Origin of the sequence: Acidisoma sp. S159 (assembly GCF_009766125.1) — a bacterium.
Taxonomy (GTDB): Bacteria; Pseudomonadota; Alphaproteobacteria; order Acetobacterales; family Acetobacteraceae; genus Acidisoma.
The window spans coordinates 433,714-489,937 of the sequence record NZ_LMUG01000059.1 but is presented as its reverse complement, the minus strand read 5'-3'; the positions used below and the strand labels follow the sequence as shown (position 1 = coordinate 489,937).

At 63.7% G+C, this 56,224-nt stretch carries 54 protein-coding genes (2 of these 54 running past the window's edge); 32 read left to right on the top strand and 22 right to left on the bottom strand.

Features of this window, described 5'->3' with window-relative positions; translation table 11 throughout:
• The 5 genes from GSQ92_RS19055 to GSQ92_RS19035 all read right to left on the bottom strand — a co-directional run.
• On the bottom strand, positions 1 to 155 hold the 5' portion of the coding sequence (locus tag GSQ92_RS19055) for a type II toxin-antitoxin system PrlF family antitoxin (protein WP_158804715.1). The gene continues 61 nt to the left of window position 1, outside the view; 155 of the gene's 216 nt are visible here — the first part of the coding sequence; the start codon lies at positions 153 to 155; its stop codon lies beyond the left edge, outside the window.
• Between the two features lie 63 nt (positions 156 to 218).
• Complete coding sequence (pgi, locus tag GSQ92_RS19050; protein ID WP_158804716.1) at positions 219 to 1,895, bottom strand: glucose-6-phosphate isomerase; 1,677 nt, start codon at positions 1,893 to 1,895, stop codon at positions 219 to 221.
• Positions 1,896 to 1,918: 23 nt separating this feature from the next.
• Complete coding sequence (locus tag GSQ92_RS19045) at positions 1,919 to 2,866, bottom strand: histone deacetylase family protein (protein ID WP_158804717.1); 948 nt, start codon at positions 2,864 to 2,866, stop codon at positions 1,919 to 1,921.
• Positions 2,867 to 2,878: 12 nt separating this feature from the next.
• The gene (locus tag GSQ92_RS19040) at positions 2,879 to 3,133 is read right to left on the bottom strand and encodes a sulfurtransferase TusA family protein (RefSeq protein WP_158804718.1); all 255 of its coding nucleotides are present in this window, start codon (positions 3,131 to 3,133) and stop codon (positions 2,879 to 2,881) included.
• Positions 3,134 to 3,242: 109 nt separating this feature from the next.
• The gene (locus GSQ92_RS19035) at positions 3,243 to 4,550 is read right to left on the bottom strand and encodes an NRAMP family divalent metal transporter (RefSeq protein WP_158804719.1); all 1,308 of its coding nucleotides are present in this window, start codon (positions 4,548 to 4,550) and stop codon (positions 3,243 to 3,245) included.
• 236 nt (positions 4,551 to 4,786) lie between these two features.
• Between GSQ92_RS19035 and GSQ92_RS19030 the strand changes: the two genes are divergently transcribed.
• The 4 genes from GSQ92_RS19030 (at position 4,787) to GSQ92_RS19015 (ending at position 6,899) form a co-directional block, all read left to right on the top strand.
• The gene (locus tag GSQ92_RS19030; RefSeq protein ID WP_174246700.1) at positions 4,787 to 5,158 is read left to right on the top strand and encodes an FKBP-type peptidyl-prolyl cis-trans isomerase; all 372 of its coding nucleotides are present in this window, start codon (positions 4,787 to 4,789) and stop codon (positions 5,156 to 5,158) included.
• 69 nt (positions 5,159 to 5,227) lie between these two features.
• Positions 5,228 to 5,941, top strand: coding sequence for an alanyl-tRNA editing protein (locus tag GSQ92_RS19025; protein ID WP_158804720.1), 714 nt, complete (start codon positions 5,228 to 5,230; stop codon positions 5,939 to 5,941).
• A gap of 77 nt (positions 5,942 to 6,018) precedes the next feature.
• A complete protein-coding gene (locus tag GSQ92_RS19020) occupies positions 6,019 to 6,495 on the top strand; it encodes a GNAT family N-acetyltransferase (protein WP_158804721.1) in 477 nt (158 codons plus the stop codon).
• A gap of 56 nt (positions 6,496 to 6,551) precedes the next feature.
• Positions 6,552 to 6,899, top strand: a complete 348-nt coding sequence (locus tag GSQ92_RS19015) for a winged helix-turn-helix domain-containing protein (RefSeq protein ID WP_158804722.1) — start codon at positions 6,552 to 6,554, stop codon at positions 6,897 to 6,899.
• Here GSQ92_RS19015 and GSQ92_RS19010 read toward each other — a convergent pair.
• Positions 6,886 to 8,610, bottom strand: coding sequence for a cytochrome c biogenesis protein DipZ (locus tag GSQ92_RS19010; RefSeq protein ID WP_158804723.1), 1,725 nt, complete (start codon positions 8,608 to 8,610; stop codon positions 6,886 to 6,888). The two genes, GSQ92_RS19015 and GSQ92_RS19010, sit on opposite strands and share 14 nt — an antisense overlap.
• A gap of 216 nt (positions 8,611 to 8,826) precedes the next feature.
• Here GSQ92_RS19010 and GSQ92_RS19005 point away from each other — a divergent pair, with 216 nt between their 5' ends.
• Both GSQ92_RS19005 and GSQ92_RS19000 read left to right on the top strand, forming a co-directional pair.
• Positions 8,827 to 9,705 (top strand): extracellular solute-binding protein, encoded by an 879-nt coding sequence (locus tag GSQ92_RS19005; RefSeq protein ID WP_216850386.1) that lies wholly within the window; start codon positions 8,827 to 8,829, stop codon positions 9,703 to 9,705.
• The gene (locus GSQ92_RS19000; RefSeq protein ID WP_158804724.1) at positions 9,702 to 11,633 is read left to right on the top strand and encodes an ATP-binding cassette domain-containing protein; all 1,932 of its coding nucleotides are present in this window, start codon (positions 9,702 to 9,704) and stop codon (positions 11,631 to 11,633) included. Before GSQ92_RS19005 ends, GSQ92_RS19000 begins: the two co-directional genes overlap by 4 nt.
• Positions 11,634 to 11,769: 136 nt before the next feature.
• Here the strand turns inward: GSQ92_RS19000 and GSQ92_RS18995 are convergent, their stop codons facing one another.
• Positions 11,770 to 12,495 carry a GntR family transcriptional regulator gene (locus GSQ92_RS18995; protein ID WP_216850387.1) on the bottom strand — a complete coding sequence of 242 codons (726 nt, stop codon included), beginning with the start codon at positions 12,493 to 12,495 and terminating at the stop codon, positions 11,770 to 11,772.
• 91 nt (positions 12,496 to 12,586) lie between these two features.
• Here GSQ92_RS18995 and GSQ92_RS18990 point away from each other — a divergent pair, with 91 nt between their 5' ends.
• The 10 genes from GSQ92_RS18990 to GSQ92_RS18950 all read left to right on the top strand — a co-directional run bounded on the left by GSQ92_RS18990 (position 12,587) and on the right by GSQ92_RS18950 (position 23,727).
• Complete coding sequence (locus tag GSQ92_RS18990) at positions 12,587 to 13,630, top strand: Ldh family oxidoreductase (RefSeq protein ID WP_159013843.1); 1,044 nt, start codon at positions 12,587 to 12,589, stop codon at positions 13,628 to 13,630.
• A complete protein-coding gene (locus GSQ92_RS18985) occupies positions 13,620 to 14,843 on the top strand; it encodes an iron-containing alcohol dehydrogenase (RefSeq protein WP_216850388.1) in 1,224 nt (407 codons plus the stop codon). The genes GSQ92_RS18990 and GSQ92_RS18985 overlap by 11 nt, the downstream gene beginning before the upstream one ends.
• A gap of 28 nt (positions 14,844 to 14,871) precedes the next feature.
• The gene (locus GSQ92_RS18980; RefSeq protein WP_158804728.1) at positions 14,872 to 16,122 is read left to right on the top strand and encodes a substrate-binding domain-containing protein; all 1,251 of its coding nucleotides are present in this window, start codon (positions 14,872 to 14,874) and stop codon (positions 16,120 to 16,122) included.
• Positions 16,123 to 16,136: 14 nt separating this feature from the next.
• Positions 16,137 to 17,717: a sugar ABC transporter ATP-binding protein gene (locus GSQ92_RS18975; RefSeq protein WP_216856872.1), complete on the top strand. Its 1,581-nt coding sequence runs from the start codon at positions 16,137 to 16,139 to the stop codon at positions 17,715 to 17,717.
• Positions 17,704 to 18,732, top strand: coding sequence for an ABC transporter permease (locus GSQ92_RS18970; RefSeq protein WP_159013842.1), 1,029 nt, complete (start codon positions 17,704 to 17,706; stop codon positions 18,730 to 18,732). The genes GSQ92_RS18975 and GSQ92_RS18970 overlap by 14 nt, the downstream gene beginning before the upstream one ends.
• On the top strand, positions 18,732 to 19,709 hold the full coding sequence (locus tag GSQ92_RS18965) for an ABC transporter permease (protein ID WP_158804730.1): 978 nt from the start codon (positions 18,732 to 18,734) through the stop codon (positions 19,707 to 19,709). The genes GSQ92_RS18970 and GSQ92_RS18965 overlap by 1 nt, the downstream gene beginning before the upstream one ends.
• Before the next feature lie 182 nt (positions 19,710 to 19,891).
• Positions 19,892 to 20,797, top strand: a complete 906-nt coding sequence (locus GSQ92_RS30350; RefSeq protein ID WP_216850390.1) for an SMP-30/gluconolactonase/LRE family protein — start codon at positions 19,892 to 19,894, stop codon at positions 20,795 to 20,797.
• A gap of 12 nt (positions 20,798 to 20,809) precedes the next feature.
• Entirely contained in the window at positions 20,810 to 21,433 is a 624-nt protein-coding gene (locus GSQ92_RS30345; RefSeq protein ID WP_216850392.1) for a cysteine hydrolase, read from the top strand.
• A 45-nt stretch (positions 21,434 to 21,478) separates the two neighbouring features.
• Positions 21,479 to 22,927 carry an amidase gene (locus GSQ92_RS18955; protein ID WP_159013841.1) on the top strand — a complete coding sequence of 483 codons (1,449 nt, stop codon included), beginning with the start codon at positions 21,479 to 21,481 and terminating at the stop codon, positions 22,925 to 22,927.
• Positions 22,928 to 23,043: 116 nt separating this feature from the next.
• Positions 23,044 to 23,727, top strand: a complete 684-nt coding sequence (locus tag GSQ92_RS18950; RefSeq protein ID WP_158804732.1) for a lipid-binding SYLF domain-containing protein — start codon at positions 23,044 to 23,046, stop codon at positions 23,725 to 23,727.
• 16 nt (positions 23,728 to 23,743) lie between these two features.
• Here GSQ92_RS18950 and GSQ92_RS18945 read toward each other — a convergent pair whose 3' ends face one another.
• The 3 genes from GSQ92_RS18945 to GSQ92_RS18935 all read right to left on the bottom strand — a co-directional run bounded on the left by GSQ92_RS18945 (position 23,744) and on the right by GSQ92_RS18935 (position 26,744).
• Positions 23,744 to 25,102, bottom strand: a complete 1,359-nt coding sequence (locus GSQ92_RS18945) for an ArgE/DapE family deacylase (protein ID WP_174247822.1) — start codon at positions 25,100 to 25,102, stop codon at positions 23,744 to 23,746.
• Positions 25,099 to 26,070 (bottom strand): S1C family serine protease, encoded by a 972-nt coding sequence (locus tag GSQ92_RS18940; protein ID WP_158804734.1) that lies wholly within the window; start codon positions 26,068 to 26,070, stop codon positions 25,099 to 25,101. The genes GSQ92_RS18945 and GSQ92_RS18940 overlap by 4 nt, the downstream gene beginning before the upstream one ends.
• Positions 26,071 to 26,249: 179 nt before the next feature.
• Positions 26,250 to 26,744, bottom strand: a complete 495-nt coding sequence (locus GSQ92_RS18935; protein WP_254065808.1) for a septal ring lytic transglycosylase RlpA family protein — start codon at positions 26,742 to 26,744, stop codon at positions 26,250 to 26,252.
• Between the two features lie 290 nt (positions 26,745 to 27,034).
• On the opposite strand from GSQ92_RS18935, the gene GSQ92_RS18930 reads away from it, so the two are divergent.
• Entirely contained in the window at positions 27,035 to 27,418 is a 384-nt protein-coding gene (locus GSQ92_RS18930; protein ID WP_216850393.1) for a nuclear transport factor 2 family protein, read from the top strand.
• Positions 27,419 to 27,597: 179 nt separating this feature from the next.
• On the opposite strand, the gene GSQ92_RS18925 is transcribed toward GSQ92_RS18930, so the two are convergent.
• From GSQ92_RS18925 to GSQ92_RS18895, 7 genes are all read right to left on the bottom strand, one after another.
• On the bottom strand, positions 27,598 to 28,983 hold the full coding sequence (locus tag GSQ92_RS18925; RefSeq protein ID WP_158804737.1) for an FGGY-family carbohydrate kinase: 1,386 nt from the start codon (positions 28,981 to 28,983) through the stop codon (positions 27,598 to 27,600).
• A 4-nt stretch (positions 28,984 to 28,987) separates the two neighbouring features.
• Positions 28,988 to 29,302 (bottom strand): L-rhamnose mutarotase, encoded by a 315-nt coding sequence (gene rhaM, locus GSQ92_RS18920; protein WP_158804738.1) that lies wholly within the window; start codon positions 29,300 to 29,302, stop codon positions 28,988 to 28,990.
• A gap of 8 nt (positions 29,303 to 29,310) precedes the next feature.
• Entirely contained in the window at positions 29,311 to 30,312 is a 1,002-nt protein-coding gene (locus tag GSQ92_RS18915; protein ID WP_158804739.1) for an ABC transporter permease, read from the bottom strand.
• Positions 30,309 to 31,325 (bottom strand): ABC transporter permease, encoded by a 1,017-nt coding sequence (locus GSQ92_RS18910; RefSeq protein ID WP_158804740.1) that lies wholly within the window; start codon positions 31,323 to 31,325, stop codon positions 30,309 to 30,311. Before GSQ92_RS18910 ends, GSQ92_RS18915 begins: the two co-directional genes overlap by 4 nt.
• Positions 31,318 to 32,802, bottom strand: coding sequence for a sugar ABC transporter ATP-binding protein (locus GSQ92_RS18905; RefSeq protein WP_158804741.1), 1,485 nt, complete (start codon positions 32,800 to 32,802; stop codon positions 31,318 to 31,320). The genes GSQ92_RS18910 and GSQ92_RS18905 overlap by 8 nt, the downstream gene beginning before the upstream one ends.
• Positions 32,803 to 32,937: 135 nt before the next feature.
• Positions 32,938 to 33,945, bottom strand: a complete 1,008-nt coding sequence (rhaS, locus tag GSQ92_RS18900; protein ID WP_158804742.1) for a rhamnose ABC transporter substrate-binding protein — start codon at positions 33,943 to 33,945, stop codon at positions 32,938 to 32,940.
• Between the two features lie 68 nt (positions 33,946 to 34,013).
• Positions 34,014 to 34,823, bottom strand: a complete 810-nt coding sequence (locus GSQ92_RS18895; protein WP_158804743.1) for a DeoR/GlpR family DNA-binding transcription regulator — start codon at positions 34,821 to 34,823, stop codon at positions 34,014 to 34,016.
• A 169-nt stretch (positions 34,824 to 34,992) separates the two neighbouring features.
• Between GSQ92_RS18895 and GSQ92_RS18890 the strand changes: the two genes are divergently transcribed.
• From GSQ92_RS18890 to GSQ92_RS18860, 7 genes are all read left to right on the top strand, one after another.
• A complete protein-coding gene (locus GSQ92_RS18890; RefSeq protein ID WP_158804744.1) occupies positions 34,993 to 37,101 on the top strand; it encodes a bifunctional rhamnulose-1-phosphate aldolase/short-chain dehydrogenase in 2,109 nt (702 codons plus the stop codon).
• Between the two features lie 5 nt (positions 37,102 to 37,106).
• A complete protein-coding gene (gene rhaI / locus GSQ92_RS18885; protein ID WP_158804745.1) occupies positions 37,107 to 38,417 on the top strand; it encodes an L-rhamnose catabolism isomerase in 1,311 nt (436 codons plus the stop codon).
• 611 nt (positions 38,418 to 39,028) lie between these two features.
• On the top strand, positions 39,029 to 39,892 hold the full coding sequence (locus tag GSQ92_RS18880; protein ID WP_158804746.1) for a fumarylacetoacetate hydrolase family protein: 864 nt from the start codon (positions 39,029 to 39,031) through the stop codon (positions 39,890 to 39,892).
• 10 nt (positions 39,893 to 39,902) lie between these two features.
• The gene (locus tag GSQ92_RS18875) at positions 39,903 to 40,646 is read left to right on the top strand and encodes a (Fe-S)-binding protein (RefSeq protein ID WP_158804747.1); all 744 of its coding nucleotides are present in this window, start codon (positions 39,903 to 39,905) and stop codon (positions 40,644 to 40,646) included.
• An 8-nt stretch (positions 40,647 to 40,654) separates the two neighbouring features.
• A complete protein-coding gene (locus tag GSQ92_RS18870; protein ID WP_158804748.1) occupies positions 40,655 to 42,046 on the top strand; it encodes a lactate utilization protein B in 1,392 nt (463 codons plus the stop codon).
• Entirely contained in the window at positions 42,043 to 42,663 is a 621-nt protein-coding gene (locus GSQ92_RS18865; protein WP_159013838.1) for an LUD domain-containing protein, read from the top strand. Before GSQ92_RS18870 ends, GSQ92_RS18865 begins: the two co-directional genes overlap by 4 nt.
• 358 nt (positions 42,664 to 43,021) lie before the next feature.
• Positions 43,022 to 43,942: a hypothetical protein gene (locus tag GSQ92_RS18860; RefSeq protein WP_158804750.1), complete on the top strand. Its 921-nt coding sequence runs from the start codon at positions 43,022 to 43,024 to the stop codon at positions 43,940 to 43,942.
• A 118-nt stretch (positions 43,943 to 44,060) separates the two neighbouring features.
• Here GSQ92_RS18860 and GSQ92_RS18855 read toward each other — a convergent pair whose 3' ends face one another.
• From GSQ92_RS18855 to tkt, 4 genes are all read right to left on the bottom strand, one after another.
• The gene (locus GSQ92_RS18855; protein ID WP_158804751.1) at positions 44,061 to 44,699 is read right to left on the bottom strand and encodes a hypothetical protein; all 639 of its coding nucleotides are present in this window, start codon (positions 44,697 to 44,699) and stop codon (positions 44,061 to 44,063) included.
• 158 nt (positions 44,700 to 44,857) lie between these two features.
• On the bottom strand, positions 44,858 to 45,484 hold the full coding sequence (locus tag GSQ92_RS18850; RefSeq protein ID WP_158804752.1) for a hypothetical protein: 627 nt from the start codon (positions 45,482 to 45,484) through the stop codon (positions 44,858 to 44,860).
• A 337-nt stretch (positions 45,485 to 45,821) separates the two neighbouring features.
• Entirely contained in the window at positions 45,822 to 46,649 is an 828-nt protein-coding gene (locus GSQ92_RS18845; protein WP_159013837.1) for a metal ABC transporter solute-binding protein, Zn/Mn family, read from the bottom strand.
• A 132-nt stretch (positions 46,650 to 46,781) separates the two neighbouring features.
• The gene (gene tkt / locus GSQ92_RS18840) at positions 46,782 to 48,836 is read right to left on the bottom strand and encodes a transketolase (RefSeq protein WP_158804754.1); all 2,055 of its coding nucleotides are present in this window, start codon (positions 48,834 to 48,836) and stop codon (positions 46,782 to 46,784) included.
• A 234-nt stretch (positions 48,837 to 49,070) separates the two neighbouring features.
• On the opposite strand from tkt, the gene GSQ92_RS18835 reads away from it, so the two are divergent.
• Complete coding sequence (locus GSQ92_RS18835; protein WP_158804755.1) at positions 49,071 to 49,370, top strand: hypothetical protein; 300 nt, start codon at positions 49,071 to 49,073, stop codon at positions 49,368 to 49,370.
• Between the two features lie 81 nt (positions 49,371 to 49,451).
• On the opposite strand, the gene GSQ92_RS18830 is transcribed toward GSQ92_RS18835, so the two are convergent.
• A complete protein-coding gene (locus GSQ92_RS18830) occupies positions 49,452 to 50,018 on the bottom strand; it encodes a septal ring lytic transglycosylase RlpA family protein (RefSeq protein WP_158804756.1) in 567 nt (188 codons plus the stop codon).
• A gap of 557 nt (positions 50,019 to 50,575) precedes the next feature.
• Here GSQ92_RS18830 and GSQ92_RS18825 point away from each other — a divergent pair.
• The 7 genes from GSQ92_RS18825 to GSQ92_RS18795 form a co-directional block, all read left to right on the top strand.
• Positions 50,576 to 51,511 carry an AEC family transporter gene (locus GSQ92_RS18825; RefSeq protein ID WP_159013836.1) on the top strand — a complete coding sequence of 312 codons (936 nt, stop codon included), beginning with the start codon at positions 50,576 to 50,578 and terminating at the stop codon, positions 51,509 to 51,511.
• A 92-nt stretch (positions 51,512 to 51,603) separates the two neighbouring features.
• A complete protein-coding gene (locus GSQ92_RS18820) occupies positions 51,604 to 52,866 on the top strand; it encodes a glutamate-5-semialdehyde dehydrogenase (RefSeq protein WP_158804758.1) in 1,263 nt (420 codons plus the stop codon).
• Between the two features lie 41 nt (positions 52,867 to 52,907).
• Positions 52,908 to 53,483 (top strand): nicotinate-nucleotide adenylyltransferase, encoded by a 576-nt coding sequence (locus GSQ92_RS18815; protein ID WP_158804759.1) that lies wholly within the window; start codon positions 52,908 to 52,910, stop codon positions 53,481 to 53,483.
• A gap of 98 nt (positions 53,484 to 53,581) precedes the next feature.
• Positions 53,582 to 53,995 carry a ribosome silencing factor gene (gene rsfS / locus GSQ92_RS18810; RefSeq protein WP_158804760.1) on the top strand — a complete coding sequence of 138 codons (414 nt, stop codon included), beginning with the start codon at positions 53,582 to 53,584 and terminating at the stop codon, positions 53,993 to 53,995.
• 33 nt (positions 53,996 to 54,028) lie between these two features.
• On the top strand, positions 54,029 to 54,484 hold the full coding sequence (locus GSQ92_RS18805; RefSeq protein WP_158804761.1) for a 23S rRNA (pseudouridine(1915)-N(3))-methyltransferase RlmH: 456 nt from the start codon (positions 54,029 to 54,031) through the stop codon (positions 54,482 to 54,484).
• Positions 54,485 to 54,521: 37 nt separating this feature from the next.
• On the top strand, positions 54,522 to 56,072 hold the full coding sequence (gpmI, locus tag GSQ92_RS18800; protein ID WP_158804762.1) for a 2,3-bisphosphoglycerate-independent phosphoglycerate mutase: 1,551 nt from the start codon (positions 54,522 to 54,524) through the stop codon (positions 56,070 to 56,072).
• Positions 56,050 to 56,224: the 5' end (the start) of a murein hydrolase activator EnvC gene (locus GSQ92_RS18795; protein ID WP_158804763.1), read on the top strand. It continues 1,076 nt past the right edge of the window; the window shows 175 of its 1,251 coding nt (coding positions 1-175); it begins with the start codon at positions 56,050 to 56,052; its stop codon lies off the right edge, out of view. The genes gpmI and GSQ92_RS18795 overlap by 23 nt, the downstream gene beginning before the upstream one ends.

The following is a 56,224-nucleotide window of genomic DNA, read 5'->3' as shown; positions in this document are numbered from 1 at the left end:
GGATCTTCCTTCGCCTCGAGGGTGCGCCGCGTCAGGATAACGCGGCCATCCTCGATCACGTAGGCAAGCTCGTCACCCTCCCGCAGATGCAGCGCAACCCGCACGGCTTGCGGAATGGTGGTCTGAGCCTTGGAGGTGAGACGGCTGGTGATCATGAGAGCACGGTAAGGAATTTCCTTTCCGGCGTCAAGAACACCGGAAAGGATGCATCAGAAAGATTACCCCTCCCCCCGCAACGCCTTAAACCGCGCCATCAGCGCCGCCGTCGAGCCGTCATGCTTGCCCACCTTCGCCCCAGGCTCCAGCTGCGGAATAATCGACTGCGCGAGCTTCTTGCCCAGTTCCACACCCCACTGGTCGAAACTATTGATCCCCCAGATGGCGCCCTGCACTGCCACGCAATGCTCGTACAGCACGATCAGACGGCCCAGGCTGTAGGGGTCGAGCTTTTTGTAGAGGATCGTCGTGCTTGGGCGCTCGCCGGTGAAGACGCGGTGGGGGGCGACGCGCTCGATAGTTCTGACGTCAGAACCGGCGGCCTTCATCTCCTCGGTGACCTCGGCGAGGGTCTTGCCGGCCAGCAGCGCCTCGGCCTGGGCGAAGACGTTGGCGGCGAGGATGCGATGCGCCTCGGGCCGGTTGTGGTCGGGCTCGGCGGCGAGGATGAAGTCGACCGGGACGTGCGCCGGCCCCTGATGCACTAGCTGCATGAAGCTGTGCTGCGCATCGGTGCCGGGCTCGCCGAAGACCACCGGGCAGGTCTGATGCGCCACCTGGTCGCCCGCGAGACGGACGGACTTGCCGTTGCTCTCCATCTCCAACTGCTGGAGATACGCCGGGAAGCGGGCCAGCCGCGCGTCATAGGCCAGGATGCAGAGCGTCGCCGAGCCCAGCACGTCGGTATTCCAAATCCCAGTCAGCGCCATCAACGCCGGCAGATTGGACTCGAGCGGCGTGTCGCGGAAATGGAAGTCCATTGCCCGCGCGCCGTCGAGAAAGGATTGGAACGCGTCCCACCCCGCCGCCAGCGCCACCGACAGGCCAATCGCCGACCACACCGAATAGCGGCCGCCAACCCAATCGCGAAAGCCGAAAACGCGGTCCTCGGAAATTCCGAACTTCCCGGTTTCCTTCAGATTCGTCGAGAGCGCGACGAGATGTTTGCCGACTCCCTCCTCACCTACCGCCGCCACCAGCCAATCGCGCGCGGCATGGCCATTGGTCATGGTCTCGAGCGTCGTGAAAGTCTTGCTCGCGACGAGAACGAGCGTGCGCCTGGGATCGAGGATGCGGGCGAATTGCGCGAAGGCATGGCCATCGACGTTCGAGAGGAAATGCGCCTCGACCTTGGCGCCATGCACGAAGGTCAGCGCCTGACTGACCATGCGCGGACCGAGATCCGAACCGCCTATGCCGATATTGAGCACATCGGTGAAGGGCTTGCCGTCCGCCGCGACAATCGAGCCGTCATGCACGGCGCGGACGAATTTCTCCATCCGGTCGCGGTCACTCGCCGCGACCTTCGAGGCATCTTCCCAGCCGCCATCCGGCGTCACCGCACGCATCCCGGCATCAGGCTTGCTGCGCAGCGCCATGTGCATCGCGGAACGATGTTCGGTCATATTCACCGGCTCGCCGGCAAACAACCGGCCGATGAATTCCTCGACCTTTGCGGCGCGGGCGAGTTCCAGCAGGAGCGTGCGCGCCTCCGGGCTCATCGAGGTCTTCGAATAGTCGAGCGACAGATCCTCGAAGGTAGCGGAAAAGGATTCGGCACGCTTGGGATCGGCTTTGAAGAGCGGCGAAATCAGCTTCCCGCCGGGCTTGGCGGCGAGGGCCGCGAGCTTGTCCCAGACGGGCTTGGTGGCGCTGGCGGGCAGGGCTTCATCGGACATGGGAGTTCTCCTCGGAAACGCGTTCAGCCGGCCATGAGGCCTTGAACATGGGCGGCGGCCGAAGCCGCCAAGGCGTCGAGATCATAGCCGCCTTCGAGCAGCGAGACGATGCGCCCCCCGGTATGGCGACGGGCGGACTCGACAATGCGGGCGGTGATCCAGGCGAAGTCGGCCTCGTCCAGCTCCAGGCCGCCGAGTGGATCGTCCCGATGCGCGTCGAAGCCGGCCGAGATGATGAGGCAGTCGGGCGCGAAGGCGTCCAGCGCGGGCAGGATGCGGTCGGACCAGGCGGCGCGGAAGGCGGCGGAGCCGGAGCCGGCGGCGAGGGCCGCGTTGACGATCTGGCCATGAGCACCGGTTTCCCCAATGCTGCCGGTGCCGGGGTAGAAGGGGAATTGGTGGCTCGAACCGAAGAAGAAGTCGGCGTCGTCCCAGGCGACGGCTTGCGTGCCGTTGCCGTGATGGACGTCGAAATCCACCACCGCCACGCGCTGCTTGCCCCAGGCGGCCCGCGCATGATGCGCGGCGATCGCGGCGTTGGAGAAGAGGCAAAAGCCCATGGCGCGTTCGGGCTCCGCATGATGCCCAGGCGGCCGGGTGGCGACGAAGGCGGCGCGCGCACGGTCGGTCATCACTGCATCCACCGCCGCCACCGCGCCACCAGCCGCCCGCAGCGCCGCCTCGGCACTGCCCGCGCTCATCACCGTGTCCGGGTCGAGCCGCTCCAGCTTTCCCGGCCCAGGGTGGGTGCTGAGGATGTGGTCGATGTATCGCGCGGAATGGACGCGGCCGAGTTGGTCAGGCGTCGCTTGCGGCGCTTCCTCATGCATCAGGTCGCCGAATTCGGGCTCGCCGAGCGCCCGCCAGACTGCGCGCAGGCGACCCACACGTTCGGGGTGGCCGGGGCCGGTGTCGTGGTCGAGGCCGGCCGGATGGGTGATGAGCAGGACGTCGCCGGCGGAGGAGCTCATATGCACATATCTTTATGTGTCTTTGGTGGCATCGGGCAAAGCGGGGCGGCGTTTAAGCGTGAAGCTGTAGATACCGGCATCCTCGCTCCAGGCGACCAGAGTATGGCCGGTCTCCTGGCAGTAGCTTTTGAAGTCGGCGACGGCGGCCGCGTCGGTGGCGAGTACGCGCAGGCGCTCACCCGGCGCCATGCCGCGCAGCTCGCGGTTGGCGCGCAGCACGGGAAGCGGACAGGCGAGGTCCCGCAGGTCGAGCAGCGTTTCGCTCATGGCGCTTATCCTGGCTCCGGCATGATCGCGCCGCAAGCCGCGCCGAGGGATCTCGGGCAAGTGCCGCAGGACCGTCACTTTACCGGAGCCGCTGAGGGCAAGGTCGCGTCTAGTCACCCCAGGTCGCGAACATGCCGACCGCCGCGAGGGCCATGACCGCCGTTGCAAGCCAGCCCATGGTGGCGAGACCGCGGCCGAGCACGAAACGGCCCATGACGTCGCTCCGCACCGCCATGAGCAGCATCATGACCATGACCGGGACGGCGACGATGCCGTTCAGCACCGCGCTCCAGAACAGAGCCTTGACCGGATCGAGCGGGCTGAAGTTGAGCAGCGCGCCGATCACGGTGGCCGCCGCGATGGTGCCGTAGAAGGCGCGCGCCTTCAGCGGCTTGCGAGCGAGACCGACGGGCCATTGTAGCGCCTCCCCAAGCGCGAAGGCGGCCGAGCCCGCCAGAACCGGCAGCGCCAATAGTCCCGTGCCGATGATGCCGAGCGCGAAGAGGGTGAACGCGAAAGGCCCCGCGAGCGGCCGCAGCGCCTCCGCCGCTTGAGATGAGGTCTGGATATTCGTCATGCCATGCGCGTTCAGCGTCGCAGCGGCGGTCAGCATGATGAACAGAGCCACAATGTTCGAAATGCCCATGCCGACATAGGTATCGATGCGAATACGCCGCATCTCCCGCGGAGCCTGGCCCGGCGCATCCAACAGCGAGCGCGAGTCGTTGCGCTCCGAGAGATCCTCGACCTCCTCACCAGCCTGCCAGAAGAACAGATAAGGGCTGATCGTGGTGCCAAAGACAGCGACAACGGCGGTGAGGTAGGCGCCGCTCATGCTGATATGCGGCCAGACGAGGTTGAGGAGGACCTTGCCCCAGGGAACCCCGACCACGAAGACCGTCGCGACATAAGCAAATAGCGACAGAGTAAGCCACTTCAGAACCGAGACGTAGCGCGCATAGCGCAGAAACACCTCCAGGCCGACCGAGAGCAGCGCGAAGCCGGCGACATAGACCAGCAGAGGGCCTTTCACGAGGAGCTTCAGTGCCGCCGCCATGGCACCGAGATCAGCGCCGATATTGATGGTATTGGCGATGATCAGCAGGCCGACGATGCCGTGCAGTAACCAAGTGGGATAATACCGTCGCAAGTTGCCCGCGAGACCACGGCCGGTGACGCGACCGATCTCCGCGCTGATCTGTTGGATGGCGCACATCAGCGGATAGGTCAGCAGCAGGGTCCAGCCGAGCGAATAGCCGAATTGGGCGCCGACCTGTGAATAGGTCGCGATACCGCTGGGGTCATCGTCCGAGGCACCCGTGATAAGGCCGGGCCCCATGATCGCCATGAGAGGCGGCCGCTCGGGCTGCTTGGGCAATTCGTCTGGCGGCAGAATGGCGGGGTTAGCGTCGCTCATCGCGGCGGGCGCCGGTGGGTCATGGTGGTCTCCTCGCCCGGCGTTTGTCTGGAAGCGACGCTGGCTACGCCTCATTGCACAGTTTGATTGATGTTGTGATTTGATTTTGAACTCGCGCGGACAAGGGCCGCCCATGATTTGGGCAAGAACTTTCACGGCGGAGCGCAGGGGCGTTTGGCAAGGTCGTGGAGAATGATCTAGAAACTGATCTGCTCTCTCATCCTATGGAACCTGTTATGGCCGAAAACCTCAGCGCCCTCAGCACCTTGCCATCCGGCATCCGCTATCGCGACGAGGTGGTCGGCGACGGCCCCAGCCCGGTTAAGGGCCAAACCGTTTCCGTGCATTACACGGGATGGCTGGATGATGACGGCAAGCCTGGGCGCAAGTTCGATAGCTCACGCGATCGCGGTGCGCCGTTCCAATTCACGCTCGGCGTTCAGCAGGTGATTTCCGGCTGGGATATCGGCGTCGCTTCGATGCAGGTTGGCGGCCGCCGGACCCTCGTTCTGCCGCCCGAACATGGTTACGGAGCTCGTGGCGCGGGCGGTGTGATTCCGCCCAATGCCACGCTGATCTTCGATGTCGAACTGCTCGGCATTGGCTGACCGCGGCTCAGGGCGCGACGGATCGAGGCTCGTTCAGGTATAAAGGCGCTCCACGGAGCGACGATTTCAATGACTGAGCGCCTGTTTCTTGCTGAATCGAATCTCGCATCGGCCCCGGCAACGGTTCAGGCGGCCGGTGCTGAGGGCATCGCTCTCGACCGCAGTATCTTCTACGCGCGTTCCGGCGGGCAGCCGGGCGATGTCGGCACGCTGCGCTGGGAAGGCGGCGAGGTCGCGATCGTCGATACGCTGAAGGGTGACGGCGAGACCATCCTGCTTGTCCCCGCGACGGATGGCGCATTACCGGCCGTGGGCGCCGCGGTCGAGATGGTGCTCGATTGGCCGCGGCGACATGCCCTGATGCGGATGCACACGACGTTGCATTTGCTCTGCGCGGCGCTTCCAGGTGCAGCCGTTACAGGCGGCCAGATCGGCGCCGATCGCTCGCGATTAGATTTCGACTTGCCGGAAGCTCCCGATCGCGTGGCATTGGAGGCGCGGCTGAATGCCCTCATCGCTGAGGATCATGCGTTGAAGGCTCATTGGGTGGACGAATCTGTGCTCGACGAAAATCCCGCGCTGGTGCGGACGCTTTCGGTAAAGCCGCCGCGCGGCACCGGACGGCTGCGATTGGTGCAGATCGGTGCCGACGACGCCATCGTGGATCTGCAGCCCTGCGGCGGCACGCATGTATCGCGAACGAGCGAGATTGGCGCGGTAAAGATCGCGAAAGTAGAAAACAAGGGACGACAGAACCGGCGCATCGTCGTCGTTCTGGCGTGAGTTCCTCATTGCAATCCCCAGCGCAGCTTCCCGATCGAGCGGCTATCCGGATCCGCACGTTGTCGGGCGCGGAGGCCATGCAGCGGATCTCTTCACTCTCCGACATACTGATCGATTGTGTGGAGAGCGGTGCCTCGGTCAGCTTCATGGCGCCTCTGGCTCGCGCGAAAGCTGACGCGTTTTGGTCCCAGGCAGCGGCGGCGGTGGCGGAAGGCGAGCGCATTTTGCTCGTGGCCGAGAGCGAGGGGCGGCTCCTCGGGACAGTGCAAATTGTCTCGGCGCAGTCAGAAAACCAGCCGCATCGCGCGGATATCTCGAAGATGCTTGTCCTCCGCGCGGCTCGCAGGAATGGAGTTGGCCAAGCCCTCATGCAGGCGGCCGAGGAGGCCGCGCGCGCGGCGGGCAAGACACTTCTGGTTCTGGACACCGGGGCGGATGACGCCGAGCGGCTCTATGCGCGGCTGAATTGGATCGCCATCGGGGAAATCCCCGGCTACGCGCTGTATCCCGATGGCCGACCCTGCGCTACGCGGATTTTCTATAAGGTGCTGTGAGCGCGGCGCCACGCAGCGCGGCGCTCCGCCAGAATCCCTGCTGAAAGCACCCTGCCATGCCTTCGATCAGCATTAGGATTGACCTCGATCCGAAAGGCCGGATCGGACCGGGGAAAATCGAACTCCTCGAAAAGATCGCCAGCCTCGGGTCAATCTCGGCCGCCGGGCGCGCGATGAGCATGTCGTATCGGCGAGCCTGGGAACTGGTCGAGGAAACCAACACAATATTCGGCAGTCCGGTTGCCTCGGCTCAGGTTGGCGGCAGACAAGGCGGCGGCGCGACCCTCACGCCGCTCGGTGTCGAACTCGTCACCCGCTTTCGCGCGATCGAGCGGGCGCTTTCCGAGGTGGCGCGGGAGCACGTCGCCGCCTTGCAGGCCGAAGTCACTGTCAGCCAAAGGTGAAGGCGAAAGCCTGGGCGCCGGGATCGAGGAATTCGATCTCGAAGTTCCGGTCAGCCACCGGTCCTGATTGGCGGACCAGCTGGTAGAGGCGCTGGCCGTCAATCGTGCCATTGCCCTGAGCATCCACATCGGCGCCGTGATCAGCAAGCGGCGGCTTGCCGTCGATCAGCACCCTGAACCGCACGGGCTTGCCATCGCTGCTCGGCCCCAAAACGAGATGGAGGTCGCGGGCATGGAAGCGATAGGCGATGCGGCCCTCGCCGGCGTTGGAGGTGGCGTTCTCGCCTTTGACGGTCCAGTCACCGCCCAGCGCCCATTGGTTCAGGGTGAGTTGCGGCGCGGTGGCGTAGACGTGGCTCGCATCCGGCACGGCTCCGCCGGGTGAGGCGAAGTTTTCGGCGCGCTGGTAGCCGATATAGGTCTCGGGTGAAGCGATGTCGCTGACGTCGGCGGCGGCTTCAGCACCGCTGCCATCGACCGCCACGATGTCATGCGGCACGGCACCCTTCCCCGCCTCGGCGAGGAGCTGCTGGATGACTTTTTCCGACTGGTCGTATTCGCCTTCGCCGAAGTGGTGGTAGCGAATCTGGCCCTTCGCATCGATGAAGTAGTGGGCGGGCCAGTATTGATTATTGAAGGCGCGCCAGATCGCGTAGTTGTTGTCGATGGCGATCGGGTAGTCGAGCTTGAGGTCCTTCACGGCCTGGCGGACATTGTCGATGTTCCGCTCGAAGGCGAATTCCGGCGCGTGCACGCCAATGACCACCAGGCCCTGGCTGCGATATTTCTGCGCCCAGGCCTCGATATAGGGGAGGCTACGCAAGCAGTTGATACAGGAATAGGTCCAGAAATCGACCAGGACGACTTTGCCGCGCAGACCCTCGGCGGTGAGCGGCGGCGAGTTGAGCCACTGGACGGCGCCTGCCAGGGAGGGGATCTGGCCCTCAACGGGTAGCGTGCCCGCGGCGGCGACTGTCGCCGACTTCGGATGCACTTTGTCGAGCAGCGTTTGCTCGACGCCGGCAGTGCTGGCGAGCGACACACGGGTCAGGAGGCCGGTGTCGAGGCCTAGGCTGATCGCGACGACACCGGCAAGAACGGCGACGCCGAGGCCGCGCCTGATCCATTCGCCCGCGCCGAGCGAGCGCTTCATCGCGACGAAGACCCGCCCGCCGATCAGCAGGGCGACGGCGAGCGAGGTCGCGGCGCCGGCGGCATAGGCCAGGAGGAGAAAGGAAGTCTGGACATTGGCGCCTTGCAGCGCGGCGCCGGTGAGGAGCAGTCCCAGGATCGGGCCGGCGCAGGGCGCCCAGAGCAGGCCCGTCGCGATGCCGAGCAGGAAGGATGGACCGAAGGAGGAACCGGCGCGCGTGCCATCCGATGCCGATTGGGAGAGGCGAGAGCCCAGGGCGACAAGCGGCCGCGTCAGCCGGTCCGCCATCGAGGGGAACAGCAGCGTGACGCCGAAGAAGGCCAGCAGGAGGATCGCGGCGAGACGGCCCCAGTGGTTCGCCTGCACCGCCCAGCCGCCGCCGACTGCCGCGAGGGTCGCAACGGCGGCGAAGGTGATCGCCATGCCGAGCAACAGTGGCAGGCCACTTTTGACGAAGGGCTGGTCGGCTCGGGCGAAGACGAAGGGGAGCACTGGCAATATGCACGGACTCAGGATCGTCAGAACGCCGCCGAGATAGGCAACAACGAAGAGCAACATTGGTTTGACCTGGCGCTTTCAATGTTCAGGCAATGGTGCCGGGACTGAATGTCGTCGCCCGGCTTCACTCTAGATGCGTTACGTGGCGGCCCGCTATATAGTTACGGGAATAGCGTGGGATGACGGGGATTTAATGGCGTGCCGAGACGACGACCCGGCTGGTCAACCCGCCCCTCCCCGGCCGAGAATTCCGCAAACGATCCTAGGAGAGCCCCAGTGCTGCGACGATATCTGATTGCGGCGGCTGCCATTCTTGCCGCGACGCCTGGCTTTGCCATGGCTCAGGACAAGGTCGGCACCGTCAATGTGCTCTATGCCGGCTCCCTGGTGAACCTGATGGAGCGCGGGATCAGCCCGGCTTTCGAGAAGGTCGATGGTGGGCGGTTCCGGGGATATGCCGGCGGCTCGAACAAGCTCGCCAATGAGATCAAGGGCAAGCTGCGGCAAGGGGATGTGTTCATCAGCGCGAATCCCAAGGTCAATAACGACCTGGAGGGCACCGCGAATGGCGGTTGGGTGAGTTGGTATGTGTCCTTCGCGCAGTCGCCTCTCGTGCTGGGCTATAACCCATCGAGCAAATTTGCGGCCGAGCTGAAGACCAAGCCGTGGTACAAGGTGCTCGAGGAGCCGGGCATCCGGATTGGACGGACGGATCCAAAACTCGATCCCAAGGGTAAGCTGACCGTCGATCTGCTGAAGAAAGCCTCGGAGGTCTACAAGTTGCCGGATCTGTCGGCAAAGGTTCTTGGTGCGCCCGAAAATCCGAGCCAGGTTTTGCCGGAGGAGAATTTGGTCGGGCGGCTGCAATCCGGGCAGTTGGACGTCGGGTTTTTCTATTCGACGGAAACGACGGATCTGAAGATCGCGGCGATTCCCTTCCCCGCGAATATCTCGCTCAGCGCGCACTACACGATCACGGTGCTCAACCACTCGCCGAATTCGGCGGGGGCGGAGCATTTCGTCGCGTTTCTTCTGGGGCCGCAGGGACACGACATCATGGGTGAGCACGGGCTTGACCTCGTGAAGCCGAAGATCAGCGGTGACGCGCGGTTGGTGCCGGTTGCGGTGAGCGCGGTGATCAACGCCGCGCAGTGAGGCGTTCCTCCTGGCCGCTGCTGCCGTGGCTGGGCGGCCTGCTTGCTGTCTATCTCGTCGCGCCGCTGGTCGCGGGTCTCGCGCATCTCGGTGGCGCGGATTGGCGCGGCGCCGACTGGGCGACGCTTGGCGATGCCTGTGCGGTCTCGCTGCTCAGCGCGACCGTGGCGACGTTGCTGGTGGCGGCGGGCGGGATTCCGCTGGGCTACCTGCTGGCGCGAAGGCCGGGACGGTGGTTGGCAATGCTTGGTTTCTTGGTGCAACTTCCGCTCGCTTTGCCGCCTTTGGCGAGCGGCATTCTGCTGCTGTTTCTACTCGGTTATGCGAGCCCGCTTGGTGCGCTCACGGGTGGCGCCCTGACGGATTCCTTTGTCGGCATCGTGCTGGCGGAGGCCTTTGTCGCGGCGCCGTTCCTGATCATCGCAGCGCGATCGGCTTTCGCGGGACTGGATCCGGTGCTGGAGGATGTCGCGGCCACGCTCGGCCACCGACCTTGGAGCATTTTCCTTCGCGCTAGCCTGCCGCTTGCCTGGCGCGCGATTCTTGCCGGCATGCTGCTGGCCTGGCTGCGGGCTTTCGGCGAGTTCGGGGCGACGATGATGGTGGCGTATCACCCCTATTCGCTGCCGGTTTACACGTATGTCGCGTTTGGCGGCCAGGGTTTGCCAGCCATGCTACCGGTGCTGGCACCTACGTTAGTGGCTGCGGTTGGCGTTATGGCCTTCGCCGCGATTTTCGGTGCGGATCGCGTGAGGCGCGTGGGGTTCGCGGATGGTCACACGGGGGTTGTGCCATTGCCGGTAGCACCGCTGCTCGATGAGCCGCGGCCCAGCTCCGCGATGTCGCCGCAGCCGCTGAGCTTTGCTTTCCGCCGCAAGCTGAGTGGTTTCGATCTCGACGTCGCGTGGCGGACGAGCGCACGTAGGCTCGCGATCCTGGGTTCATCGGGTTCGGGAAAGTCGATGACATTGCGCGCCATTGCGGGTCTCGATGGCGATGTTGCGGGGTCGTTGATGTTGGGCGCGAGAGATCTCAGCGAAACGCCGACCGAGCGGCGCGGCATTGCTTTCGTGCCGCAGAATTACGGCTTGTTCCCTCATCTGACCGTGGCGCGGCAGATAGCCTTTGCGGTCGGCGCGGATCGCGATTTGGCGGAGCATTGGTCGAAGCGTCTTGGACTTGCCAGTCTGAAACAGCGGCTTCCGGATGCGCTTTCCTTGGGTCAGCAGCAGCGGGTTGCCGTGGCACGCGCGTTTAGCCGGCCGGCTGGCTTGTTGTTACTCGACGAGCCGTTTTCAGCGCTCGATACGCCTTTACGCGCGCAATTGCGGCGGGAATTGCTGGCGCTGCAGGCGGAGATCGATGCGACGACGATCCTCGTCACGCATGATCCGGAGGAGGCTTTTCTGCTCGCCGATGAGCTTCTTATTCTTGATGCGGGCCGGGTATTGCAGGTCGGCACTGTCAACGAAGTATTCGCGCGTCCCGTTAGTGAGGCGGTTGCGCGGTTGCTCGGGGCGGAGAACATCGCGTTCGGCCGTGCTGTCGGGGCGAATGCAATTGATGTCGGAGGGGGCGTTCAGATTAAGGTGGTCGGGCCGCCGATGCAGACGAGCGCGCGCGTTGGCTGGTCGGTTCGGTCGGAGAGCATCACGATCACGGCGGCAGGTGACTATCCCGGATTTGTCGTCGATGTTGGAGCGCCTGTCGCGGGGCGATTCGAGGTCGTGCTACGGATTGGCGATGCGCTGCTTCGGGCGAACCAGGAGATCGGCGCACCGGCCAATCTTGGTCCATGTCGACTGTTTTTGCGGCCGGCGGCGGTGCAGGTTTGGGTCATGTCTGCGGAGGGCGGCGCGGCGGCCGACACGGATTGCGAATTCCGAAGCACACGGGATGAGTCGCAGATCAGCCCGCGTCTGAGTTAACCGACCTGGCGGCGACTCGTCATGCTCGGCGAAGGCCGAGCATCCACGCCTTCGACTTCGCCGGCGCAAGCAAGGCGTGGGTGCTCGGCCTTCGCCGAGCATGACGTGCGAGAACTGTCGCCAACATTCGTTGAGATCACTCCAGAGACTCGAAAATCGGTGCCATGCGTCGCTGTGAAAACAAGACGTGTCGCTCCATGGCGACATGCGCGGCATCCGGGTCGCCAGCATTCAACGCCACGATAATATCGGCATGCTCCCGAATGGCCTCCTCCGTCACCCGCGAGTGGAAGAGAAGGCGGAACAGATGCATGTGCGTGTGCAGGCGGTTGAGCGCCTCGGCGATCAGGTCGCTGCCGCCGGCCATGGCGATCCGCGTGTGAAAAGCCGCGTCCCAGGTGGCGAATTTGCCATAGGCGAGGCGTACATCCTCCGACGAGGGCGCGGCCATGGCGGCGTGCAGTTCGCCCAAAGCGGCACGATCCCGTCCCCCGAGATTGCGCGCCGCCTTGGCCGCCGCCAGCGGCTCCAGCACCAGGCGCAACTCATAGATTTGCTCAAACCGGCGGCGGCTCGGAAGCGGGGCGGCGCTGTAGCCCACCAGATGGGTCTTGACCACCAGCCCCTCCGCCTCGAGGCGCACCAAAGCGGCGCGGATCGGAGTTTGGGAGACGCCGAGATCCTTGACCAAGCCATCTACAGTAATCCGCGCGCCCGGCGCGATCTTCAGCGAGATCAGCCGCGTGAGCAGCGCATCATAAACATCGTCGCCTAAGGAGGCACGGCGCAAGGGCGGCTCCGGCGTGATCGCCGTGCCGTCACCGATCGCCTCTTTCCCGGGGTCTGGGCTCTGCGCCGTCATCACCATAACCTAGCAGGAGATCACGCTTGACCGTGTTAGCAGCGCCTCCCTATGGTGGGCAAGATCGGATCTGATATCAGATTGGATTCCAATGGCGGCTAACGTCACCTATGCAGAAGCCTGCGAAACGGCCATGCGCGCCCTCACCCTTGCGGGTGTGCCTTCCGACAACGCGCGGACTCAAAGCGACCTGCTGGTGGAAGCAGAGCTTTTCGATCGCCCCTCCCACGGGCTGTTGCGATTACCGCGCATCGTCGCGCGCATCCGCAATGGCGTGGCTGATCCTGTGACAACAGGTGTGGCCGCCTGGCGCTCGGCGGCGTTTCTGCAGGTTGATGGGCTTGGCGGCCTGGGGCCGGTGGTCGCCGGGGCCGCGGTGAAAGAGGTCTGCGCGAGGGCAAGAGAAGCCGGGATCGCGGTCGCCGCCATCGCCAACAACAATCACCTCGGTATGCTGAGTTGGTATGTGGAGCGCGTGGCGCGTGGTGGGCAGACGGCTATCGCGCTATCGACGAGCGAGGCGCTGGTGCATCCCTGGGGCGGTCGCCGCGCCATGCTGGGCACCAATCCCATCGCGATCGGCGTGCCGGCCGAGCCGGATCCTTTCGTGCTCGACATGGCGACAAGCATTGTCTCGATGGGCAAGATTCACGACCACGCCCATCGCCGTGAGCCGATACCGGCGGATTGGGCGCTCGATGCTGCGGGCGAACCCACGACCGATCCGGACGCCGCGAAACTCGGCGCGATCGCACCATTCGGCGGCGCCAAGGGCTACGCGCTGGGGCTGGCGATCGAGGTTTTGGTCAGCAGCCTGACAAGTGCAGCGCTCGGCACCGATGTTGTGGGCACATTGGATGCGGAAAAGCCCTGCAATAAGGGCGACGTCTTCATCATCATCGATCCGGTGTCGGATGCGGTGACCGGCAGCATTTCCGCCTATCTCGATGCGATTCGCGCCTGCGCGCCGAGCGATCCAGACAGGCCCGTCATGGTGCCGGGCGACGGTTCACGCAGTCGCCGAGCCGAGCGAATGGCGAAGGGCATCCCGATCGCGGAGGATGTCTGGGTGGCGATCCGCGCGCTGGCCGGCGACGAAATTTCCACGACGCAGGAGCACAGCGGTGGCCGATGATTTCGGCGTGATGCGCGCGCCGCGCGCAATTCTGTTCGGCGTAGGCGAAAGGCGCAGTGTTGGGCGGGTGGCTCGGCCGTTGGGGAAACGTGCCCTCATCTGCACCGATCTTCGTTTCGGCGCGGATGCCGAGATGGCAACGCTTCGCGCCGCCCTGGACGAGGAAGGTGTGACAATCGAGATTTTCGACGGCACCGAGGCTGAGCTTCCGCTTGCGGGCGTTCTCGCTTGCCTTGAGGTCGCGCGGGATTTCGCGCCGGACATGGTGATCGGCGTCGGTGGCGGAAGCTGCCTCGACATGGCGAAGGTGGTCAGCTTGATGCTGAGCCATGGAGGGCCCGCCGAGAGTTTCTACGGCGAAAACCGAGTGCCCGGGCCGGTGCTTCCGGTCATCGCGATTCCGACTACCTCCGGCACCGGATCCGAGGTAACGCCGGTGGCCGTGTTGGGGGATTCCAGCCGCGCGCTGAAGGTTGGGATTTCGAGTCCATATCTTATTCCGCATACCGCGATTTGCGATCCCGAGTTGACTCTGTCGTGTCCGCCTGGACTGACGGCCATTGCCGGGGCGGATGCGATGACGCATGCCATCGAGTCATTCACGGCTATCCGACGGGAGTTTGAGCCGGGCCTTGCTATGGCGCGAGTGTTCGTCGGCAAGAATCGGTTGAGCGATCTGCACGCGCTGGCGGCGATTTCGGCGCTGTCGATCCATCTGCCTCGTGCGGTGGCGAATGGCGCTGATCTCGAGGCTCGGTCGGCGGTGATGTATGCGGCGATGCTGGCAGGGCTTGCCTTTGGAAATGCCGGAACGGCGGCAGCGCATGCGATTCAATATCCAGTGGGCGCTTTGACCCATACCGCGCATGGGCTCGGTGTCGCTACTCTGATGCCCTATGTGATGGTCTTCAACCGGTCGGAGTGTGTGGCGGATTATGCCGAGATCGCCCGGGCGATGGGCGTTGTCGGCGATGATCCGGACACGCTCGCGGATGCCGCCGTGGTTGCGGTTTCGGATCTGTTCGACGGGATCCGCATTCCTAAGACGCTCGCGGAGCTTGGCGTGAAAACTGATCAACTCGATTGGATCGCGAGCCAATCGCTGCTCGCCGCACGGCTTGTCACCAACAATCCGCGCCCGCTCGATCTAGAGGGTGTGCAATCCATCGTGCAAGCGTCCTTCGCCGGTGATCGGCCTTGGGCGAGTGCGTAGTTAAACTAGCTGAAACAGGGAGGGACACATGAAGAAGACCGAAGTTTTCCAGTCCGCGGAGACAGTGCCGAATAGCGATGGCCGCAGGGCATTCTTGCAGAAGGGCGGACTGGCTAGCCTGGCTGTGGGCGGCTCAATGCTGGGATTGCTCGACGTGCCCCGGGCCTTTGCGGATACCGCCGATGCCACTTCGGTGGTTCCAAGCCTGCCGCCCGAGGTGCAGAAATATTACGAGATGGTCACCACCACGCCGCTCGGGCCGAGCATTTACCGTGACTTCAAACCGAAGAAGTCGGCGCCCTGGCTGATTGGCTATGCGAGTTCCTTTGGCGGCAATACCTGGCGCATCGGGGCGAGAACGGAACTGCAGGAGGTTCTGCTCCCCAAATACAAGGCGGCCGGGCTGGTCAAGGATGTCATCACGACGGAGGCCAATCTGGATCTGTCGAAACAGATCCAACAGATCCGGCAGCTCGTCGACCAAGGCTGCGACGCTATCATCACGATCGGTGCAGCCCATACCGCGCTGAATGGCGCCATCAAATATGCCTATGACCATGGCGTGCTCTTTGTGGCTCTCCAGGGTGGCGTGTCATCGCCTTACGCGCTGCAGGTCAGCGGCAATTATGCGCTCTGCGGAAAGTTGCAGGCTCAGGCGCTGGGTAAGCGGATGGGTGGCAAGGGCAAGGTGCTGATCGTTCAGGGCATTCCGCAGGCACAGGCGAGCAACGATTTCCAAAAGGGTCACGAGGCAGGCTTGAAGGAATATCCGGACATCAAAATCGCCGGAACAGTTGCGGGCAACTGGGTGGACTCGGTGGCCAAGACCGCGGTGTTGCAGTTCCTCGCGACGCATCCGGCGGCGATCGGCGGGATCGCCGCGCAATCTCCGGGCGATCTCGGCGCGATGAGCGCATTGCAGCAGGCGGGACGGCCGATCGTGCCGATTACGGCCGGCGGAGAAATGGGTCCGCTCGCTTATTGGCGTGACAATCCTGAATGGATCGACCTGACCTATCAGGGCTGGCCGCCCGGCAACGAAATGCAGGAGGGATGGGAGGTGATGCTGCGAACGCTGCAAGGCCAGGGGCCGAAGATCGCAAGCATCATGATCGGGCCGGGACCGATCACGCATGGCGACCTCGCCACTTTCCTGCCCCCCGGCACGACCACTTCCTCCAATGAATGGGTCTCGCCGCCGTACCAATCCTGGTTCCCGACCAAGACGATGGATATGTATTTCGAGCGGCCGGCTGATCCGTTGCAGGGAAAGGGCTGATCCTGAGCGAGGATGTGACCACAATTGCCAAGCCGGGCGTCTCCGAGACGCCCGGTGCCGAGGTTGTGACGGTGCGTGCGGTCAGCAAGTCTTTCGGTGAGGCGCGCGCGCTGCGATCCTGCTCCTTCTCCGCCCGGGCCGGCGAGGTTCATGCGCTTGTCGGCGAGAATGGCAGCGGCAAGAGCACCATGGCGAAGCTTCTCGCGGGGGTACTGCATCCGGACACGGGCAGCGTGACGGTGAATGGCGAACAGCCGATTAGTCCACACGTGGCGAAGGCCATGGGAATTGCCGTGGTTTTCCAGGAGATCCTTGTCGCCGAGGGCAGCACTGTGCTGGATAACCTGTTTCTCGGCGATGACGGGTTTTTCCGCGCGCGGCTGCCGCAGCGGGAGAAGCGCAAGCGGGCGCAGGATTTGCTGAACCGGCTCGTCGGGTCGGAAGTCGATCTCGACGCGAATGTGGATGAGCTGTCGCTCAATACGCGACAATGGATCGTCATCGCGCGGGCATTGCTTGGCACGCCGCGCGTAGTCGTCTTTGACGAATCCACCGCGGCGCTAGATCATTCGAGTGTGGAGCGGTTTTTCGAGGTAGTGCGGGGTTTGAAGGACTCTGGCGTTTGCGTGCTGATCGTCACTCATCGCATCCATGAACTGACCGCCATTTGTGACCGTGCCACGGTGCTGAGCGACGGGGCCGATGTTGGCACGCTGGTGGGAGGGGAGATCACGGAGGCGAAGCTGTTGGAGATGATGCGCGGTAGGACGCAATCCGACGCGCCTTTGCGGCCCTCGCATCAGCTTGCGGCGCGCGGCACAAAGGTACACAAAGAAGAAGCGCTGGTGGCTGTCGGGGTTAGACTGACGCCCGACGCCGCTCCGATCGATTTTGCCATTCGCGCAGGCGAGATCGTTGGCTTGGCTGGGCTTGAGGGCCATGGACAGGTCGAGTTTATTCAGGTCCTCACCGGCTTCAAGCGGCCTGTCGCGGGACAGATCCATGCCATTGCCGGTGGCGAAAGACACCCGATTGACTCCGCCAAATCAGCCGATCGCGCGAGGGTTGCCTATATTCCGGGGGACCGGAAGGCGGAGGGCTTGTTCCCCAATCTGTCGGTGTTCGAGAATTTTGGAATTTCCCGTTACCGCCCGACAGCACGGGCGGGTTTCATCGACCGAGGCAAGGTCCAACGGATGTTTCTCGAGCAGGTCAAGGACCTCTCGATCCGCCTAGGCCGGTCCAATGCACCGATCAATTCGCTCAGCGGCGGCAACCAGCAGAAAGTCGTTATCGGCCGGTCATTGGCGGCGGCGCCCTTGGTGATCGCGCTGAACGATCCGACTCGCGGAGTCGATATCGGCGCGAAAAACGACCTCTACGTTCTGCTGCGCAGTCTCGCAGAGGAGGGCAAAGCCGTATTGTTTCTCTCCAACGAAATCGAGGAGTTCGTAGGACTCTGCGACAGGGTGGTGGTGTTCCGGCTGCAGAGCGTTTTCGGCACGCTCGAGGACGGGGCGGTCACGAGTGATGGAGTGCTGGCGGCGATGTTCGGGTATAGCGATACTGAAGGACTAGATGGTGGCCGACGCTAAATGGTCTGCCGGGCGACTTATCCGGCAAAGGTCGCTGAGAACGCCGGTTATACTTCTTGTCATTCTGCTGGTCATCGCGGCATTTCACGGGCCGCACCTCTTCACATCGGATGGACTTGCAGGCGGCCTTGTCGGCGCCGCCCCGCTGATGCTCGCAACCCTGGCGATGACCCCTATTGCCATCGCCGGACCAGCGGGTGTGGATCTCTCGATCGGCCCGGCGATGACGCTGATAAATATCGCGATCGTGATGGGCCTGCCGGAAATCGGATTGTCGAGCCCGCTGGCCGTTTTTGCCTGCGCGATCGGGCTCGGCGTTCTGCTGCAAGTGGTGATGGGAACGCTGATCGCGGTGCTTCGGGTGAGCACGGTGGTCGTGACGCTCGCAGTCTATCTTGTGCTCGACGGCATGAACAGCGTGATCCTGCCACAGTCCGGCGGAACGGCTCCCGACTGGTTGGCGAGCTGGGGCTCGGCATCCACGATATTCTCGCTCGTTCTCTACGTGCCGCTCGCCGCTTTTGTCTTGTGGGCGCTGGTGTCTCGGACGACGTTTTTCCGCAATATTCGGCTGATGGGTGCAAATGACCGCACCGCCTTCGTCAGCGGTATCCCGCTGATCCCGACGCGGATCGGCGCGCATGTCGTCGCCGGTGTTTTCGTCGGCATCGCCAGCGTTATGTACACGGGGCTCATCGGCTCCGCCGATCCCACCGCCGGCACGCCTTATACTTTGAGCGCAGTTACGGCGCTTATCATTGGTGGCGCGAGCCTCGGCGGCGGCCATGCGAAGGGTTTGGGTTCCGTGCTTGGCGCGATCGACATCTGGCTTATTTCCTATGTGCTTTCGACGTTTAATTTCGGGCTCGATGCAAGCTACTGGGTTCAGTTCACGACGGGAGCCGTGCTGGTCGCGTCTTTGATCGCGGGCGGACTCCTGACCGGCAGCTCCCGACCGCGGTTGGCTAGGTGGAGAAAGCGTCGGGGCGGCCAGGCCGAGCCAGGAGTTTCGTGATGAGAGCGATAGTGGGGCAGCACGGTAGTAGTGTGATGGCGAGTGTCGTTCTCCTGGCACTCGTGGTGTTCGGTGCGGTTTCGATCGATGGATTCTGGTCGCTCATCAATCTGCGCTCCAGCCTGGTCTTCGCCTCGTTTCTTGGCGTGGCGACGGTCGGCCAGACACTTTGCGCATTGATCGGCGGCCTCGACTTGTCCATCCCGTTTGTTGTCGGCGCCGCGAATGTCGGCTTGGTGAAGTTACTGAATGATGGCCTACCCTCCCCTGTCGGGATTGTGGTGGTCTTTGTTCTTGGGGCGTTGATCGGTGCCTTTAACGGCGTCCTGAGCCATCGTCTGCGCGGGCAATCGTTGGTGGTGACCTTGGGCGTCGGCAATGCGGTGTTGGGTCTGATACAGATTCTCGTGAGCAGCGGCGGAAATTCCGGCATCTCGGGTGGTACGATTCAGGGCGCGGTGCCTCAATGGCTGCAGAGTTTCGCGACGGCCAATCACACAGTCGGCATCGCGCCTGCGGTTATCCTTTGGGCAGCGCTTGCGGCGCTGAACATTGTTCTGCTGCGTCGCACCTGGCTTGGTAGAAGCCTGTATGCTCTAGGTGGCAATCGAGTGGCAGCTGATCGCGTGCAGATATCGGGTCCATGGACCTGGACACTTGTTTTCGCCGCAAGTGGCGTGACCGCGGCGATGACCGGAGTTTTGCTGCTTGGTTATACCGGGAGCGGCTACGCGGGAGTTGGCGATCCTTATCTGTTCACCACCATCGCGGCCGTGCTGATCGGCGGAACCTCGCTGGTGGGTGGCCGCGGCGGCTACGGTCTGACTGTTCTCGGCGTGCTTATCCTGACGGTTCTGCAAACGATCCTGTCGGGCTACAGTCTCTCGTCATCTGCGCAAGAGGCGATCCTCGGGCTGCTGATCATTCCGGCTGTCGCGCTCTACGCCCGAAGCCCACATCCGCGCATGCAGATTTAGCACGGCGTCTCGTGCGTTGCGGCTGACGTTAAGCCGAACCCACTCGCAATTTCACCAGTCTTAGTCTGGAACTCCTGCTTTGTGGCTTGGATAGTCTTGACAATCTTCGAGCGTTGTCCCATAAGAGTTCGCTGCATTTGTTGCGAGAAAACATCAAGAATAAGTTCGGGGAGAATGGGAAGGTGACCGCCATCACGAACAGCGAGCGCTTTTACGAACTTGTGCCAAAAGGCGCGAAGGTCGAGCGTCTCGGCACAGGATTCACTTTCACCGAGGGGCCGGTCTGGAACCGCGCCGGCAAATTCCTCTTATTCAGCGATATGCCGGGCGACACTCGGCGGCGCTGGGATGCCGCGAAGGGGGTAACTGAGGTGGCGCGGCCCTCGAATAAGGGTAACGGCATGACCTATGAAGTCAGCGGTGATCTGCTGATTTGCGAGCATGCGACCAGTAGCCTGATCAGACAGCGGACCGATGGGAGCCGTCAAACGGTCGCTTCCCATTTCGAGGGTAAGGAACTGAACAGCCCGAACGACGTTGTGGTCGCGTCGGATAAGAGTGTCTATTTCAGCGATCCGACATACGGGCGGATGCCGGTCTTCGGTGTTGAGCGCAAACAGGATCTTTCGTTCCAGGGTGTCTATCGCGTGCAACCCTCCGGCGAGAAACTCCAGCTGCTTGTCAATGACTTCAGCCAGCCGAATGGGCTTTGCTTCTCGCCGGACGAATCGCTTTTGTATATCAATGACAGCACACACGCGCATATTCGGGTCTTCAAGGTCGCTGCTGACGGAACCATTGATAGTGGCGCGATCTTTGTGGACAAGGTTGGATCTGGAGCACTCGACGAGGGTATTCCCGACGGGATGAAGTGTGACGCCAACGGGAACGTCTACGTCACAGGGCCGGGTGGCGTTTGGGTTATTAGTCCGCAAGCAGAAGTGCTCGGCCGGATCGAGGTTCCGGAGAATGTCGGAAACCTCAACTGGGGCGGCGATGAATGGAATACACTGTTCATTTGCGCATCGACGTCTCTCTACAAGATCGATCTGAACGTGAGCGGCAACCGCCTTCCCTATATGACCTAGGAGGAAGTGACGATGGCGACAGAAGAAGCACTCCGGATCAAACCATCTTCCGCGGCCCTGATCATCCAGGACATGCAGAATGACGTGATCGGCGAAGGAGGCGCATTCGCGGGCTCCGGCTCGCCAGCGCATGCGAAGAGCCAGAATGCGGTGGCCAATGTCGCGCGACTTGCGAAAGAGGCTCGCGCTCTCAACATCCCCGTCTTCCATATCCACTATATTGTCGAGGCCGGGGCTAAGGGGCTCAAACTCAATGCTCCGCTCTACAAGGGGATCAAAGAGGCGAATGCCGTCGTGCGCGGTAGCTGGGGTGCAGCGGCTGTTCCCGGGCTCGAACCCCAGGAAGGCGACTTCATTGTCGAAAAAATGCGGATGAACGGCTTCTGCGGAACGAAGCTGGAAAGCCTGCTGCAAGGCTTCGGCGTTGAGACCGTCATCATCACAGGCGCTTGGACCAATATGTCGATCGAGCACACCGCGAGGCATGCCGCGGATCTCGGCTACGAGGTCGTTGTCGCGAGCGACGGCACCTCGACGGTCAATGACGAATGGCAGCGTGCCGGGCTCAACTACGCCCTGACGAATGTCGGCCGGACGCCGACTTGTGCGGAGATCATCTCGGCGCTACGGGGATAAGGACGAGGCGGAAGCAGAGTCTTGGCCTGAGCCGGAGCGCAGAGCATGACAACGACTACACCGGATCTCCTCCGGCTCTATGCGGAAAGCGATGCGCTCCGGCTAGCTGAACTGGTCAAGACACGACAAGTTTCCTCGTCGGAACTTGTCGAGGCCGCCATCAGCACGATCGATTCACTCAATCCGAAATTGAATGCGGTGGTGATCGAGACTTTCGATCTCGCGCGTCAGATGGCGACGCAAGCCAGCGGCGGACCCTTCGCCGGTGTGCCGTTTCTGCTGAAAGATATCGGTTCGATGTGGGAGGGCACGCGGCTCACCGCCGGGCTCGCTTATCGCAAGGATTTTGTTTGCGGCTTCGACTCCGAAATGGTGCGGCGCATAAAAGCAGCTGGGTTTATTCTCCTCGGCCGAACCAACGTTCCCGAGAATGGCTGGTGCATCGCTACCGAGCCAAGGCTCTATGGGCCAACGCTCAATCCTTGGAACACTGCGGTGACGCCCGGCGGGTCCAGCGGCGGCTCTGCGGCAGCCGTTGCGTCGCGCATGGTTCCCATTGCCGAGGGGACGGATGGCGGCGGGTCGATCCGCGTTCCCGCGTCCTGTTGCGGTCTGGTGGGCCTCAAGCCGTCGCGCGGGCGGATCACCTATGGACCGGCCGATGTCGAGATTTGGTTTGGCAGTGTGTTTTTCTTCGCGCTCACCCGCACCGTTCGCGACACCGCCGCGTATCTCGATGCGACTGCCGGTACGCTGCCGGGCGATCCCTATACCCCTCCACTGCCGGCCAAATCCTGGCTCGACGGTATCGGAGACCGCCCAAGGCGCCTCCGAATCGGGTTTACGCTGACGACGCCTTGGGGTCCCGAATTCGCACCGGAAGTGGCACGCGCGGTCAAGGAGACCGCCGTGCTGCTCGAAAGTTTAGGGCATAACGTCGAGGAATATGATCTTACGACCGATCTCGGATCGGCTTGGCTCGACTACAACCGGATGAATTCGGTGCAAACCGTACTGGAATTCGACGAACTCGCGAAAACCACCGGACGGCAGGTCGAAGAGTCGGATCTCGTGCCCTTGAATTGGTCAATGCTGGAGCGAGGGCGATCACTCTCCGCATCGGAATACGCGGCCAGCGTATCGGCCATTCGTAAGGCCAATCAGCGGATTCAGATGGAACTCCACCCCTATGACGTCTTCCTGACGCCGACGCTCACGCAGCTTCCGCGCCCCGTCGGCTATTGGGACATGAACGAAGCCGATTTCGATCGTTATAATGCCAAATGGACTGATGCCGCCTTCATGTTCGCCTTCAACCTGTCGGGCCTACCGGCAATGTCGGTGCCCGCGACCTGGACGGAGGAGCAAATTCCCGTCGGGGTGCAGTTTGTCGGCCGCTATGGCGATGAGGCCACGATCCTTGGCCTTGCCGCACAGGTCGAGGAGGCGCGGCCCTGGCTGACACGGCGCCCCGGGGTCTGCGCCACCTTCTAGGAGGCTTCGCCCCCGTCAGCAGATAGGCTATAGCGGTGCTCCGCGACGGGCGCGCCAGGGACAGAGCCACTTGTCTCCCGGCTTGAACCCTGCCGCCAGAACCAAGGAGGATGGTGATGATATCCCGTCGGACTCATTTGACACTCGCAGCAGCACTTGCAGCCTCGATGATTCTAGCGGCCGATCCGGCGGCCCGCGCGGCCAGTGATGAGCAGTCGACCGTTAACCACGCGCTGGGCACGTTGCAGGATCTCGAGGGCGACAAAGAATTCGGAAACGCGAAGCAGCTGCTGCGCCGGGCGCGCGCCGTGCTTATCGCTCCACGGATATTCAAGGCCGGTTTCTTCTTCGGCGGCGAGGGCGGACAGGCGGTGCTGATGACGCGCGGCGCGCACGGCTGGAGCGACCCCGCCTTCTATACTGTCGCCTCCGCGAGCTTCGGCTTGCAGATCGGGGCCCAGCAATCCGAGATGATTATGTTCATCATGAGCGAGAAGGCATTGCGGGCGCTCATGCGGGACAAATTCAAGATCGGCGCGAATGCGGGAATTGCAGTGGCAACGCTCGGTTCGACCGTTGAGGGCGCGACCACCGCCAATGTCGGCGCCGATATTGTTGTGTGGGCGTCTTCGTCCGGCGCCTATGCCGGTGTCAGCCTGAACGGCACGCTGGTGAAGCCAAACCGGGATGACAATGCCAGTTACTATGGCCGGCCCGTGACCGTAACCGACATCGTTGTCTCGCGCAGGGTGCGCAACCCCGCGGCCGCCCCGCTAGTGCGGACGCTGAACGCGCTGTAAGGCGCTCCGCGCGACGTTATCGGTGCGGCTTGGCGATCGGTTCCAGGCCGCACCAATTGGCGATGGCTAGTGCCAGGGTGCGGGTGACGCGGTGCAGAGAGGCTAGGCTCACACTCTCGTCGATACCGTGCGCGCCGTCGCCGTCCGGCCCGTAGCAGGTCACCTGCGTGTCGCTGTAAAGCGCGTAGAAGCGTGCGTCGGTCAAGGCGAGAGCGCAGTAAGGGCGAACCGGCTCGTCGTTGAGGCTGAGGTGAACCTCCTGCACCAGACGGGCGATCGGCTGTTCGGGCGGCAGCAGGCAGGCATCCGCCGTGAAGCCACGGAACACAAGATCCAAGGTGATTCCGGTAAGTCTTGGATCCGCGCCAGCCGAGGCTACGACCTCGCGGATATCCTGCTGCACCTGACGGCAGGACCGTCCGAGCATAACTCCGACACGCAGGCCGATCTTCGCGCGTGTCGGCACGGAGCTGTTCCACTCGCCGCCCTCGATCGTGCCGAAATTGACGTTGACGGGATGCGCCTCGCCGGCGAAGGCCGGATGGATCATGCCCTTCTCGTTCATGCGCGCTTCGTAGCGGCGGAAATGCTCGACCACGACATAGGCGGCGTCGATCGCGTTGATGCCGCGCTGCATCTGGCGGACATGGACCGGGCGGCCGGTGACCGTGACCCAAGCCCAAACCACTCCGACTTCCGATACCCACAGCGCGTCCCAGCCGGGCCCTGGCTCCGGGATGATGCAGCCCTCAGGCTTCGGCAACGCCAGCATGGTGGCGAGGGCGCCGTTGCCGGTGCATTCCTCCTCGATCACGGCAGCAAGTTGCAGTTCGGCGGCCGGCTGCATCCCGGCTCGACGGAGCGCTGCCACGGCGGTGAGAATTGCGGCGTGGCCGGCCTTCATGTCTCCCGACCCACGGCCATAGAGCCTACCGTCGCGGATTGCGGGGTCGTAGGGCGGGCTTGCCCAAAGCTCGGCCGCACCCTCATGCACGACATCGAGATGGCCTTGCAGCAGCAGGCTGCGGCCGGTCACGTTACGCGGGCGATGAACCGCCGCGACATTGGTGCGACCGGCGTACGACATCATGGGCGGCGAGAAGCCCGGATGATCGGTGAGTTTTTCTTCCTCAATCGGGATGAAATGCGGCGCGAGGCCGAGCGCCTCGTACATCGACGCCATTTCCTCGATGCAGGGCTGCTCGTTTCCGAGAATGCTGCGATGCCTCACAAGCCGTTTCAGCAGATCGGCCGAATGGTCCTGAAGAGAATCGACGGCGTCGAGGATATCTTTCTGTACGACGGTGTCGATCGGTGCTGCGGTGCTCAAGGTGATGCGGTTCTCCAGTGTCTCGGGGCTCGGCGCGTTGTTCAATGCATCCGTGGCGTCTTTAGAAGCGAACGCCGATCTATAGTCGCGACGGGCACATTCAGCCTTCGCTCGCCCCGCTGGACCGTGAGCGTCACCCGCGCGCCTGCTGGGCCGCAGGCCCATACGCCGCGCCATAGGGCGGCCAGGTCGGTGATCTCCTTGCCCTCAACCGCCAGAACGCGGTCGCCGGTATGGAGCCCGGCACGATCGCCCGGTCCGCCGTCGGCGAGGCCCCCGATCATCACCGTGTCGTCATCCTCCATGGCGTAAATGCCGAGCCAAGGGCGCGCGGGCCGGAGGACCTGACCGTAGCGGCGCAAATCATCGAGGATCGGGTGCAATTCGCCGATCGGCACGATCATATTCATGTCAAGGCGGCGACCCTCGGCGTCACCCTGCTGGAGAATGAGCGAGCCGACGCCCAAGAGTTCGGCATCCTTGCCGATCAGCGCGCCGCCTCCCCAGAAGGGATGCGCGGGCGCGGTGAAGATCGCGTCATCCAGCAGGTATTCCCAGTAGCCCGCGAATTCCTGGCGGCCAACGACTCTGGTCTCGATCGCCCGGCGCCGGCCGCCTGCCGAGGCGAAGAGGACGGCCTCGCCCAGGGCGGCTTCGCCGCTGTCGCCGAGTTCGAGCTTGGGTAGCCCCAGCTTGCCCAACGGCTGCACGAGGCCGAACCCGGTCTCCCCGTCGAAGGCCAAGGCATGCCCCGGCACCGCGCGGCCATCCGCGGAGGTGATCCAGATCGTTTCCGCCTCCATGATGAGGTAGCCCATGGTGAGCAACAGACCATCATCGCCGATGACGATGCCCGAGCCCTCTCGCTCGGTTCCCAGGGCCGAGGCGGTAAAGGCGTCCGAGGGCGCGGTGGAGCGTAGCCCGACCACGGCGCTCAATACGCCATCGAGGTCGAAGGCATAGTCCGCCGGGTTCGGTTGAAGGTCTGTGGGGATATCCCTGTTCTTGGCCATGAGCGGGTTTTGGCATACCGCCGGTCCCCTCGACCAGGGGCTTTGGACATAGGAGCAGGTGCCATTCGCGAGAGCACCTAGCGCCACAGTTCGGGACGAGCGTTTGGTCGCCTCGATGGGCGGCTAAGACATCAGCCGTCGATCGGCTCGCCACTGCCAGGTAGCTGAGACTTAGACCTTCAGTTTGCCGTGGCGGGGCCAGGGACGGCTCCCGCGCCCGCCGTGACCGTGCCATTGGATTGAGGGATCGCGACAGGTGCGACGACGACAGGCACTATTCCCTGCCGCTTGGTGATTCCAAGCTGCCGGGCGGTCGCGCTTGTCACATCGACGGCCCGGCCGTTGACGTATGGTCCGTGGTCTTCGACCGTCACCACGGCTGTGCGGCCGTTCTGGAGGTTGGTCACCTTGGCAACCGTTCCGAGCGGGAGGGATTTGCTGGCCGCCGCGTGGCCCTTCTGGTCGAACGCTCGTCCGTTCGCCATTTTGTGGCCCTGAAAGCGTGGTGCATAGACTGAGGCTTTGCCTAGTTGCTTGCGACCGGAATGGTCCTCGACGATGCGATGGCCGCCCGGCGGTCGTACCGCGGGCTCTCGCGCGAGTTTGCGCGCCTTCCGCTGCACTTCCGGGTTGCTGGTATCGAGAGCTGCCGTATTTGCGAGCGTCGTCGTCACTGATTTTGAACTACCACTGGTTGTATTCGAGTCCCGAGCACAAGCAGCGGAAGCTGCCAATCCACAAACGATCACCGTGATGCCGATATAAATAGATGATCTGTGCAAAAACCTCGTGACCTTCGGGTGATCTTCCATCGGCGAGTCCTCATCGTTTGCAGCGATCCCACGGATCCCGACTTGCCAATAACACGAACATCTATGGGGAGACGATCTTACTATTCAACCGATTACACTGAAGGATTTCGATGCCGCGGTGCTATGGTGCTCGCCCTTACATCGAGGCAGCCGTGGCTGACACCACATCGATCATCGCCTTGCTCGAGGGCGTCTGCGACGCTTTCAACGCGCACGACCTCGACCAAGTAATGAAGTTTTTCGCCGAAGACTGCATTCTGCTGATGCCTCGCGGCCCCGACCCTCATGGGCGCCGCTATGAGGGCAAAGCCGCCGTCCGCGAGGGGCTTGCCACGCGCTTCGCCGGCCTGCCCGATGTCCACTTCGGCCAGGCTACCCACTATGCCTGCGGCGACACCGGTATCTCAAAATGGACCATCACTGGCACCACGCCCTCCGGTGAGCAGATCGAGGCACTCGGTTGCGACTTCTACACATTTCGTGAAGGTGCTGTGATCGCAAAGGACTCCTACTGGAAACGCGTCGAACCAGCGTAACAATCTGACTGCGTCGCCGCCACGACGTGCAGCAAGCGATCTTGAGCCTTATTCGGGTCGTGGTCGTCGGGCCCGCAAGTAGCGACCAAATACTGCGTCGTGACTGCCGTCCGGCGATATCGACGCCTTCAACAACAAGATGGAGGGGCCGGTGTGCTCGGCGAACGAACACAGCCGGGTTAGGCAATCTGAGCGCGCCAGTGATCCCGATGGGCGCGCAATACTTTAGCCATCGAAAGAGGCGGCAGGGCCGCGGCTGGCGCTTCGGGCGGCACCGGTTCTCCCGCAAGCCACAGCACCGCCGCTCCGATGCCGTGTCGGGTACCGCCAAGCGAGACAAGATCAGCCGGCCGCAGGGCCTGAAGAAGGCGGCCAAAAAGCGGGTTCTCCGCGAAGGGGCCGTCCACCAGGATCGCGCCGGTGGTGCACAGACGGTCGAGGATGAGGTCGGCCATAAGCGCGCAGTAGAGGGTAGCCAGCGCCGCGCGGGCCGGTGCCTCCAGCGCTTCCGCAGCCTCGAGCTGCCCGGTGCGGCCCTGGAATGGGCCGCCCAAGGCAAAGCTCGGCAGCGCCTCGGCGCCGGCCGCCACTACCGCCGCCAAGCCGGCCTCGGTCGGTGGCACGCCACGCGCAGCCTCTCCGGCAATCACCGCGTATTCGCGGCCGCCCATGAAGCGCGCGGTGGCGGTGGGTTCGCCCAGTGCATCGACATTGGCAAGCATGTCGTCGCTTTCGCGCAGCCGGGAAAGATCGGCGCCCTTGGCCAGCACGATGCACCAGGTTCCGCTGGAGACGACCGTGAAGGCGTCGCCATCCGGCCGCGCCACGCGATGCGCGAGATAGGAGGCATTCGAGTCATGAATGCCGCAGATCACGGCGCAATCCTTCGGCAGCCCGGTCGCCTCCGCGATCTCCTGCCGCAGCGGGCCGAGCGCGGCGCGCGCGGGGCGCAGCGGCGGCATCAGCGCCGCCCAGCCCTGGCGGAGCACGAGATCCGAGAAGGTCGCGGCAGTCGGGTTCCATAGATCGCTGTGACAGCCGAGTGATGTCACCTCGCTCGCCGTGACGCCCGAAAGGCGCCACGACCAGTATTGCGGATAGGTGAGCACGTAGCGGGCGCGCAGGAACAGCGCGGAAGCCTCGTTCTGCAGATGGTAGAGCTGCGTTCCGAGGTTGAGGCCGGCGGGTAGTGCCGGCGACAGCGTTTGGGCGAAGGGATCGCGCAGGCGGGTGTATTCGCCGCGCAGACGGTCGAAGCTGGTATCCTCGTAATCCGGCGCCGCAAGCACCTCGCCCTCGCCGTCCACCAAGACCAGTGCCGCGCCATGGGCGATGGGGAGGATCGCGGAGACGCGCCCCCGTTCCGGCAAGTCGCGGAGTTGGGCGAGCAGCCAGTTCTCGATCCCGAAAATATCGAGTTCCGTCTTCAGCACCGGCGCATTACGGCTCAGAATGGCGGCCGAGGCGCGTTCCGCCGACCAGACCGTGCGGCCGGACGGCGCCTCCACCAGCATGAGCTTAGTGTTGGTCTTGCCGATATCCAGAACCGCGACGAGCGACGTCATGAACTCAATCGAGATGGAACATGGGATCGAGCGGCGTCGCGACCGGCGAGCCGTCCTCGTTGGTCTCCATGATATCGCGCATATGCGCCCACCAGCGCCGCATCACGGGATGCGCCGGCAAAGCCTCCATGTGGTGATCGGGCGTGTGCCGCAGCACGGCGAAAAGCGCGTTGCTCTCCTCGTCGAGAAAGATGCTGTAGTCGCGGATGCCGCTTTCGTGCAGCAGCGCCGCGAGTTCGGGCCAAATCTCCTCGTGGCGGCGGCGATATTCCTCGGCATTGCCGGGAAGGAGTCGCATGCGGAAAGCGATCTGGTTCATGGAACCTCTCAGCGCGAGCGTCTTCGGCCGGAATAGCCGAGCACCGAGGAGAGAGCCACCACCGCGATGAGCAGCCCGCCAGTGACGATGGACAGCACGATGCCCGGCACATTGAGCAGCGACAAGCCGAAGGTCACCAGCCCGATCAGCAGCGCCGCCAGCACGACGCCCATGATCGAGCCCTGGCCGCCGTCGATCGAGATGCCGCCGAGGATCACCATCGTAATGATGTCAAGTTCCCAGCCCATCGCGATCGAGGGCCGCGTGGAGCCGAGGCGCGAGGTCAGCAGGACGGAGGCGAGACCGGCGAAGAGGCCGAGTGTCGCGAAGATCCAGAACTTGTATTGATCCACGCGAATGCCGGCGACGCGGGAGGCGATGGGATTGGCGCCAATCGCGAAGATTCGCCGGCCGATGATGGTGCCATGCAGCAGCACCGCGAACAGGATCGCGAGCCCGCCGAACAGCACCAGCTCAAAGGAGATCGGCCCCACGACATAGCCTTGGCCGAAATAGGCGAAGTTCGGTTTGTAGGCCTTCAGCACGCCGTCCCCTACGATGGCATAGGCAATGCCGCGATAGAGGCTGAGCGTGCCGATGGTCGCGACAATGGATGGCACGCGGAAGAACGTGACGAGCACCGCGTTGAAGCAGCCTGCCAGAAAGCCGATCACGATGCCGGTCAGTACAACGAGAGGTGTGCCGTGGCCTGCCGCCGCGACCTCGCCCATCACCACCGAACACAGCGCCATGGTGCTGCCGACGGAGATGTCGATTTCGCCGGCGATGATGAGCAACGCCATGGGGAGTGCCACGATCGCGCGCTCGGTGAAGTTGAAGCTGGCGTCGGAGAGCGTCCAGGGATCGAGGAAGTATTTCGAGATCCGCGCGTTGAACAAGAAATCCGCCAGCACGACGAGCGCCAGCAGCACTTCCCAGCGCAGCAGCTTGCGCCAGGCGGGATTGCGGCGCGGCGCCGTCTCCGTGGCCACGGGCAGGACGCTGCTCATGCCCCGGCCTCCGACTCTTCGAGAATTCGGCGGCCCTCATGCCGCCGGGCACCGGCATTGAGAACGACGGCGACAGTGATGACGAGGCCGCTCACCGCCATCTGCCAGAAGGGCGAAATGCCGACCACGGGCAGCGCGTTCTTGATGATGCCGAGGAACAAACCGCCAAGCACCACGCCAACCACGCCGCCGACCCCACCGGTGATCGAGACGCCGCCGATGACGCAGGCGGCGATGACCTGAAGCTCGAAGCCCGAGGCGACATCGGTATAGGCCACCGCGAAACGCGCGACCCAGAGATAGCCGGCGAGGCCCGCGATGGCACCGGAGAGGACGAAGGCGAGGAATTGCATGCGGCCGACATCGATGCCGGCATAGGCGGCAGCATTCGGGTTGTTGCCGGCGGCGTAGAGGTTGCGGCCGGACACGCTGAAACGGAGGAACAGAAAAGCCGCGACCGCGACCAGAAAGCCGATCCAGCTCAGCACGCTGACGCCCAGGATCGGCACGCGCACCAGCCCGAGGAACATCGGCGACATCTGGCCGCTATTCACCCAGGCGCCGCCCGAAACGATATAGACGAGGCCGCGATAGGCCGAGAGCGTGCCGAGCGTCACCACGATCGATGGGATGCGCAGCTTCCACACAAGAATGCCATTGAAGGCGCCCAGCACTGCGCCCATCACGATGGCGATCACGATCACCGGCAGCATGCCCGCGCCGGGATGCGCCGCATTGAACAGCGCCACCACCATGCCGGTAAGCGCCGCATTGGCGGCCACGGAGAGATCGACGCTGCGGGTGAGCAGCACGAACATCTCGCCGACCGCCAGCATGATGAGCAGCGCCGTGTCGTCCAGCAGGGACTTCACGTTATCGACTTCGAGGAAGGGCGGAAAGGCGAAGGACACGGCGGCGAGCAGCAGCAGCGTCAGCAGGCCGAGACCAACGACATGCGGCAGGCGGCCGATCCTCGTGCCAAGTCCTACGCGGGCGCTGTGGGTCTCACGCATCGGTCGCGGCCCGGACGATGGCCTCGGCGGTGGCTTCCACGCGATCGAAGAGTGCGGCGACACGACCGCGACGCATGACCAGCACGCGATCCGCCATGCCCAGCGCCTCCGGCAATTCCGATGTGACCATGATGATGCCGAGACCCTGCGCCACCATTTCCCCCATTAGCCGATAGACGGCGGTCTTGGCGCCGACATCGATGCCCTTGGTCGGCTCGTCCATGATGAGCACGCGGGGATGCGTCGCCAGCCATTTGGCGATCACGACCTTCTGCTGATTGCCGCCGGACAATTCTTCCAACCGCTGCGCGATGCCGGAGGTTTTGATCTGCAACTGCGAGACATATTCGTCCGCGAGTTTGCGTTCCTCGCCGCGTCGCGTGAAGCCGAAACCGGCGAGACGGGAGAGGCTGGGCAGCGCGATGTTGTCGTTGATCGAGAAACGCAGAATGCCACCGGAAATCTGCCGATCCTCCGGCACGAAACCGAGACCTTGGTCGATCGCGTCCTCGGGCGAACGGATGACGAGCTTGCGGCCCTCCAGCGTAACAGTGCCCGCATCGGCGCGGTTGAGGCCGAAGATGGTTTGCATGACCTCGCTGCGGCCAGCGCCGACGAGGCCGTAGACGCCGAGGATTTCGCCCCGTCTCAGCCCGAAGCTGACATCGGCGAATTCACGGCCGCGCGACAAACCTTCGACGCGGAAAAGCTCCTCGCCGATCGGCACGACGGCTTTGGGGAAAACCTGGTCAACCGAACGCCCGACCATCAGTGTGATAAGCTCGTCACGCCCGACATCGCTGACGAGGCCCTGCCCCACTGCCGCGCCGTCGCGGAAGACGGCGTAGCGGTCGGCGATTTCGAAGACCTCATCGAATTTGTGGCTGATGAAGAGGATCGCGCGGCCCTCCGCCTTCAGCCGGTGCACGATGGTGAAGAGTTCCGCGACCTCGCGATGCGAGAGCGCTGCCGTGGGCTCGTCCATGATCACAACACGCGCTTCGTGGGACAGCGCGCGGGCGATCTGCACGAGGTGTTTCTGCGCGACGCTGAGCTGGCGCATCGGCATGGCGGGATCGATGCGCGGGTCCAGCTCGGCGAGCAGTTTGCTCGTCTGCCGCCGCATCTCCGCCCAATCGACCATGCCGTGGCGGCGCGGGCGTTCGGTGATGAAGATATTCTCGGCGACCGAGAGATCGTCGAAGACCACCGCTTCCTGGTGGATGGCGCTGATGCCGAGTCGATTGGCGGCATCGGCGGAGGGGATGCGCACCACCTCGCCGCCGAGGGTGATGCTGCCCTCGTCGGCGTGATGCACACCGGTGAGGATTTTCACCAGCGTCGATTTGCCCGCACCGTTCTCGCCGATGAGCGCCGTCACCTCACCCGGATAGAGCGTGAGTTCGCCCTTCACCAGCGCACGCACGCCAGCGAAATGCTTGGTCACACCCGTCATGGTGAGGATCGGAGCGGTCATCGTTGTGGCACCCCGTCATGCTCGGCGAAGGCCGGGCATCCATGCCTTTGTTGTGACGAAGAAGGCGTGGATGGCACGCCTTCGCGTGCCATGACGATTTGCATTGGCGAGGCTAAATTCACGAACGCGACTTCCTCAAAAAACCTTCGCGAACTGCTCGACGTTGGACTTGTCGTAGGTGAAGGGGACGGCCATCGCGCCGACACCCTTATCGTCGAAAGCGATGCTGCCCATGCGGCCGGCAGGCAGGCTGGAGCCCGGACCCTTGGCGCCGCGCACCAAATCCACGGCGACCTCGATCGTCGCGTAGCCCAGATCGATCGGGTTCCAAATCGCGAAGCTTTTGATGGAACCCGCCATCACATGGCCCGCGCATTCGGACGGCAGCCCAAGGCCAGTGACATAGACCTGGCCAACTTTCTTCGCATCCTCGACCGCCTTGGCGCTGGCGACGATGCCGACGGAGCTCGGCGAGACGATGACCTTGAGATCGGGGTATTTCTGCAGCAGCGCGGTGGCCTCGCGATAAGAATCATCGGCGAGGTCGTTGCCATAGGTGATGGAGACGAGATCGAGGCCGGGGTAATTCGGCAAATCGCCCTTCATTACCGCGATCCAGGCATTCTGGTTGGTCGAAGTGGGCGTCGCGGAAACCAGCGCGATCTTGCCCTTGCCATCCGGCAGCGCCGCCGCCGCGAGCTTGTTGAGCGCCTTGCCGATCAGCTCATCCGAGGACGGCGCGAGATGGACAATGCGACCCTCGGGGCTCACCGCGGAATCATAGGAGATCACCTTGATCCCCCGTGCGAGCGCGCGCTTGCACACCGGCACCAGCGCATCGGGGTCATTGGCGGAAATGGCGATCGCATCGACATGCTGCGCGATGAGCGCCTGAATGACCTCGATCTGGCCCTCTGCCGTGGTCGTGGTGGGACCGGTGAAGATCACCTGCACGTCGCCCAGCGCCTTGGCGGCTTCGTTGGCACCCTTGTCGACGGCGACAAAAAAGCCATTGCCGAGCGATTTCGCGACGAGGCCGACACGGATTGTGCCGGCGGCGCGGGCGCGGCTCGATATCGCGGCAGGTAGCGTCGCGGCGGCCGCCATCATGGCACCAGTCTTCAAAAGCGTTCTGCGATCCATGTCGTTTCCCCTGAGTTTCTTGAAGTCACGCGGTTCTTGCAGGCACGTTCTCTCAGATGCACGCGCCGTCAGGCAACATGCAGCAACTCTCCGCCCGCTGCGCCCTCGGCCGAGACGGTGATGACCGTCACGCCGGCATCGCGCAGCATCTGCAATTCCTCCTCGGCGGCGCCGGCATCGGTGATGACCGTCGCGATACGCGCCAGCGGCACCACGACCATGGCGGAACGCTGCCGCAATTTGCGGCTATCCGCCATGATCACCAGCCGCTCGGCGCATTCCAGCAGCTTCATCTCCGCCTGAACAATGAGCGGATCGGTTTCCATCATCCCGAAACTATTGAGGCCGAAGCAGCCGGTGAACAGCATGCTGCCCCAAAAATGCTTGGTGGTGTCATTGGCGAAAGGGCTCAGCACAACGCCCTGCTCGGGATAGATCGTGCCGCCGGGAATGGTGATGCGGTTGCGGCTCCGGCGCATGAGTTCGGTGGCGATCGGAAAGGAATTGGTCAGGATGTCCAGCGTGCGGTCCGCGAGAAACTCCACCATGCGATAGGTGGTGGTGCCGCCATTGATCACCACGCTGTCGCCATCACCGATCAGCGCCGCCGCCGCGCGGGCAATGGCGCGCTTTTCAGCGAAGCAGACCGCCTCCTCCACCGCAAAGTGCCGGGCGCCTAAGTGAGTCTGGTGGCGCGGGTGGATCGCCTCGGCGCCACCGCGCACGCGCCGCACCTCGCCGCGATCGGCCATGGCGGCGATATCGCGGCGGATCGTGGCTTCCGAGGCCTCAAGCAAATCCACCAGCTCGGCGATCGCTACCACGGAGCGATCCTCGACCAGCCCACGGATTATACGATGGCGCTCAGTTTCGAGCATCCCAGACGTGTTCCCTCTCGAATTACTCCCAGGAAGCGGGAAGTCCTTCCGAAGGTCAAGCGAAAATGACGGAAAATGACGGAAAATGATTGAAGCCTGTTACGGGCGGGGGTAGGAATGGCGCGCCGTAGGGAGCAATCCTGGCGGCCACATGCGGGAGGATACAAGAATGGACGTCGCGGAGCGCGGCTTGCTGCTCGAGAATCGCTGGGACGATGCCGTCGCGGCCTCGCTGAGCCCGGAGGCGCTTCTGGTCTATCGCTCGAACCTGCTCGGCTCGGATAAGCGCATCACCAATTACGGCGGCGGCAATACCTCGTCCAAGCTCGACGAGCGTGATCCGCTGACCGGCGAGACGGTCAAAGTGCTCTGGGTCAAGGGCTCGGGCGGCGATATCGGCAGCATGAGGCTGGATGGTTTCGCGACGCTCTACATGGACAAGCTTATCTCCCTGCAAGCAATTTATAAGAGCGACGCGCAGGAAGACGAGATGGTGGGGCTTTATAACCACTGCACCTTCAATCTCAATCCACGCGCCACCAGCATCGACACGGCGCTGCACGGCTTCATCGATCGCCCGCATGTCGATCACGTGCATCCAGACGCTATCATCGCCATTGCCGCTTCCGCCGATAGCCGCAAGCTCACGCAAGAAATCTACGGCGATACCGTGGGCTGGGTGCCCTGGCGCCGGCCGGGTTTCGAGCTTGGGCTTTGGCTGAAGAAGTTCACCGAGGAAAATCCCAAGGCGCGCGGCCTCGTTCTCGAAGCGCATGGGCTTTTCACTTGGGGCGATACGCAGAAGGAATGCTACGAGACCACGCTCGACGTCATCAATCGCGCGACCGAATTTCTGACGAAACACAGCGCCGGCAAATCAGCCTTCGGCGGCGAGCGGATCAAATCCGCCATGCCGGAGAAGCGGCGTGCGGTGGCGGCGGGGCTGATGCCGGTGATCCGTGGCCTTATCAGCAAGAACGGTCCATTCAAGCTCGGCCATTTCGACGACTCGCCGGAGGTTCTGGAATTCGTCGGCAGCCGGGATCTGGCTACACTGGCGCCGCTCGGTACTTCCTGCCCCGACCATTTCCTGCGCACCAAGATCGCACCGCTTGTGCTCGATTTCGACCCCGGGACGCAGGAGGTCGCCGATCTGCTGCCGGGCCTGCCCGAGGCGCTGGAAACCTATCGCGAGGGCTATGCCGCTTATTACAATCGCTGCAAGCGGGCCAATAGCCCGGCCATGCGTGACCCCAATGCGGTGGTCTACCTCATTCCCGGCATCGGCATGCTGACCTTTGCCGCCGACAAGGCGACGGCGCGGATCGCCGGCGAGTTCTACCGCAACGCCATCAATGTGATGCGTGGCGCCACCACGGTCTCCGTCTATCGCGGCCTGCCGGAGCAGGAGGCTTTCGACATCGAATATTGGCTGCTGGAGGAAGCGAAGCTTCAGCGCATGCCGAAACCCCGAGCCCTGGCCGGCAAGGTCGCCTTCATTACCGGCGGCGCCGGTGGCATCGGCATGGCTTCGGCGCGGCGGCTGATGCAGGATGGCGCCTGCGTCGTGCTCTGCGATATCGATCGCGGGGTATTGGAAACCTCGCGCGGCGAATTGGCGAAAAGCTTTGGCGCCGATGCGGTCAGCACCGTTTGGGCCGATGTCACGAAGGAGGATGCGCTGGTCGCCGCCTTCCATGAAGCGGCGGCGGCTTTCGGCGGCCTCGATATTTGCGTCTGCAATGCCGGCATCGCATCGGCCTCGCCTTTGGAGGACACAACGCTCGCGATCTGGCAGAAGAATATCGACATCCTCGCGACCGGCTATTTCCTGACCTCGCGCGAGGCCTTCCGCACGATGAAGGAGCAGGGTCTCGGCGGCTCCATCATCATGATCGCCAGTAAGAACGCGCTCGTCGCGTCGCCCGGCGCCGCCGCCTATTGCACCGCCAAGGCCTCGGAACTGCATCTCTCCCGCTGCGTCGCGCTGGAAGGCGCGCCCTTCGGCATCCGCTCCAATGTCGTCAATCCGGACGCCGTGCTGCGTGGGTCGCGCATTTGGAAAGGCGAATGGGGCGAGCAGCGGGCGGCCAGCTACAAGACGGAATCCTTCGACGATCTGGAAGCGGTGTATCGCGAGCGGTCCCTGCTCAAACGCAGCGTCTATCCCGAGGATATCGCCGAGGGCGTTGCTTTCTTCGCCTCCGAGATTTCCTCCAAATCCACCGGCAACATCATCAATGTCGATGCCGGCAATGCCAACGCCTTTACCCGGTGAGCATCATGGATCAGGTCACAACCCCCGCACTCGACCAGGATTTTTTGGCCCAGCAGAATGCGCCGCTGACGGCAGCGCTTGACGACGAATACGACGCGCTCGGCCGCGCGCTGCAGCGCCGCGGCATCGATATCGAGCGCATCACCGATACCGTCTCGGCTTTCGCCGTCGCGGTGCCGAGCTGGGGCGTGGGTTCCGGCGGCACACGTTTCGCGCGCTTTCCGATGGGCGGCGAGCCGCGCGGCATCTTCGACAAGCTGGAGGATTGCGCTGTCGTGAACCGCATGACGGGTGCCACCCCCACCGTGTCGCCGCATTTCCCCTGGGACGAAACCACGGATATGGCGGCGGTGCGGGAGGCGGCGTCCTCGCTCGGTCTCGGCTTTGATGCCGTCAATTCCAATACTTTCCAGGATCATCCCGGGAATACGCTGCATCCGCTGTCGTATAAATACGGCAGTCTTAGCCACACGGATCCGGCGGTGCGGGCGCAGGCCGTGGCGCATAACATCCGCTGCGCCGAATTGGGTGAGGTGCTTGGCTCCAAGTCGCTCACGGTATGGATTGGCGATGGCGCCAACTTCCCCGGCCAGCAGCATTTCGGCCGCGCCTTCGAGCGTTATATCGAGAGCGCCAAGGCGATCTATGCGGGCATCCCCGGCGACTGGAAGCTGTTCCTGGAACATAAGATGTTCGAGCCGGCTTTCTACGCGACCGTGATCCAAGATTGGGGTTCTTCGTTGCTGGCGGCCCAGGCGATAGGCGAGCGGGCGCTGTGCTTGGTCGATCTCGGGCATCATGCGCCGAATGTGAATATTGAGATGATCGTTTCCCGGCTTATCCATGCGGGGAAGCTTGCCGGCTTCCACTTCAACGATTCGAAATATGGTGATGACGATCTGGATGCGGGGGCGATTGAGCCTTACCGGCTGTTCCTGGTCTTCAACGAGTTGGTTGAGGCGGCGCGCGCCGATGCCGGTTTCGCGCCCTCCTATATGCTCGACCAGTCGCATAACGTGACCGATCCGATCGAGAGCCTGATGACCAGCGCGGTCGAGGTGCAGCGCGCCTTCGCTCAGGCGCTGCTGGTGGATCGCGGCGCGCTGGACGGCTTCCAGGACGCCAACGACCCGATGATGGCGAGCCAGACGCTCAAGCGCGCTTTCACGACCGACGTACAGCCGATCCTGGCGATGGCGCGGTCCCGCAAGGGCAGCGCCATCGACCCGGTGGCCGCTTACCGCGCGAGCGGGTATCGCGCGGCGGTGACGCGGATCCGGCCGGCGAAGAGCGGGGGGTCGGGGGGGATCGTGTAGGGAGAGCTACGAGCTATAAAAGCCAAGTAGCATTCGGCAAGCTTTTGTTAGGAATGAGAAGCTAATTTGACCATTGTCATGGGAGTGGGCGCGGTTGGCCGGGTACAGAGTGGATAACGCTGCCGACCGCTATTTGCTGATTAATATTCCCTCCCCCTATTTCAACCCATATGGAGAAAAGGAACTCGACCTCTTTAAGACCTATATTGTTCCTAATCCGGCTTTTGTGGGTTTGCCGCCTCCCCCACCGCCAAGGATCAATTTCTCTCAAAGCCCCGCCTCTCCGCATTCTTTGCCCTGCAGTCCAATCAACAACGGCTACCCCTTCATCGATCGGCCGAGCACTTTTATCTACGAGAGCATCGGGAGCATGTACAATGTCCTTCCGACGGAGCAGCCAACCTCATCTATCAATTGGCGGAAGACTTCTCACGTCCGGTTTCACGATAGGGTTTGGGCTCTCTGGCACAATATGCGTATCCGCTGGGGTCGGTAGCGCCGCGTTGAAGCGCCGTTTCCCGACCTTGCCCTTCAGCCGCGAGGCGCCGATATTCCCCAGAGAACGGGTGCCCGACGGGGCCCCGGGGCATGTCACCAGGGAACGCCAGACCATGAAACTGCTGCGATACGGCCCGATCGGGGCGGAGATGCCCGGCCTGCTGGATGCCGAGGGTCAGATCCGTGATCTCTCCCTCCACGTGTCCGATATCGGGCCGGTGCAGCTTTCGCCTGCCTCGCTCGACCGGCTGCGGGCGATCGACCCCAAAAGCCTGCCGCTGGTGCATGGTTCGCCACGCATTGGCGTGCCGGTTTCGGGCATCGGCAAGTTCATCGCGATCGGTCTCAACTTCGCCGACCACGCCGCGGAATCCAACGCGCCGATCCCCAAGGAGCCGATCGTCTTCACGAAGGCGATCACCTCCCTCACCGGCCCGAATGACGAGGTCATCATCCCCAAGGATTCCGTGAAATCGGATTGGGAAGTCGAACTCGGCATCATCATCGGCAGCAAGTGCCAGCATGTGCCGGAGGCCGAGGCCCTGAAGCACGTCGCGGGCTTCTGCGTCGTCAATGACGTCTCGGAGCGCGAGTGGCAGATCGAGCGTGGCGGCACCTGGGACAAGGGCAAGGGCGCCGATACCTTCGGGCCCACCGGCCCCTGGCTCGTCACCCCCGATGAGGTGGGCGATGTACAGGCGCTCGATATGTGGCTCGACCTCAACGGCAAGCGCCGGCAAACGGGCAATACGCGGACGATGATTTTCGGCGCGGCCCATCTGGTCAGCTATGTGAGCCGCTTCATCACGCTGCTGCCCGGCGACCTCATCACGACGGGCACCCCGCCCGGCGTCGGCATGGGTGTGAAGCCCGAGCCGGTCTATCTCAAGCCCGGCGATGTGATGACTCTCGGCGTCTCGAAGCTGGGCGAGCAGCGCCAGGTGGTTCGGGCCTGGACGCCAGCGGATATCGCCTGAAGACCTGAGCATGAAGGTCGGCCTCGCCGTTCCCTGCTTCATCGATTCCTTCTTCCCCGAAGTTGGAATAGCGACATTGGAGCTGCTGGAACGGCTGGGCGTCGATGTGACCTACCCGGCAGGTCAGACCTGTTGCGGGCAACCGATGGCCAATAGCGGCTTTAACGGTGCCTCGCGCGGGACGGAGGCGAATTTCGCGCGGCTCTTTGCGGGATTCGACGCGGTTGTCATGCCCTCGGCGAGCTGCGTCAATCATATCCGCAAGCATCTCGATGCGATCCCGCAGGACGAGGGCGTGCGCCAGTTGCGCGCGAATACGTACGAGCTCGTTGAGTTCCTACATGACGTGCTGTGCGTACGGGAATTTCCCTGGGCCGAGTTTCCGCATCGCGTGGGACTGCATAATAGCTGTACGGCACTGCGCTCGCTACATCATGCGAACACGTCGGAGATCGAGGAGAAGCCCTTCTCCAAACCGCTCGATCTGCTTGCCGGTGTGCGTGGCATTCGTTTCGTCGAGCCATTGCGGGCGGATGAATGCTGCGGCTTTGGCGGAACCTTCTCGGTGAACGAGGATGCGGTGTCGGGCCGCATGGGGCTGGACAAAGTGCGAGACCATGCCGCCGCCGGGGCCGACTACATCGTCTCAGCGGATACGTCCTGCCTGATGCACCAGCAGGGCTGTGCGCGTCGTGCTGGAATGCCGCTGCGCTTCATTCATATCGCGCAGATCCTCAACGGCGCCTCAGCCTGAGCGATGCGATGAGCCCGGAAACTCACGAGCCGGTGGATCACGCCGCCGCCGCCGCGCGGTTTATCGCCGATGCGCCGCATCTGGCTTTCCATGACACGCGGCTTTGGGAGCTGCGGCAGAAGCGCGACGGGCAGATGCATGGCGTCCCCGAATGGGAGACGCTGCGCGATCTCGCTTCCGCCATCAAGGAACACACACTGAGCCGGCTGGCGGAATACCTCGAACAGTTCGAGGCGCAGGCGATCGCAAATGGCGTGCAAGTGCATTGGGCGCGGGACGGCGCCGAACATAATGCAATCGTGCTCCGTATACTGCGCGAGAATAACGCCAAGACGCTCGTCAAGTCGAAGTCGATGCTGACCGAGGAATGCGAAATGTCGCCCTTCCTGGCGCAGCATGGCATCACCATCACGGAGACCGATCTCGGCGAACGCATCCAGCAACTCGATGACGAACCGCCGAGCCATATCGTGGTGCCCGCCGTGCATAAGCTGCGGACGGATGTGGCGCGCGTCTTCGCGCGGCGGATCGGCGGAGATCCGGAGAATACCGATGCGCATTATCTCGCCGAACATTGTCGCGTGACGACGCGGCCACTGATGCTGGATGCCGATGCCGGGCTGACGGGGGCGAACTTCCTGGTCGCGGAAACCGGCGCGATGGTGGTTTGCACCAATGAGGGCAATGCGGATCTCAGTGCCAATCTGCCGCCGCTGCATATCGTTTCGGTCGGGATCGAGAAGCTGATTCCGCGTCAGGCGGATCTGGGCGTTTTCGTGCGGCTGCTGTCGCGCAGTGCCTTGGGTTCGCCGATCACGCAATATACCTCGCATTTCCGCGGAGCGCGGGACGGCGGGCGGATGCATATCGTGCTGGTGGATAACGGCCGCTCGAAGCGGCTGGGGCAGGCCGAGTTCTGGACGTCGCTCAAATGCATTCGCTGCGGCGCCTGCATGAATACTTGCCCGGTATACCGCCGCTCGGGCGGGTTGAGTTATGGCGCGGTTTATTCCGGGCCGATCGGGGCGATCATCAACCCGGCCTATGATCCCGCGCGCTATGCCGCCCTGCCCTTTGCCTCGACGCTGAATGGCAGTTGCACGCAGGTTTGCCCGGTGAGGATCAATATCCACGAGCAGCTTTATGCGTGGCGGCGGATCATCGCGGCGGGTGGATTGCTGCCCGGCAAGAAGCGTCTCGTGATGCGGCTGGCCGGCGTGGTTCTGGGGTCGCCCGCGCTGTATCGCCTCTCCACCGCCTTGGCGCGTACGGCTGTGCGCATCCTTCCGCGCGGGCTGCTCTACACGCGGCTCAATGGCTGGGGCCGCGATCGGGAATTGCCGACACCGCCGTCCGAGAGTTTCGCTTCGTGGCACGCGCGGCGGAAGAAAGCTGGATGAGCGCGCGAGACGATATCCTGGCCGCCTGCCGTGCGGCGCGACCGCCGGGTGATCACCCTTTGCCCAACCTCCCGGCTTTCGCTCCGGCCTCAAGTGATCTGCGTGCTGGTTTCGAGCAGGGACTCGCGCTGATGGGTGGGCGGTCTTTCGACCTGCAGGCCGGGACGGCGCTTGGTGCATTCATCGCGGCGCAGTTCCCAGGTGAGCGCCTTATCCGGGATGCCAGCGGGGAATTGCCGGAGTTTCCGCGCGTCGATGCCGTGAACCGGCCGCGCGATCTTGAGAATGTCGATGTCGCTGTGGTGCGCGCGCGTTTTGGCGTGGCCGAGACTGGTTCTGTTTTCCTCAGCGAAAGCGAGCTGCAGGTGAATACTGTTGGTTATCTCTCGCAGCATTTAGTGGTTCTGCTCGATCCCGTGGCGCTCGTCGCGGGGATCGCGGATGCCTATCAGCGGCGGGATTTCGGCGAGGTCCGCTATGCCTCGCTGATGACAGGGCCTTCCGCCACTGCCGATATCGAGGGCGTGCTTATTCGCGGCGCCCAGGGCGTGCGCAGCCTCACGGTGATTTTCTGCCCGAGGACAATCGAGGACGCCGCCGCTCGCTCGGCCGGATGACGGGGATTGTGTTGCCGGAAGGTAACTCGCCACGCAAATTCCGCGCCCGACTTACGTCTCGTTAACAAATCCTCGGTAGTTTTGGGCGCTCGATGATCGTCATCGTCTAGCGCTGGAGCGATTCGTGGGTGGAACCAATGGTGTTGGGAACTTTCAGGGTACAAATTCCACACACTCGAACAACGCTCCAAACTATTACTTGCCACCATCTCCATTTACACCCGGAGTCGGTGCCCGGCAGATCGATCCAGCACTCGAACAAGCCCTCGTAAACAACGGTATACTCTCTCGGCTACCCCGGATTGTCCGACGCGCGCCGTCTGGCCACCAGAAATATCCCCCGCTCGCGCCGCGGATCATGGAGCCCAGCCCGCTTTCCGAAAGGAGCACGGCTGATCTCGGCCAAAGCTCGGCCGCAGAGCAGGCCGAGGCTATTCGTATCTTCGGTGCCCTGAGCGGACCGCAGATTCTCGGTCTGCCCCGTGACAAAGTCGCCGACGTCTATTTCCTGCACGCCTTGCAGAATAATAGCCTCGGTCCCTTCGCGGCCCGGCAGGCTTTCGATGAGCGTGTGCTGAGCGCCTACACCGCGTCGGCGCTTACGGATGAAGCGCCGAGCGTTGCGACCATGCTGTCGCAGTTCCAGAACCTGAATGCAGCCATCCAGACCAGCGCCGTCGACTACCGGCAGGCTTACCCTGGTGCCTCGGAGGAGTTTCTGCGCCACGCCCTGTGGCAGTCCTGGCGCCCGACCTGGCAGGGCGTCGCCGCTGGCGCGCAAAGTTACACGGCGAACGTCACGAGCTCCCAGCTTCACGAAGCGGCACAGTCAGCGCAGCAGGCTCAGCAGATACTTTACAACTACGCGACGTTCGGCCCGCTGCATCTTGCCGGAATTGGTGATGTAACGGGCCGTGAGCATCGTCTCTGCATCTCTGGTGGCGTGTTCGACTGGCCCAGTGAGGAAATGATGGAGGCACACGCCGTCCGCGGAGCTGAGGAGGACTACTGGCCCTGGAACTGGCCCTTCACCACCTACACCCACAGGGTGCCATGGGTGAACCTCCAACATAATCTGGCGGGAATACCCACCCTCGTTACCGAGAACTTCCTCAGAGGTCAGCGTGTCCTAGTCGGGCCGACTGGTTTCAGAGACCCTTCGGGCCGGGTCTTTCGGACTTGGCGTCCCGTTAATAAAATCATCAGTGCTGCTCAGGTCAACGGAGCTAATGAATTGATCAGGCGCGAATACAATCGGAGAAGAGGAGGGCGGTGCTGAGTTCGCGCCATTCATGCCTGCTGAGTTGATCGGTTGGAACCCGGCATAGGCTGATTTTGGTAGGCCCCTGCCATTGAGTTACGGGGCTGCGCCTCCCGGGACTATACCCAGGCATCTTTTAAGTCCCAAATTTGTGTGATGTCTTTGCGATCAGTCCGACCGTGGGGTCGCCTCCCTCCCATTTGACGGTGAGCCTGCACTGGTTGATATCAGAGACGTTAGGCGGCAATCGTGTGTTATTGGCCATCAGGAAGATCTCGTTTCGCATCGTCTTCGTGAACAAATCGTACGCCCACCCTGGATCGTGAGGGAAAGTTTTCTTCGCTTTAGCGGCAGCGGTTTTGACCTCGTCTTCGATGCGGTCGGCGGCCGCGTCGTAGCCAGGCCTCAAGCTTGAAATCAGCGCCGCGCGTATCTCGTCGTTGAAGCTGACGACTGTTCCTTTTTTCGCTAGCCATTCCTTCTTGAGCTCTTCCACATTGGGCTTGGCAGAATAGGCAACATCCGACTGGCTCGACCCTTGGTGGCGAACGGCGGCCGCGACACCTTCGTTGGCGCCGTAGGTATAAATAATGGTCGCGAGAGTCGTCGCATAACGCTGCCTCGAGTTCAGCGGCCCAAGATCGAGCCTCTTGATCAGTACCTCTCGGCTGATCAGCGGTGTATTTTGCGATGGCTGAAACACACCGGCGTGATCGCTAGGCAGCGCCGGATGGATAGACGCTTGATTAATGCCAACGGAATAGAGACCGCTCATGCTGCGTCTTTCTGGGAAGTTAGGAGTTTGAGTCGTCGAGTTGCAGCGGATATTGATAAATAGCGGATGCCGGCAGTCACGGAGACGCGAAAACGGGAAACACGTTCCGCCCTACGCTTGTTCGGCGCGGTCACGCACTTCGACGAGCGGCTCGCGCGCTACCAGCCGTTATGAACATAGAGTGCGTTCTCGGCATCCTTTGAGATGTCGGACTTCAAGGGAATCGGACCAGGCCCCGCGCCGCCCGTTGCTTTCGGAACAAGGCCGACCACGCGTTCGTTGACCCTGCCATGTTTGTCTGCGGATCGCTGGATGATCGCGTTGCAGTCGTTCACGGTGCAAATGCCTGGCGGCAGTTCTAGCCTGGGATTCAGCATGAAGAACAGACCGTTCACCATCGCCGCCGAAGCCGCGGCGGCAGCCCGCTTGGGATCGTTTGGAAAAGCCGCGCGCGCCGCCGCAAAGGTTTCGTCTCGAAGCGTTTCATATCTCGCAGCGATCACCCCTCCGTTCGAAAAGGATCGGATCTTGGCGAGAAGTGCCTGCTCGAAAGCGGCATTGAAGCCTTTGCCACTGCTTTTGTTCAAATCGAAGTAGCGGGACTCCAGTTCTCTCATCTGCGAACGCGGCAATCCAGTGGCCAGGCGATCCGGCTCGCCAGGTCTCTCGAGCGTGCAGACCTGGTTTAGCCCACCATTAGGTTTGAGCAGCGAGGCCTGAAGATTTCTAAGCGCCTGATCCGCGGGCACACCAGGCTGCTCAAGCACGTCCAGCAGCGCGCGCAAGATTTTGTCATTCGACGCCGGCCCTGGGGGCGACTTCTCTCCGACTGCGATGGGCACCGGGCTTGGCTGCTTGACGTGATTGGCAAATGGCGACCCGCGCTCGTCGGCTGGCTGAAACCTCTGCAGTGCAAGACTCGTATCGACCTTCATGGCACCACCCGTAACAACTTCTGTGAGCCACCTAACGCCGTTCTAATTAACCGATGGTGTCGAAGATCCTTGCCGCGTAAGTCGATCGGAACGGCTCATTGCCATACCGCCTCAAACCTTTACGACCCCGCAATCTAGCTTGACCGAGAGGAATCGCCTTCGCCACCCGCCGACGGACGCGGACTGCCTAGGAAGCGCCGCTGCTCAAAGCGTGGTCGAGAGCGGACAAGGTTCCCATCATCCAATCCTGATAGGTCTTGCCGCGCGGGCGGGTCTCTCGCACCGTCACCACAGGAATGCCCGCCGTCCTGGCCACGTCCAGCAGATGCTGGGACGCGGCATCTGTGACTTGCGGATTGTAGATCAGCGCGCGCACCTGATGCTGGCGCAGTTCCGTCTCCAGAGTTGCGGCATCAGCGGCGTTGGGCGGCGTGCCGGCCATAACGGCGGCCTGGAATGAGGCGCCGTGCATCGACAGGCCAAGCGCATCGGCCATCGGGCCGAAGACCGGCTCGGTCGCCGCGACTGGTGTGCCCGTCCATTTCGAGCGCATCGCACTCACCTTGGCCTGCAGCGGTTTCAGCGAGGCCAAAAACAGGCGCAGCCGGTTGCGGAGGGCTTTGTCGTCGTCCGGATCATGGGTTTTCAGTTCGTCTGCGATCGCCTGGGCCAGCAGCGCGACGGCAGCGGGATCATACCAGAGATGCGGATTGTCGCCGGGTTTGCGATGCAGCAGCGAGGCGACCGTGATGACACGGCGATCGGCATCGCCGGAACCAGCCAGCAGCGTGGTCATCCACGGATCATAGCCAAGTCCGTTCTGGATCACGAGATCAGCGGAAGCGACCTGCTTCGCCAGCGCCGGATCGGCGATGAAGCGATGCGGATTAGCATTGGGGTCGCGCATGATTTGCGTCAGGTCGGCCTGAGGGCCAGCGATCTGCAGCGCGATGTCGCCATAGGCGGCCTCGGCGGCGATAATGCTGAAGTCGTCCGCATGCGCGACCGGGGCCATCACGCACAACGCAAGCATAAGCCAGGCAAGCAATCGCATCACGTCAGCCCGTGTCTCGACGCAAGCCGCAGCGGCGCCTCGCCATCCCGGGCCGGGGATGGCGAGGCGACCGCGACGTCAGCGCGCCGGGTCTTAGCCGTTGACTTCGGCCAGGGTCTCCCGCGCGGCGCGCACCACCGCATCGGTCGTGATATCGAACTTCGCATAGACCTCGGCGATCTTGCCGGACTCGCCGAAGCCATGCATGCCGACGAAGCGGCCCTGGAAGCCGATATAGCGATCCCAGCCCAGCTCCACCGCCGCTTCCACGGCAACGCGGGCATGGGTCTGGCCCATCACCGACTTCTTGTAGGCGGCGTCCTGCTCCTCGAAGAGCAGGCGGCAGGGCATCGAGACCACGGCAGTCGGGATGCCTTCCTTCTGAAGGATCGCCCGCGCCTCGACAGCGAGGTGCAGCTCGGAGCCCGTGGACATGATGGTGAGCTTGCGCGGCCCGCCCTCGGCTTCCAGCAGGATATAGGCGCCCCGGGCGGATTTGTTCTCGGTGCCGGGTTCCTTGCGCAGCAGCGGCATCGGCTGGCGCGACAGGGCTATCAGCGCCGCGCGGCGCGGCTGGTCAAGGATCAGCTCCCAGCATTCCGCCGTCTCGACCGGGTCGCCGGGACGATAGACCGCGAGATGCGGAATGGCCCGCAGCGCGGCGAGATGTTCGACCGGCTGATGCGTCGGGCCGTCCTCGCCGAGACCAATCGAGTCATGCGTCATCACGAAGGTCGTGCGGATCTGCATCATCGACGCCAGACGGATGGCCGGGCGGCAATAATCCGAGAAGCACATGAATGTGCCGCCATAGGGGATCAGGCCGCCATGTAGCGCGATGCCGTTCATCGCCGCCGCCATGCCGTGCTCCCGCACGCCGTAATGGACGTAGGAGCCGTTATACTCGCCGGGCTTGATCTCGACCTGGCCGACCGCCTTGGTGTTGTTGGAAGGCGTGAGATCGGCCGAGCCGCCGAGCAGTTCCGGGATGGCCGCGAAGAGGTGGTTGAGCACCGCACCGCTCGCCGAACGGGTCGCCATATCCTTGCCGCTGTCGATAAATTCCTTGCGGGCGGCGGCGATAGCCTGCTTCCAGTCGGCGGGCAGCTTACCCTCGTTGCGGCGCTCGAAGTCTTGGCGCAACCCATCGGGCGCTGCCTTGACCCGCTTTGCCCAGGCCTCGCGCGCCGCGGCACCTTTGGAGCCGATTTCGCGCCACTGGCTGAGCAGCTTCTCGGGGATGACGAAGGGCGGCGAATCCCAGCCGAGGATCTTGCGGGCACCGGCGATCTCCTCCTCGCCCGGCGCGTCGCTATGCGCCTTCTGGGTGCCGGCTTTGGTAGGGAAGCCGAAGCCGATGATCGTCTTGCAGGCGATCATCGAGGGCTGGTCGGTGACCGAGCGGGCGATGGTGATGGCCTCGCGGATCGCATCGGTGTCGTGGCCGTCGATCTCCTGGACATGCCAGCCGGAGGCGCGGAAACGCTGGGGCTCGTTGTCGGATTCCGAGAGCGTCGTCGCGCCATCGATGGTGATCGAGTTGTTGTCCCAGAACGCGATGAGGTGGCCGAGCTTGAGATGGCCGGCGAGCGAAATGGCTTCCTGGCTGATCCCTTCCATCAGGCAGCCGTCGCCCATGAAGACGTAGGTGAAATGATTCACCAGATCGTCACCGAACTTGGCATTCATGATGCGCTCGGCGAGCGTCATACCGACCGAGGTGGCGATGCCCTGGCCGAGTGGGCCGGTGGTGGTTTCGATGCCCTCGGCATGGCGGTATTCGGGATGGCCCGCGGTCTTGCTGCCGACCTGGCGGAAGCGCTCGATCTGGTCGATCGTGATGTCCTTGTACCCAAGGAGGTACATCAGGCTGTAGAGCAGCATCGAGCCGTGGCCGTTCGACAGGATGAAGCGGTCGCGGTCGATCCAATGTGGGTCGGCGGCGTCGAACTTCATGAAGTCCTTGAACAGGACGGTGGCGATATCGGCCATGCCCATCGGCGCGCCGGGATGGCCGCTTTTCGCCTTCTGCACGGCATCCATGGAGAGGAAGCGGATACAGTCGGCCAGATCGCGCAGGTTCTGGTCGCGCGGCTTGGGGACGGTCTTGATCGCGGGCGTCGAAGTCGTCGAGGTCGGGTCAGCCATAGGGCCGCTTCCTTCTGCGCGAGGTCATTCTGCTAACAGCTATGCCACGACTCCTGCTCCACCGAAACCGGGGGTAGCGCGCGATAGCGTGCGAACGGTATCGCGATCACCGTCGCATGGGGTGACGCAGCGGGCGCAGCGGGTCATGACAATGCAAATAAATCCGCAACGCTGTGTTTAGAGTTTGGTCATATCGGATGAGCAAGTGTCTCGGGTATCGAGGCATATGCTTCGATGCTGAATAATAAGTCTAAATTGGAGTATTTGTGGATGTCCGGTGGTATTTCCCGTCCGAACTTCGATCCGCCGTCGGGCGTGATTGAATACGATGTGCCAAATGGGACGCAGCGGTTCGAAATTCCTGGAAGCGGCCGGTTGCCCTTACCAAATGTGAATTTGGGCGCATTCTTTACGGCCGTGCGAGCGGCTGCACCAACCGTCTCGCCCAGGATCGGCACTTACCTCACCACCCCGCCAGGCGCACCGCATGCCGATATACACGCGGTGCTCAGACAAATGGCGGCCACGCCGTAACGGCCAAGACTTCGACGCGGCTAAGCGGCGCCCGGCAGGAGCCGGGCGCCGCTTAGCCGCACGGCGGGGCTCGAAGCGCGATCAGCTCGCGGGCATCAGCATCACCATCGCCGTTCCGGCGCGGATGATGCCGAGGCGGGAGGCGGCGCCTTCCGACAGGTCGATGATGCGGTGACGGTTGAAGAGACGGTCGGTGATGGTCACGACGATCGACCGGTCGGTTCCCGCGACCTCGACCCGGACGCGGGTTCCGAAGGGCAGGAAGGGGTGGGCGGCGGTCATCTTGCGATCGTCGAAGATATCCCCGCTGGCTGTGCGGCGACCTTGATGCCAGGAGCCATAGTAAGAAGCGACGCCGGTCTGGATCGGACGCACATAGGATGAGTCGGCGACGCGGTCCGAGTCGTCCGACTGGTCCGGCGCCGAAGTCTCGAAACTGGCAAGCTGAACGGGGGCCGAGATTCCGGCCTCGATCGGGTTCCAACCATCCGAGTCAGTCATCCGCGCCAGGTAGCTGCTGGAGTGGTGATGGTTGTTAGCCTGGCGCGCCCAGTGGTGGTGGCTGCCTCTTATCCCCGCAGCGTCAGCGCTGTGACCGAGCACGAGCGCGAGAAGCGGGATGATGGGGAGGACGAGCCAGGGCCGCATGCCGGGATACTCCTTTTGCCGGGCGAAACAGGGGTTTCGCCACGTCTGCCCGATGGAGCGCCGAAACTTCCCCGGCACAGGCAGATACAATCGTTACGCAACTTGACACGATGGGGGCGGGCCCCCGTCTACCATCCTGAAGACAATAGGGTTCGGAAAGTGAACAGAATGTGTGTTTCGCTCACCACATTTTTGGTAAACCGCATCCGGCAGATAGATGCAAGCATTAGTTGCTGTGCGCGTGGTCTCTTTGTTGCCGGGATTCGGTCTTCTTAACGCATCCTGATCTTATTGGAATTAAGTCGTGACTGGTCACAATTTTGCCTTGATTGGGCAATTGCGGCGAAGTGTCGCCAAGCTATTCATTGGAACTCAATGCGTTGCCACGCTCAACCATCAATCACGGGCACGCGTGACTGTCTAAATTACCGCCTAAATCGTTCTGGCGCGCACACGATACGTGGTTTCGGCTTCCCCTCATCGCCACTAACCTCCCTTGACTTAGCGACACCGGGCCTTCCCTTGATCGGCATGCTTCCTCCCTGTTCCGCCTTCTCATGACCGCCATCCTCGACGCCGTCCTGCCCATCTTCGCGTTGATCCTGGCTGGGTACCTCTGTGGCAAGGGCGGCCTCCTCGGAGTCGGGGCGACAGCCATCCTCAATCGTTTCGTGGTCTGGCTGGCATTGCCGGCGACGCTCTTTATGTCGCTCGCCACCTCGCGCTGGGCGCAGATCGCCAATGGGCATTTCATCCTCGCCTTCGGAGGCGGCATGCTTTGCATCTTCCTGATCTCGCTCTGGCGCGACCTGCATCGCGGCATGCCGCTCGCGGATGCGGCACTGGTGGCGCTCTCGGCCGGCTATCCGAATACCGGCTTCATGGGGATACCCCTGAGCCTGCTCGTCCTAGGACCGCGCGCCGTACCGCCCGCCATCGTCGCGGCCGTGCTGACGGTTTGCGCGCTGTTCGCGCTCGCCATTGTCCTTGTCGAGGCCGGGCTGCAGCGCCGCCGTAGCCTGCTGGCGACGATCGGCGGCGTCTCCCTCACCCTGATCCGCAACCCAATCGTGGCGTCGGCGATCCTCGGCCTTGCCTACCAGCGCACCGGATGGTCCCTTTCGCCCGGAGTCCACACTTTTCTCGCGATGCTGGGCGATGCCTCGGCTCCCTGCGCCCTCGTGACGATCGGGCTCTTCCTCAGTGAGAGCAAAGGTGGCGGCGGCGTGCCCCTGCTCGCGCGCACGCTCATGCTAAAGCTGGTGGCGCAGCCGGCGCTGACGGCGGTGCTCGCCTTCTGGGTCTTCCCGATGCCAGCGCCCTTGCCCGAAGCGGCGGTGCTGCTGGCCGCGCTGCCGACCGGCACCGGTCCCTTCATTTTGGCCGAGCTATATGAGCGCGAGGCCGCCGTCGCCTCGCGCGTCATCCTGCTCTCCACGCTGCTCGCCGTCGTCACCGTCACCTGGCTCGGTCTGCGGCTGAGCGCTCATTGAGGGGCGGACCTGAGCGGAGAGTGGTTGCCTTGGACGAAGCGCGCGGGCAGAGAATGACAACAACAAAGGGAAACGGTTCCCCGGATCGCGCCATGAATATCGATGTCCATCCTGCGGCGGCCGTGCTGCGCACCGCAGCCCTCGCCGCGCGTGAGGCGACCGCCGTGCTCGCCCGGTCGAGCGGCGCGCAACGCAACCTCGCTCTAACCGCCGCCGCGACCGCTTTGCGTGAGCGGGCCGGCCCCATCCTTGCCGCGAATGCTCGGGATGTCGCGCGCTTCACCGGCTCCGACGCGATGCGGGATCGCCTTGCCCTCACTCCGGAGCGGGTCGAGGCGATGGCGCGTGGCATGGAGGAGGTGGCCGCGCTGCCGGATCCGCTCGGCCGCGTGCTCGGCGACTGGACCCAGCCGAACGGGCTGAACTTCCGCCGGGTGGCGACACCGATCGGCGTCATCGGCATGATTTACGAGAGTCGCCCCAATGTCGGCGCCGACGCTGCCGCGATCTGCCTGAAGTCGGGCAATGCCGTCATCCTGCGCGGCGGCTCGGATAGCTTCGAGAGCGCTGGCGCGATCCACGCGGCAGTGGCCGAGGGGTTGCGCGCCGCCGGGCTGCCCGAGGCCAGCGTGCAGACGGCGCCAGGCACCGACCGCAGCTTCGTCGCCGCCATGCTCGGAGCCTCCGGCCTCATAGACCTCATCATTCCGCGCGGCGGCAAAAGCCTGGTGACGCGTGTGCAGGCCGAGGCGCGAGTGCCGGTGCTGGCCCATGCCGAGGGGCTGAACCACACCTATATCCATGCCGCCGCCGATTTCGCCATGGCGCGGACGATCCTCGCCAATGCCAAGATGCGCCGCGTCACCGTCTGCGGCGCCACCGAGACGCTGCTGATCGACGCCGCCATTGCGTCGCACCTTCTGCCGCTGCTGGTGGACGACCTACGCGCCTTCGGCTGCGACTTCCGGGCCGATGCCGCCGCCCGCGCCATTGTCGGCGACTTGCCGGCGGCCACCGAGGCCGATTTCCACACCGAATGGCTCGAGGCGATACTCGCCATCCGCGTCGTGCAGGGCGTGGACGAGGCGATCGAGCATATCCGGACCCATGGCAGCGCGCATACCGATGCCATCGTGACGGAAGACGCGGCGACGGCCGAGCGGTTTCTGAACTCCGTGGACAGCGCGGTCACGCTATGGAATGCCTCCACCCAGTTCTGCGACGGCGGCGAGTTCGGCTTCGGGGCGGAGATCGGCATCGCGACCGGCCGCATCCATGCGCGCGGCCCCGTCGGCGTCGAGCAGCTCACTACCTTCCGCTATCAGGTCAGAGGCACCGGCCAGGTGCGGCCCTGACCCAATCCGATCCCCTGCCGCGTCGCGGGGACCGGCGGCGCATGCGGATCGGCTTGCTCGGCGGCTCTTTCAATCCCGCACATGCGGGGCATCGCCACGTCGCGCAAACGGCGCTGCGGCGGTTTGGGCTGGACCAGGTCTGGCTGATGGTCTCGCCCGGCAATCCGCTCAAACCCGCCGCTGGGATGGCGCCCTTCGCCGAGCGCCTGGAGTCGGCAACAGAGATTGCCGATGGCCGCCGCATTCTGGCGACCGGCATCGAGGCGACAATCGGCACTCGGTTCACGCATGACACGCTGGCCCGGCTGCGGCGGCTGTTTCCTTGCGCGCATTTCGTCTGGCTGATGGGCGCCGATAATCTCGGCGGCTTCGCCCGGTGGCAGCGCTGGTCCGAGATCGCGGGGAGTGTCGCGATCGGGGTTTTGCCGCGACCCGCTCATAATTCACGCGCCCTTGCCAGCAGCGCCGCGCATCGTCTGCGGTCGGCTCGGCTGCCAGCGCGACAGGCGCCGATGCTGGGGCTGACACCGGCCCCCGCCTGGATTTTCTTGCCTGCGGCGCAGAATCCGCTATCGGCTTCTGCGCTGCGCGCCGCCAAGAACGGAGACACGTCATAGCCCGCAAGCCGCCAGCCGAACCCGCCGCGCCCCGCCGACGCGCGCCCGCCACACGCACTACCTCCGTCGCGCCGTCGCCGGTGCCGACGACGCCAGCGGTGCCCCGAACGCTGCGCAAAAAGGCGGTGATCGCGGGACCGCGCGCGAAGAGCCGTCAGGCCGTCGCGAAGACGCCCGACCTCGACCGGCTGCAATCCGTCATCGTCACTAGCCTCGAGGACGACAAGGCGGAGGACATCCTCACTCTCGACCTCGCGGGCAAGGCGAGTTTCGCGGATCGCATGATCATCGCGACGGGCCTCGCCGATCGCCAGATCTCGGCGATGGCGACGCATCTCCAGGTCAAGCTCCGCGAGGGCGGCTTCGGCCGCGTGCGGATCGAGGGCGAAGGCGGGTCGGACTGGGTGCTGATCGATGCCGGCGACATCGTGGTCCACCTGTTCAAGCCGGATTCGCGTGGGCTTTACGCGCTGGAGAAGATGTGGGGCCCGGATCTGGACGAGGTGGGCTGAGGTTCAGGCGCGGCTCCCTCATCGGGTAAGCCGGTGCGTGTGATCGCTGTCGGGCGGCTGCGAAAGGCGCCGGAGGCGGAACTTTTCGCGCGCTACGCCGAGCGGATGCGTCCCGCGCTCGACCTGACGGAACTTGCCGAGGGCCGCGGGGCTCCGATCGAAATTCGCCGCCGCGAAGCCACCGCGATGCTTGCCGCTTTGCCCGCGAATGCCTTCGCCGTCGCGCTCGACCAGGATGGCGTGGCGCCTGACAGCGCCGCTCTCGCCAAGCTTCTCGACCAATGGCGTGGCCTGGCACGGCCGATCTGCTTCCTGATCGGCGGCACCGAGGGGCTGGATCCGTCTGTTCTGGATCGAGCGGAGGCGAGGCTTTCGCTTGGCCGACTGACCTGGCCGCATTACCTCGCGCGGGCGATGCTCGCCGAGCAGCTTTACCGCGCGCAGAGCATCCTGAGCGGCCACCCCTACCATCGCGAGGCGCGGCCGTGATAGCAGCGAGGCGCGCAGGGAACGGGAGTCGCGACAGATGACGGAGCAGGCGCGGCGGCCGGTGATGCTGGTGATCCTCGATGGCTGGGGCTGGCGCGAGGAGAACAAGGACAATGCCGTTAGGCTCGCCCATACGCCGACCTTCGACCGCCTCTGGGGCAATGGACCGCACGCCTTCCTGACCACCGGCGGCGAGGATGTCGGCCTGCCCGAGGGGCAGTTCGGCAATTCCGAGGTCGGCCATCTCAATATCGGCGCCGGCCGGGTCGTGATGCAGGATCTGCCGCGCATCACCCGCGCGGCGCGTAACGGTTCGCTCGCCACCCTGCCGCCGCTCCTCGCTCTTGTCGGCGCCGCTAAGGCGGCAACCGGGCGGGTCCATCTCATGGGTCTGATTTCGCCGGGCGGGGTGCATTCGCATCAGGATCATGCGGTAGCGCTGGCGAGGATCCTGACCGCAGCCGGCCTCACCGTTCTTATCCACGCCTTCACCGATGGCCGCGACACGCCGCCGCGCTCGGGTGAAGGATTCATGGCGCAGTTCGAGGCGGCGCTGCCCCTTGGCGCCCATATCGCCACGGTCAGCGGCCGGTACTACGCGATGGATCGCGACAACCGCTGGGAACGCGTCACCCGCGCCTATAACGCCATCGTCAGCGCCGATGCGCCACGACTCCCCTCCGCCGATGCCGCCATCGCCGCCGCCTATGCCGCGGACCAGGGCGACGAGTTCATCGCGCCCGCGGTCGTCGGCGACTACGCCGGAGTGCGAGACGGCGACGCGCTTCTCTGCTTCAACTTCCGCGCTGACCGCACCCGCCAGCTCATGAACGCGCTGCTCGACCCCGGCTTCACCGGCTTCGAGCGCACTGGGCGGCCGCTTTTCTCGGCGGCTGCCGGGATTACCCAGTACAGCACCGCCCTCGACGTCTTCATGACGACGCTGTTTCCGCCGCAGCCGATGACCAATTTGCTGGGCCAGGTCGTAGCCGCCGCCGGGCGGCGCCAGCTTCGCATGGCGGAGACGGAGAAATATCCGCACGTCACCTATTTCCTGAACGGCGGCGTCGAGACGCCCAATCCCGGCGAGGAGCGGATCATGGTCCCCTCGCCCAAGGTCGCGACCTATGACCTGCAGCCGGAAATGTCGGCGCCGGAACTCACCGCCAAGGCCGTGGCGCAGATCGACAGCGGCGCGTTCGACCTCATCATCCTGAACTTCGCCAATCCCGATATGGTCGGTCATACCGGCATCCTCTCCGCCGCCATCACGGCGGTCGAGACCGTCGATACGGGGCTCGGCGCCATCGTCGATGCGGTGCGGCGGGCTGACGGCGCGCTGTTCGTGACCGCCGATCACGGCAATTGCGAGCTCATGCGCGACCCCATCACGCGCGAGCCGCACACGGCGCATACGCTCAACCCGGTGCCCGCGATCCTGGTCGGCGGCCCGGCTGGGGCGACGCTTGCCAATGGGCGGCTCGGCGATATCGCGCCGACGCTGCTGGCGCTGATGGACCTGCCGCAGCCGGCGGAAATGACCGGGCGAAGCCTGCTGCGGCGCGATGGTCCTGCCCCGCCGTCCTGACCTCCGGCGTGTCGCGCTCGCGCTCTGCCTGATCGCCGTAACGACAGCGGCGCAGGCCGCGCCTCCATCCGATCCGCAGGCCGCGCTGGAGGCGCTGGAGCATCAGCGTCAGTTGCATGAGAGCCAGGCCGCCGCCGCCCGGGCAAGCGCCG

Bases quoted from the DNA above. Each gene is read 5' to 3' on its own strand.
- GSQ92_RS19035 (WP_158804719.1), bottom strand. From the start codon at position 4,550: ATGAGCGACGCTAACCCCGCCATTCTGCCGCCAGACGAATTGCCCAAG.
- GSQ92_RS18915 (WP_158804739.1), bottom strand. From the start codon at position 30,312: ATGAGCAGCGTCCTGCCCGTGGCCACGGAGACGGCGCCGCGCCGCAAT.
- GSQ92_RS18990 (WP_159013843.1), top strand. From the start codon at position 12,587: ATGGCGGCTAACGTCACCTATGCAGAAGCCTGCGAAACGGCCATGCGC.
- GSQ92_RS30345 (WP_216850392.1), top strand. From the start codon at position 20,810: ATGGCGACAGAAGAAGCACTCCGGATCAAACCATCTTCCGCGGCCCTG.
- GSQ92_RS18940 (WP_158804734.1), bottom strand. From the start codon at position 26,070: ATGGCCAAGAACAGGGATATCCCCACAGACCTTCAACCGAACCCGGCG.
- GSQ92_RS18860 (WP_158804750.1), top strand. From the start codon at position 43,022: ATGGAGCCCAGCCCGCTTTCCGAAAGGAGCACGGCTGATCTCGGCCAA.
- GSQ92_RS19010 (WP_158804723.1), bottom strand. From the start codon at position 8,610: ATGTTGCTCTTCGTTGTTGCCTATCTCGGCGGCGTTCTGACGATCCTG.
- GSQ92_RS18910 (WP_158804740.1), bottom strand. From the start codon at position 31,325: ATGCGTGAGACCCACAGCGCCCGCGTAGGACTTGGCACGAGGATCGGC.
- GSQ92_RS18825 (WP_159013836.1), top strand. From the start codon at position 50,576: ATGACCGCCATCCTCGACGCCGTCCTGCCCATCTTCGCGTTGATCCTG.
- GSQ92_RS19020 (WP_158804721.1), top strand. From the start codon at position 6,019: ATGCAGCGGATCTCTTCACTCTCCGACATACTGATCGATTGTGTGGAG.
- GSQ92_RS18905 (WP_158804741.1), bottom strand. From the start codon at position 32,802: ATGACCGCTCCGATCCTCACCATGACGGGTGTGACCAAGCATTTCGCT.
- GSQ92_RS18870 (WP_158804748.1), top strand. From the start codon at position 40,655: ATGAGCCCGGAAACTCACGAGCCGGTGGATCACGCCGCCGCCGCCGCG.
- GSQ92_RS18835 (WP_158804755.1), top strand. From the start codon at position 49,071: ATGCTGAATAATAAGTCTAAATTGGAGTATTTGTGGATGTCCGGTGGT.
- GSQ92_RS19045 (WP_158804717.1), bottom strand. From the start codon at position 2,866: ATGAGCTCCTCCGCCGGCGACGTCCTGCTCATCACCCATCCGGCCGGC.
- tkt (WP_158804754.1), bottom strand. From the start codon at position 48,836: ATGGCTGACCCGACCTCGACGACTTCGACGCCCGCGATCAAGACCGTC.
- GSQ92_RS18965 (WP_158804730.1), top strand. From the start codon at position 18,732: ATGAGAGCGATAGTGGGGCAGCACGGTAGTAGTGTGATGGCGAGTGTC.
- GSQ92_RS18815 (WP_158804759.1), top strand. From the start codon at position 52,908: ATGCGGATCGGCTTGCTCGGCGGCTCTTTCAATCCCGCACATGCGGGG.
- GSQ92_RS18895 (WP_158804743.1), bottom strand. From the start codon at position 34,823: ATGCTCGAAACTGAGCGCCATCGTATAATCCGTGGGCTGGTCGAGGAT.
- GSQ92_RS18955 (WP_159013841.1), top strand. From the start codon at position 21,479: ATGACAACGACTACACCGGATCTCCTCCGGCTCTATGCGGAAAGCGAT.
- GSQ92_RS18830 (WP_158804756.1), bottom strand. From the start codon at position 50,018: ATGCGGCCCTGGCTCGTCCTCCCCATCATCCCGCTTCTCGCGCTCGTG.
- GSQ92_RS19040 (WP_158804718.1), bottom strand. From the start codon at position 3,133: ATGAGCGAAACGCTGCTCGACCTGCGGGACCTCGCCTGTCCGCTTCCC.
- GSQ92_RS19015 (WP_158804722.1), top strand. From the start codon at position 6,552: ATGCCTTCGATCAGCATTAGGATTGACCTCGATCCGAAAGGCCGGATC.
- GSQ92_RS18890 (WP_158804744.1), top strand. From the start codon at position 34,993: ATGGACGTCGCGGAGCGCGGCTTGCTGCTCGAGAATCGCTGGGACGAT.
- GSQ92_RS18995 (WP_216850387.1), bottom strand. From the start codon at position 12,495: ATGACGGCGCAGAGCCCAGACCCCGGGAAAGAGGCGATCGGTGACGGC.
- GSQ92_RS19025 (WP_158804720.1), top strand. From the start codon at position 5,228: ATGACTGAGCGCCTGTTTCTTGCTGAATCGAATCTCGCATCGGCCCCG.
- GSQ92_RS18950 (WP_158804732.1), top strand. From the start codon at position 23,044: ATGATATCCCGTCGGACTCATTTGACACTCGCAGCAGCACTTGCAGCC.
- GSQ92_RS18875 (WP_158804747.1), top strand. From the start codon at position 39,903: ATGAAGGTCGGCCTCGCCGTTCCCTGCTTCATCGATTCCTTCTTCCCC.
- rhaM (WP_158804738.1), bottom strand. From the start codon at position 29,302: ATGAACCAGATCGCTTTCCGCATGCGACTCCTTCCCGGCAATGCCGAG.
- GSQ92_RS18820 (WP_158804758.1), top strand. From the start codon at position 51,604: ATGAATATCGATGTCCATCCTGCGGCGGCCGTGCTGCGCACCGCAGCC.
- rhaI (WP_158804745.1), top strand. From the start codon at position 37,107: ATGGATCAGGTCACAACCCCCGCACTCGACCAGGATTTTTTGGCCCAG.
- GSQ92_RS18880 (WP_158804746.1), top strand. From the start codon at position 39,029: ATGAAACTGCTGCGATACGGCCCGATCGGGGCGGAGATGCCCGGCCTG.
- GSQ92_RS18865 (WP_159013838.1), top strand. From the start codon at position 42,043: ATGAGCGCGCGAGACGATATCCTGGCCGCCTGCCGTGCGGCGCGACCG.
- GSQ92_RS19030 (WP_174246700.1), top strand. From the start codon at position 4,787: ATGGCCGAAAACCTCAGCGCCCTCAGCACCTTGCCATCCGGCATCCGC.
- GSQ92_RS18925 (WP_158804737.1), bottom strand. From the start codon at position 28,983: ATGACGTCGCTCGTCGCGGTTCTGGATATCGGCAAGACCAACACTAAG.
- rhaS (WP_158804742.1), bottom strand. From the start codon at position 33,945: ATGGATCGCAGAACGCTTTTGAAGACTGGTGCCATGATGGCGGCCGCC.
- gpmI (WP_158804762.1), top strand. From the start codon at position 54,522: ATGACGGAGCAGGCGCGGCGGCCGGTGATGCTGGTGATCCTCGATGGC.
- GSQ92_RS18845 (WP_159013837.1), bottom strand. From the start codon at position 46,649: ATGGCCCCGGTCGCGCATGCGGACGACTTCAGCATTATCGCCGCCGAG.
- GSQ92_RS18855 (WP_158804751.1), bottom strand. From the start codon at position 44,699: ATGAGCGGTCTCTATTCCGTTGGCATTAATCAAGCGTCTATCCATCCG.
- pgi (WP_158804716.1), bottom strand. From the start codon at position 1,895: ATGTCCGATGAAGCCCTGCCCGCCAGCGCCACCAAGCCCGTCTGGGAC.
- GSQ92_RS18980 (WP_158804728.1), top strand. From the start codon at position 14,872: ATGAAGAAGACCGAAGTTTTCCAGTCCGCGGAGACAGTGCCGAATAGC.